The organism is Fluviibacterium sp. S390 (assembly GCF_049800695.1).
Lineage (GTDB): Bacteria > Pseudomonadota > Alphaproteobacteria > Rhodobacterales > Rhodobacteraceae > Meridianimarinicoccus.
The window spans coordinates 112059-168923 of sequence record NZ_JBNAFN010000002.1; the positions used below are offsets into that span (position 1 = coordinate 112059).

Consider the following 56865-nt stretch of genomic DNA (forward strand, 5'->3'; position numbering starts at 1 on the left):
CAGGCGGCGCTAGTGCCTCCCTCTTCTTCAATCACAACGAAGTCGTCGCCAGCAGCCGGGCTGCGGAACAGATCCTCCACAAGTTGGCGCATGATCTGGGTCTGCCTCTGGCTGGGCTTCCAGTTGCGGAATCTGGCCCGCTTGGCCATGTTCTCAGCAAATTGCTTGGTCCAAGGGTTGGATGCTCTCTCCGCTACAACGGGCATGTGATAGAGCAGCCGCGCAATCTCACTCTCTGTCATGCCGCGCCCCTCCCTTGCACATGGCTCAGGAAGGCCGCTTGTCGGTCGGCAGGCATTGCGTCATAGGCCGCGAGCGCGAACGCCTCTCGCTGGCGTGCCGTGGCCCAATGCGCCCAGTGGCGGGCCGCATCGATCTCCTGCCCTGCGAAGTAAGTCGGCAGGGGCGCACCAAGGACGGCCTCAACAGTGATCTCTGCAATGTCAGGCGAAAGGGAGCGCAGTGAAGCCCAGGCAAGCGCGGCCCGCTCTTGGGTTGTCAGGCGGCGATCAATGATCCTGGTGAAATCCGACCAGGCGTCAGCATCTCCGCTCGTCAGCGCATAGCCGAGACTGCGGGCCGCTGCCTTGTGCTCTGCCTTGCCAAACTTTGAGATTGCGTTTGCACGCTTCGTCGCGCTATCTTTTCCGCGACGTTCAACGGCGTCTTGAAAGCTTTCAGCCCCGGTTGCAGTTCGCCCTGCGCCGGGGTTTTTCTTTTCAAATCGGTTTGGCGGAAGGTTCGCCAAACGGTCAATTTCTCTATTCTTTTCAACGTTGGTGCTTTGAAGGTTCGCACTTCTAAAGCATTGCAGCGCTTGGCTTGTGTTGATCCTGCCGGGCCTACCATCGACACCGTGCCGCCAGCGGCCGTGCCCGATGTCAGGCGACTTCCTTCAACAGCCACTCGGCCCGCTCGATATGCTTGCGGGCAACGCGCAGCTTGCGCTTCAACCTGTCCTTGTCGCGGCTGCCATGCGCATGATCCAGCTTGTCTTTCAGATCCGCTTCCTTGCGGCGCAAACGGTCCAGAACGCGTTCGACGTGTTGCGGCTTGATCTTGTCCGCCTTGCCCTGTTTGACGCGGTCACGATAGGCTTCGACCCGTCCGGCTAGTTTCTTGAGCCCCATGATCTTCCTCCCGACCAGACCTCCCGACTGACAGTCTAGCCGGGTTCTGTGACAGTTTTGTTGGCCTCGCCGGAATCGTCCTGCGACAAGGTTTCGTCCGTATCGGATTCGTCCAGTTCATCGTCTTCCAGAACCAGCAGCCCCTCGACCTCGGCCAAGGCTGCATCCTGTTCTGCGTACAGTCCTTGCGCAACGGCGATCAGTTCGCGCATGGCATCATAGGCGTAGGTCGAATCGTTCAGGAAGGACGTGGCCGCCAGCGGTGCCAGTTGGCGGCTGCGGATCAGCGCGTCGATGCGGCGGGTGCGCGAGCGGGCGTCTTCCTCGATCTCGGCGCGCTCCTGATCCAGCCAGAGCGAACTGCGGTCGCCGAGCTCCGATTTGGCCAGCGCGTCGATCTCGACCAGGATACGGGCGATCTCGGCCCGCAACTCGTCGTAGATCGTGGTGACGGTGCCCTGCGGGTGCGTCGTGTAGCGATCGATGTTCTTGTGCAGGTGTTTGACCGATTTGACCGCGGCGACGATGCTGTTGGCGACCTCGCGCAGCATCTGGATCCTGTCGGTCATCGCGGAACTGGTCTTGTCGTCGCCCGCGCGCGAGACATAGTCGACGATGGCCGAATGCAGTGTCTTGATCCGCCGTTCGTAGTCAAGCGCAAGGTCCAGATCCACCTGGGTGCGGTTGTCGCGCACCACCGCCTCCAGATCCTTGTTCGAGAACACTTCGTCGCGTGGCAGGTTCAGCCCTTTCAGGATCAACGCCACGGCGTTGTCGTACAGATGGATGACCTCGTTGCGCAGGGCCGGTTCCAGGGTCTGCGGGAACTCGGCCACCGAGGCGTTCAGGAAATGCGGCTGGCTGACGCCGGGCATCTTGTCCGAGATGCGATGCTCCAGGAACCGCACGAGGCGGTTCAGCATCGGCAGCATCATCGCCACGCCCATGACATTGAAGATCGTATGGAACACCGCGAGTTTCAGCGCGTAGTCATCCTCTGCGATCCCGACCAGCCCGGCGATGGCATCCACCACTTCACGCAGGGGAACGATCAGGGCCAAGGCCACAACCGCCGTGGTGACGTTGAAGATCAGATGCGCCAGTGCCAGTCGCTGCCCCTGGTAATTGGCCCCAAGGGCCCCCAGCACCGCCGTCACCGTGGTGCCGATGTTGGAGCCGATGGCCAGAGCCAGCGCGTTTTCATAAGTGATCTGCCCCGCTGACAGGGCCGTCAGGATCAGAACCATCGTGGCATGGCTGGACTGCATCACCACCGTCGCGGCGGTGCCCACCAGTGTATAGACCGCCAGCCCCAGCACCCCGGCCAGCGCGAATTTCGACAGGTCGATCTGGGCGCTGACCGCGTCGAAGCCTTCCTTCATGTAGTGGATGCCGAGGAACAGGAACCCCATGCCCGCCAGCACATAACCCGCCCCGCGCAGCAGCTTGTTCTTCTGGAACACCAGCACGATGCTGAATGCCAGCATCGGCATGGCATAGGCCGAGATATTGACCTTCAGCCCCAGCCCCGCCACCAGCCAGGCGCCGGTGGTGGTGCCGATATTGGCGCCCAGAATGATCCCCACCCCGCCGATCAGCGAGATCAGCCCGGCGCTGAGGAAGGAAATCGTCAGCACCGACACCAGCGAACTGGATTGCAGCATGGTGGTGGAGACGATGCCGAACAGCAGCGCCCGTGGCGTGGACCTGGTCGCCCCGGCCAGCATCCGTTCCAGCATGCCGCCGCCAAGCGCCTTGAAGCCGTCCTCCAGCATCATCATGCCAAACAGGAAGATCGCCACACCAGCGGCGATAGTCTGAACATCCGAACTTTGCCAGAAAGCGAAGATCAGGACCAGAAGGGCGGCCGGCAGGAAAAGGCGTTTCACGTCATATGCTTTGACTTTTGAACAGGGGCTTTGCGACAAGCTTAGCACCGGGATGCGCACCCGAACCATCCCCCTGTTCCCGCCGTGTCGCCGCAGCAACCCAGACTTCGTGAGATAACCCCCTGATTGTGTTACCCTGAGGCGCAACGCGGATCCACATACTCCGCGAAATGGGGGACCAGATGAGAAAACACGGACCGATGTTGTTTGCGGTGGCACTGGCCTGTGTCGGCGCAGGCACGGCACACGCCAGCAGCCACAATTTTGAAATAGATGCCGAAATTCCGACAGAAGTCGGGAAAGGTGCAAATGGCAAAGTCCTGATCGAATTCCGCTACAACAAGAAAAGATACACCGGGAAGGCGGATATCCATTCGGGCATGACGAAGGCGGACAAGGCAAAGGCGGTCAAGGACGCCATCGACAATGCAGAAACATTCACAGGGAAAAAACCGACGGGCGTTACTGCAACGGTCAACGGCACCAAGGTCGAGATGCATGCGCCTCATGCGAAAATCCTGAAATTCAAGACGATCAAGCTCAAGGAATCCGACACGATCACCGAAATCACCTATGATCTGATGAACGTTGAAACCGGTCGCAAGAAGCTCAGCTACCGCTTTACCGACACCGTCGTCACCGGCTATCTGGCCAGTGTCGGCTTTTCCAGCTTCCTCGGGTCTTTGACCCATTCGATCCAACTGTCACCGGGTACGACCGGGCCGCAGGCGACCGCCTTGTTCGACAGCTATTTTGCCTCGAATGCCAGCGGACTGGCGGCCATCGGGTTGGCACCGGTCACCGGGTCATCGGGATATGGAGTGGTGCAGACCCTTGCCGCCTATCCCTTCGACACGCCGCTGTCGATCACCGGGGATGGGGAAAGCCTTGAGCTAGGGATTGCGGAGGTTCCGCTGCCCGCGCCCGTCGTGTTGATGATGGGGCCCCTTGTCGGGCTGGGGGCGCTGCGCTTGCGCCGCCGCGCCTGAGCAAAAAAACGCCCCCGAAACCGGGGGCGTTTTCAATTCGGGCTGTGCTGCGGTTATCCGCCGAAGTCGTCCAGCATGATGTCTTCGCGATCCACGCCCAGATCCAGCAGCATGTTGATGACCGACTGGTTCATGATGGGCGGACCACACATGTAGTATTCGCAGTCTTCCGGCGCGGGATGGTTCTTCAGATACTCGTCGAACAGAACGTTGTGGATGAAGCCGGTATAGCCGGTCCATTCGTCTTCGGGCAGCGCGTCCGACAGGGCAACGTGCCATTCGAAGTTCGGGTTCTCGGCGGCCAGACCGTCGAAATCCTCCACATAGAACATCTCGCGCTTGGAACGGGCGCCGTACCAGAAGCTGATCTTGCGCTTGGTCTTCAGACGCTTGAGCTGGTCGAAGATGTGGCTGCGCATCGGCGCCATGCCGGCCCCGCCACCCACGAAGATCATTTCCTTTTCGGTGTCGCGGGCGAAGAATTCGCCGAACGGACCCGAAATGGTGACCTCGTCGCCGGGTTTCAGGTTGAAGATGTAGGACGACATCTTGCCCGCCGGAATGCCGGAGGAGCCCGGCGGCGGCGAAGCGATCCGGACGTTGAGCATGATGATGCCCTCTTCCTCCGGATAGTTGGCCATCGAATAGGCGCGCTCGACCGCTTCATCGACTTTCGAATTCACGTCCCAGATTTTGAAGCGGTCCCAGTCAGGGTGGTACTCTTCATCGACGTCGAATTCCTTGTACGACAATTCGTATGGTGGGCATTCGATCTGGATATAGCCCCCGGCGCGGAAGTTGACATGTTCGCCGCTGGGCAGTTCCAGCACCAGTTCCTTGATGAAGGTCGCGACGTTGTCGTTGGACCGCACCTTGCAGCGCCATTTCTTGACGCCGAAGACCTCTTCGGGAACCTCGATCTCCATGTCCTGCTTGACCGCCACCTGGCACGACAGACGGTCGCCGCAGGCGGCCTCGCGCTTGGTGATATGGCCTTCCTCGGTGGGCAGGATCGACCCGCCCCCGGAATGCACCCGCACCCGGCACTGGGCACAGGTGCCGCCGCCGCCGCAGGCCGAGGGGACGAACAGCTTTTCCGCCGCAAGGGTCTGCAACAGCTTGCCCCCCGCCGGAACCGAGATCGTCTTTTCGCCGTTGATGGTGATGTTCACATCCCCGGTCGACACAAGGCGCGACCGGGCCAGAAGGATCACGGTGACCAGGGCCAGCACGATGATCGTGAACAGGAAAACGCCGAGAGTAAACGTTGCCATCTGCGCCGCTCCTTACAGTTTGACGCCCGAGAAGGACATGAAGCCCATGGCCATCAACCCTGCGGTAATGAAGGTGATGCCAAGGCCCTGAAGCCCGTCCGGAATGTCGGAGTATTTCAGCTTTTCGCGCACGCCGGCCATGGCGGTGATCGCCAGCGCCCAGCCGACGCCCGACGCGATGCCATAGGTCGTCGATTCCGCGAAGTTGTAGTCCCGTTCCACCATGAACAGCGAGCCGCCCAGAATGGCGCAGTTCACCGTGATCAGCGGCAGGAAGATCCCCAGCGCGTTGTAGAGCGGCGGGAAGAAACGATCGAGCACCATCTCAAGGATCTGCACCATGGCCGCGATCACGCCGATATAGGAAATCAGGCCAAGGAATGTCAGGTCAACATCCGGAAACCCGGCCCAGCCAAGGGCACCGGGGGCCAGCAGATAGGTCAGGATCAGGTTGTTGGCCGGCACCGTGATCGCCTGCACGACGATCACCGAGATGCCAAGCCCCAATGCCGTCGTGATCTTCTTCGACACGGCGATGAAGGTACACATGCCCAGGAAGAAGGACAGCGCCAGGTTTTCAACGAAAATCGCCTTTACGGCGAGTGACAACAGGCCATCCATCAGTGGGCCTCCACGCTTTGGATCTTGTACTCACGCGCCTCGACCTGTTCCGGCTTCCAACTGCGGAAGGCCCAGATCAGAAGACCGATGACGAAGAAGGCCGACGGCGGCAGCAGCAGCAGGCCGTTGGGCACGTACCAGCCGCCGTTGTTCACGGTCTGCAGGATGGTCACGCCGAACAGGCTGCCCGAGCCGAACAACTCGCGGATCACGCCGACCAGCATCAGGATCAGGCCATACCCCAGACCGTTGCCGATGCCGTCGATCAGCGAGGCGACCGGCGGGTTCTTCATGGCAAAGGCCTCGGCCCGGCCCATCACGATGCAGTTGGTGATGATCAGGCCCACGAAGACCGACAGGGTTTTCGAGATCTGGAAGGCATAGGCCTTCAGGATCTGGTCCACCAGGATCACAAGCGAGGCGATGATCACCATCTGCACGATGATCCGGATCGAACTGGGGATATGGTTGCGCAGGGTCGAGATGAAGAAGCTCGACAAGCCGGTCACAGCCGTCACCGCCAGCGTCATCACGAAGGCCACCTGCAGCGAGGATGTCACCGCCAGCGCGGAACAGATGCCCAGAACCTGCAGGGTGATCGGGTTGTTGTCGACCAGCGGATCGACAAGGAGTTCCTTTGTCTTCTGGGCCATTACACGTTCCCCCCGGCCAGATTTTCAAGGTAGGGCGCAAAGCCCTGCTGCCCCATCCAGAAGCGCACCAGATTGTCCACGCCGACCGAGGTCAGTGTCGCACCGGCCAGTGCATCGACATGATGCGCTTCCTGGCCCGTGGCCGTGGTCTTGGAGACGGTGATTTTCAGATCGCCCTGGTCGTCGCGCAGCTTCTTGCCGCTCCACTGGGTTTTCCAGCGCGGGTTGTCCACTTCGCCGCCCAGACCGGGGGTTTCGGCGTGGTCATAGAACTGCAGGCCGTAGATGTCGTTGCCGTTCTCTTCCAGCGCGATGAAGCCGTACAGCGTCGACCACAGGCCGTAGCCGTAAATCGGCAGGATCACCTTGTCGAGGTTCCCGGCGTCGTCCTTCAGCAGATAGACGGTGGCGTATTTGCTTTGCCGTCCAATGCCCGCCGGATCGTCATCCAGTTCCACCGACATTGTCGGGTCCGAGGCCGCGCCAATGTCGTCGAAGGTCGTGGCATCCACCACATCGGTGTAGGTGCCGGTTTCGATCTCGACGACGCGCGGTTCGAACTGGCTGAAGGCTTCGGCCACATTCATGCCGTCCTCGTACAGCCCGGCGACCTGCAGGATGTTCTTCTGCTTGTCGAGCAGCTTGTTGGCTTCCTGCACCGGTCGCAGCGACACAGCGGCGACCGAGACGATCATTGAAGCAACAAGACAGACCGCGACCGCCACGAAGATGGTCTTGGGAATGGAATCCGTCGGCAGAGCCTTGAACCGGGCGATGAAGCCGCCCTTGGGGTCATTGGACATGTCAGACATGGCGTTTGGCCCTTCTTGCGATATTCGCCCGAACAACGAAGTGATCGATGAGCGGCGCGAAGATGTTGGCGAACAGGATGGCAAGCATCATGCCTTCCGGGAAGGCCGGATTGACCACACGGATCATCACGACCATGAAGCCGATCAGCGCGCCATAGATGTAGCGGCCCACATTGGTGTGGCTGGCCGAGACCGGTTCGGTCACCATGAAGGCCAGACCGAAGGCATAGCCGCCCAGCACCAGATGCCAGTACCACGGCATCGCGAACATCGGGTTGCTGTCCGATCCGATCAGGTTCAGCAACAACGAAAAGGCGATCATGCCGCCCAGACAGCCGACGATCAGCCGCCAGTTGGCTATCCGCGTGGCCAGCAGGAAGGCCAGTCCCAGCATCGCCGCCAGGGTCGAGGTTTCGCCCAGGCTGCCCTGGATCGTGCCGATGAAGGCGTCCATCCAGGTGATGCCGTGGCCGACCAGCGCCTGGTAGCCTTCCGAGGCCGAGACCGCCAGCGCCGTGGCGCCCGAGAAGCCGTCCACCGGGGTCCAGACCGAGTCGCCCGACATTTGCGCCGGATAGGCGAAATACAGGAAGGCGCGTCCGACCAGCGCGGGGTTCAGGAAGTTCTTGCCGGTGCCGCCAAAGACTTCCTTGCCGATCACCACCCCGAAGGAAATGCCAAGTGCCACCTGCCACAGCGGCGCAGAGGCCGGCAGAATCAGCGTGTAAAGCATTGAGGTGACGAGGAAACCTTCATTCACTTCGTGCCGGCGCACGGTGGCGAACAGAATCTCCCAGAAGCCGCCCACCGCCAGTGTGACGATATAGATTGGCAGGAAATACATCAGCCCGTGAGCGAAATTCGCCAGCGGGTTTGCCGGGTTATAGCCGAAGATCCCGGCGATGGCAGCGCGCCAGCCGCTGGGTTCCAGCCCCGATGCGATGGCCGCGTTGGCCTGATAGCCGGTGTTCCACAGGCCGACCAGGATGCAGGGGATCGTGGCGATGACCACATAGGTCATGATCCGCTTCATATCCACGAAGCTGCGCGCGTGCGGCGCGGCGGTGGTAACGGTCTTGGGGGTGAAGGCGAAGCTCTCGATCGCCTCGAACACCGGGTAGTAGCGTTCGTATTTGCCGCCCTTCTCGAAAAGCGGCTCGATCCGGTCGAAGAATGCGCGGACGCCCATGCTCAGCCCTCCTTCTCGATCTTGACCAGGCTGTCGCGCAGCGCGAGCCCGTATTCATATTTGGCCGGGCAGGCAAAGGAGCACAGCGCGAGGTCTTCCTCGTCCAGCTCCAGCGCGCCCAGCTGCTGGGCGGTGTCGGTGTCCATGACCAGAAGCGCGCGCAACAGTTGCGTCGGCAGGAAGTCCTGCGGCATCAGCGTCTCGAAGGTGCCGGTGGGCACCATGGCGCGGCGGCCACCGTTCATGTTCGAGGTCAGGTCGAACAGCTTGCCCGCCCCTGCCAGCGCCGACGCCAGCACCGGCTGAACCGCGTATTTGCTGGGTTGCGGCGTGATCCAGCCCAGCACCATCTTCCTGGTGTCCTCGGTGATCAGCGTCACCTGGCGGGCATAGCGGCCAAGAAAGGCAAACGCCCCCTCGCCCAGCCGTCCGGTCAGGATCGATCCGGAAATAACCCGCACGGGTTCATCGCCTGCGATCTCGCCGTCGATCAGTTCGGCCAGCGACGCCCCCATGGCGGTGCGCAGCAGACGCGGCGCCTTGGCGCGCGGTCCGGCCAGCGAAATCACCCGCTCGGGGTTCAGAAAGCCGGTGGCGAACAACCGCCCGATGGCGATCACATCCTGATAGCCGATGCTCCAGACCACGCGGTCAGTGCTGGGCGGCATCAGGAAATGCATGTGGGTTCCGGCCAGCCCAGCCGGATGAGGCCCCGAAAACTCATGAGTCTCCACCCCGGCCACACCGCCGGACAGATCCTCGCCCGGATCCTGGCACAGATAGGTCGGACCTTCGGTCAGCCGGGTCAGCGCCACCAGTCCGCGCTGGAAATCCTCTGCCGCATCGTTCAGCACCAGTCGGGCGTCGGGCGCCAACGGTTCGCTGTCCATCGCGGTCACGAAGATCGCCGCGGGCACGGCATCGGCGGCGGGGATCCTGGAATAGGGCCGCGTGCGCAACGAGGTCCACAGGCCCGAGGCCTGAAGCTTGCCCGCAACCGCGTCGCGGTCCAGCGTGGCCGGATCGGCCGCCCCGAAGTCTATCCCGGTGTCCTCGGCGTCCGAGACGTCGATCACCACGCTTTGCAGCACCCGGCGCGCGCCGCGATTGATGGCGCGCACGCGGCCACTCATCGGCGCGGTAAACACCACATCGGGGCTGTCCTTGTGGCAGTACAGCGGAGTTCCACGGGAAACCTCGTCGCCCTCGGCCACCAGCATCTTGGGCTTCAGGCCAATGGTGTCATCCCCGATGACGGCAACAGCCGTCGGGGGCGAGGCAAGGTCGATACGAGGCTCGGGCGCGCCCTCGATGGGCAGGTCGAGACCTTTCTTCAGCACATGATGAGGCATTTTCGGCGGGCTGAACCTATTGCTACGTCGTTATTGTATACTCGGGCATACCTTTGCGGCAAACCTGTCGAGGCGTGTATTTGGCGAAACATCCGACCGCAAGGGCGGGTCCATGCTTCAAGTTGCCATACTTTCAGACTCATTTGGATTTGAACATGCGACGTTGGCGACCAAAGCCGTATGAATTCCCTCCGGCCGGACGCAGACACCGGTCTCCTGTCTCGGATCGGGACATTTCAACCGCTTGACTTGCAAGGGGTCTGGTGACACATCGCGGCAAAACCCCAATGCGGAGCTCTCCCATGCGCCCGGCCCTGCTTCTTGCCGTCGCCACCCTGCCGCTGGCTGGCTGTCTGTTCGACGACACCCCCGAGACCCTGAAGATCAGCGGCAAGACCATGGGCACGACCTATAACCTCACGGTCGTGGATGCGCCGGACGGCACCACCAAGGATGATCTGGTCGATCGCGTCGAGACGGTTCTGGCCGATGTGAACGGCAAGATGTCGAACTGGGATCCCAACTCGGAAGTCAGCCTGTTCAACGCGGCGCTGTCGACCGAAGCGGTCACGGTCTCGGCCCCCTTCGCGCAGGTGCTGAGTGCGGCCAACGACATTCATCAGCTCAGCGGTGGCAAATTTGACGTCACCCTCGCGCCGCTGATCGACCTGTGGGGGTTCGGTGCCAAGAAACCCGGCGATCCGATCCCTTCGGACGCCGAGATCGCCCAGGCCCTGCAATCGGTCGGCCAGTCCACCTTGCTGGAGCTTGACGGCACCACCCTGCGCAAGTTGCAGCCCGAGGTGTCGGTCAACCTGTCCGCCATCGCCAAGGGATACGGGGTCGATCAGATCGCGGCCGCCCTGCGCGCCGAGGGCATCGACCGCTATCTTGTCGAAATCGGCGGCGACCTGGCCACCGGCGGGTTGAATGCCGAGGACTCGCCCTGGTCGATCGGCATCGAGCGTCCCGACACCGCCAGCCGCACCGTGGAAGAGATCGTGCTGATCTCGGACAAGGGGCTGGCCACCTCGGGCGACTATCGCAACTACTTCGAACAGGATGGCGTGCGCTATTCGCACATCATTGATCCGACCACCGGCAAGCCGGTCATTCATCAGACCGCCTCGATCACCGTGATCGCCGACACGGCGATGATGGCCGATGCCTGGGCCACCGCCCTTCTGGTGGTCGGCAGCGAGACCGCGTTCGACATTGCCGAGCAGGCCGGAGTCGCCGTCCTTGCCATCGACCGCAACAATGACCAGTTTGTAACCCGGACCAGCCCCGCCTTCGACGCCCTTGTTGGCACGAAGGACTGACCCAAACCGGAGACACGCCCCATGGCCACTTTCGCATTCGCCTTCCTGCTGCTGCTTGCCGTCGTGGTTGCCATGTCGCTGGGGGTCATGCTGATGGGCAAGACCATCAAGGGCAGTTGCGGCGGGCTGAACGCCATCGCCGGCACCGACAAATGCGTCGTCTGTTCGCAGCCCATCGACCCCGACAGCCCGATCCGCGACAAGCTGGAATGCAAGCGCACCTGCAAGAAGGCCGAGGCCATGCGCGCCGAGATCGAGGCCGGGATCGACGACCCCAAGGCCTGAAACCGGGTCAGGCACCGGATCGGACGTTAGGGGCCGACACCACGCATCGGAAGAAAGGCCAGCGCCGAAAACGCCAGCAGCGCAGGCAATGCGAACAGCCAAGCCCGAAGAACCCAGCCGTCTGCCTGCAGCTTCCAGTTCGAACGGAAGGCCTGGCCCGACAGGGCCATGACCACCACCAGACCCACCGCCAGCATCGGGGACAGGGTCAGATCCTGAAACATGGCGCGGGCCTCAGCCCACGATCATCTGCTTCAGGCGCAGGGCTTCGTACTCCAGCTCGCTCAGGCGCTTGCGCACCACGTCGCGGATCGAGATCAGCCCGACCATCTTGCCGTCGCCATCGACCACCGGCATGTGCCGGAAGTTGCCGTCTGTCATGGTGCGCAGCACCGACAGCAGCACTTCGTCGGGCTTGCAGGTGATCGGATCGGCAGTCATCACGTCCTTGACGGTCCCACCCAGCCAGTCGGTGCTGTCCATGTCGAGCGTGGCGATGATATCGCGCTCCGACAGGATGCCGCGCAGGTCGTTGCTTTCGCCGACCACGGCCACGGCACCGATTCGATTGTCCTTCAGCACGCCCAGGGCCTTGGCCACGGTATCGCCCGGCGATACGGCAAAGACGTCACCGCCCTTTTCGGCCAGGATATCCGCCACGGTGGCGTGATTGTCGGGCCGTCCCAGGTTCGATGCCTGGTTCTGGGTATAGGTCCGCACGCGTTTCATGTCGCTGGCACGCGGCCCCTGATAGGATGTTGGGCTCATATGGAAATTCCTCCGGTCCTCCGAGGGGCGGCCGTCGGGCGCCCCATCACCTGCCCCGATGGTAGGCACAGCGCCCGGTGGCTCGCAAGTCTTGTTGCGCCGTGGGATCGTGTCACACCATCGTGGTTGAATATGTCGCTGCCAACTGCAGGATTTCGGGGCGGATCGGTCCGTTTCGCGGCGCATCGACAAGGGTGGTCCGCCAATGCGGCGCAACCTTGCGGCTGGCGCGCAGGCCGGTCCAGCGCAGGGCCGACAGGATGCGCTCGGCTGCGTCAGGCAAGCGGTCCGGCATCTGGTGCCCCATCAACCGTCCCCAGACCCGCGTCCACAGCCGCCCCACCGACCAAGGATTGTAGCCGCCGCCGCCCAGAACCATCAGGCGCGGGCTGAGCGGACGCAACCCGTCAAGAATTGCCAGATGGGCGTTGTTGGACAGGGCCAGCCGCGACATCGGATCTTCCAGCAGCGCATCGGCGCCGCATTGCAACACGATGGCATCGGGCCGGAAGTCCGCCACCCGGCGCAGGATCACTGCATCGCGCAGGAAAGCGCATTCGCTGTCGTTGAACCCCGCCGGCACCGGCAGGTTCACCACATTGCCCAGCCCGCGGTCGAACACACCACCGGTGCGCGGCCAGCGCCCGGCCTCGTGCACCGAGACCACCAGAACCGAAGGATCGGCGCGAAACCCGTGTTCGACCCCATCGCAGTGATGCGCGTCGATGTCCACATAGGCCACCCGCGCCGCGCCTTGCCGCTTGAGCGCGAGAATCGCCAGAACCGGATCGTTGAGAAAGCAGAACCCGTTGGCGCGATCCGGAAACCCGTGATGGGTGCCGCCGCCGGGACAATGCACCACCCCGCCCTGCGCCAGCAAAGCGGCGGCCAGCATCACGCCCCCGGCCGAGGTGGCGGGACGGCGGAACATCTCGGGATAGATGGGGTTGGCGGTGGTGCCCAGATGGTGCCGGGCGCGATCGGCCCCGGACACCTGCTGGGTGGCTTCGGCCCTTTGCAGCGCCGCGATATACTCTGGCGTGTGCCACCAGGTCAGCACTTCGGGCTTGGCGCGGGGGCTGGTCCGGTACTGGCCTGTGGGCAGCCAGCCCAGGGCGCGGCACAAATCCATCACTTGCGGCACGCGCGGCACCGCCAGCGGATGCCAACGCCCGTAAGAGGAGCCGCGATAGACCTCGGACCCGATGAAAACCGGCGGGTCAGTCGGCAATCATGGCCTCGATCCGCCCGGTGATGGCCTGCGACTGCGGCGTGATGCGCGATCCGAATGTGGCCGCGACCGAACCGTCCGGGGCCAGCAGGATCTTGTTGAAATTCCAGTTGGGTGCAAAGCCCGCCGTCTCGGCCACCCATTTGTAGAACGGATGCGCAGCTTGGCCCCGCACATGGGTGATGTCGGTCATGGGCAGATCCAGATCATAGTTGATCTCGCAGAACTCCTTGACCTCTTCGGCGCCGTCCAGTTCCTGCCGGAAATCGTCCGACGGCACCGCCAGAACCACAAGCCCGGCCTCGCGGTACTGATCGTACAGCGCCTGCAGCCCGGAATACTGTGGCGTGAATCCACACAAGGACGCAGTATTGACCACCAGAACCGGTTGCCCGGCCCAGTCGTCCAGATCCAGCGTGCCGCCTTCGATGGCATTGAATTCGAAGGCACTTGCCGCGGTGACCAGCCCAAGGCTGGCGCAGAAGGTCAGTGCAATGCGCGATATCATGCCGATGTCTCCTCTTTCCCCAGACCTATTTCGGCATCCCCGGCAATCAAGTGCGATGCGGGTTGCCGCAAAGGCATGGACAGGGACGGCCCGACGCCCCATATTCCGAAGACTCTGAAACACCCTGAAAGGCCTGTCCACCCGCCATGTCCATCCAGAAGTTCCCCCAGGTTCCCTTGACGCTGGGCGCGGTGCGCAAGGGGGATGTCCGATCCCAGTTCGGCGCGCTGTGCTATCGCATGGATGGCAGCAAGCCCGAGGTTCTCCTGGTCACCAGCCGTGGCACCGGACGCTGGATCGTGCCGAAAGGATGGCCGATGCCGGGGCAGACCCCGGCCGGCACCGCCGCAGTCGAAGCCTATGAGGAAGCCGGGGTCGAGGGCGATGCCCACCCCCAGTGTCTGGGAATCTACTCCTATACCAAGGTGATGGACGACACCGACGACCTGCCTTGCGTGGTGTCGCTTTTTGCCATCAAGGTCAAACGCCTGCTGCAGAAATATCCCGAAAGCGATCAGCGAAAGCGCAAGTGGTTCTCGCCCAAACGCGCCGCCGCCCTGGTCGACGAGGACGAGTTGCGCCAGATCATTCGCAGGTTTGACCCGAAGGTTCTGACTCGCTAATCTGGGACGCTTGTAGACAGTCAGACGTTGCCAGTCCGGAGGGAGGCCCCTCATGATTTCCTATGCGTTGAAATGCTCGTGCGGGCACCGGTTTGACAGCTGGTTCCAGTCCGGGGCGGCCTTCGACAGGCTGAAGGGTGCCGGCATGGTCACCTGCCCGTCTTGCGGCGGCAGCGATGTGGGCAAGGAACTGATGGCGCCGCGCGTGCGCCCCGCCCGCCACAAGGCCGTGACCCCCGACACGGGCGCGCCCGTGGTTCCCGAGACCCCCACCGCACCGGCCCTGTCGGCACCCGCCAACAGCGAAGTGGCCGAGGCCATCGACAAGCTGCGCCGTGCGGTCGAGGCCAATACCGAGGACGTCGGCAAGAAATTCGCCACCGAGGCCCGGCGGATCCACGAAGGCACCTCGCCGGAGCGCGCCATTCGTGGCCAGGCCACGGCCAAGGATGCCAAATCGCTGATCGATGACGGCATCCCGGTTCTGCCCTTGCCCTTCTCGGATCCCAAAAAGACCAATTGACCCCGCCAATTGCGACCAACCGCGCCCGGCCTGCCCTTGCGGCGGCGGACAGGCTTGCTTAAGAGACGGCGGACCATGGACCCGAGGCAGAAGGGGACACAATGCCGATCCTCGTAATGAAATTCGGCGGCACGTCGGTTGCGGACCTGGACCGCATTCGCAACGCCGCTGAAAAGGTCCGCGCCGAAGTCGAGCGCGGCTATGACGTCATCGTGATCGTTTCCGCGATGTCGGGAAAGACCAACGAGCTTGTCGGCTATGTGGAAGGCACCTCGCCGCTGTTCGACGCCCGCGAATACGACGCGGTGGTCAGTTCGGGCGAGAATGTGACCGCCGGGTTGATGTCCCTGACCCTGCAGGAAATGGGCATCCCGGCCCGCAGCTGGCAGGGCTGGCAGGTGCCGGTAAAGACCACCTCGGCCCATTCCGCCGCGCGGATCGAGGATATCCCGCGCGATCACATCGACCAGAAGTTTGCCGAAGGCATGCGCGTGGCCGTGGTTGCGGGCTTTCAGGGCATCAGCGACGAAGGCCGGATCACCACGCTCGGCCGGGGCGGCTCGGACACCACGGCGGTGGCCTTTGCCGCGGCCTTTGCCGCCGAGCGCTGCGATATCTATACCGATGTGAACGGCGTCTATACCACTGACCCGCGCATCACCAGCAAAGCGCGCAAGCTGGACAAGATCGCGCTTGAGGAAATGCTGGAACTGGCGTCACTGGGGGCCAAGGTCCTGCAAACCCGCTCGGTCGAACTGGCCATGCGCTACAAGGTGCGCCTGCGGGTGCTGTCATCTTTCGAACAGAACACGGAAACGTCCGGCACGCTGGTGTGCGACGAGGAGGAAATCATGGAAAGCAAAGTCGTCTCGGGTGTCGCCCATTCGCGTGACGAAGCCAAGATGACCCTGGTCTCGGTCGCTGACCGTCCGGGCATCGCCGCCGCCATTTTCGGCCCGCTGTCGGAATCCGGCGTCAACGTGGACATGATCGTGCAGAACATCAGCGACGATGGCCGCACCGACATGACGTTCTCTTGCCCCGTGGATCAGGTCCTGCGCGCCGAACGCGCCATGACCGAAGCCAAGGAACGCGGCGAGATCAACTTTCACGAGCTGATCGCCGATACCGAGGTGTGCAAGGTCTCGGTTGTGGGCATCGGCATGCGTAGCCATGCGGGCGTCGCCGCCCAGATGTTCAAGGCGTTGCGCGATGAAAATATCAACATCAAGGTGATCACCACCTCTGAAATCAAGATTTCCGTGCTGATTGACCGGAAATATATGGAACTTGCGGTGCAGGCTCTCCATGATGCCTTCGACTTGCAGGGCAACGACTCCTGATCGGAGACCATGGTTCAGACATCAGAATCCGAAAGCCGGAAACTGCTGGGAAGGCTACGCGAGACGCTGGCCTCCCACGGTGGAGAACAGGAACGTCTGAACCGGGTCACGCATCTGATCGCGGATTCGATGCGGACCGAAGTATGCTCGGTCTACCTGTTCCGCGACAATGACACGCTGGAACTGTGCGCCACCGAAGGTCTGAAGGCCGACGCGGTGCACAAGACACGGATGCGGCTGGGCGAAGGTCTGGTGGGCAAGGTCGCGGCCACGTCCAACCCGATCAACACCGCCAATGCGCCACAAGCGCCGGGGTTCCGCTTCATGCCGGAAACCGGGGAAGAGGTCTACAGCTCGTTCCTGGGCGTGCCGATCCAGCGGCTGGGCCAGCGCGTTGGCGTGCTGGTGGTGCAGTCGAAAGAAGCCCGCAGTTTCTCCGACGACGAGGTCTACGCGCTGGAAGTCGTGGCCATGGTTCTGGCCGAGATGACCGAACTGGGCGCGATCCTTGGCGACAGCGACAGCCTGACACCGCTGCACAAGCGCGCCCAGGTCTTTCGCGGCGTGGTCGGGCAAGAGGGCAGCGCCGAAGGCCATGTCTTCCTGCACGATCCCCGCGTCGTGGTCACCAATCCCATCGGGGACGATCCCGAGGTCGAGGCCAAGCGGTTGCGCGATGCCATCGAAACCCTGCGCGTGTCGGTCGACGACATGCTGGCCACCGCCAAGACCGGCGGCGGGGAACATCTGGAAGTTCTGGAAGCCTACCGGATGTTTGCCAATTCCAAGGGCTGGCTGCGCCGCATGGACGAGGACATCGCGCGCGGCCTGTCCGCCGAGGCTGCCGTGGAAAAGGAACAATCCACTGCGCAGGCCCGGATGCGCTCGGTCCCCGATGCCTATCTGCGCGAACGGCTGCATGATCTGGACGACCTGTCCAACCGCCTTCTGCGCATCCTGACCGGCCAGGGCCGCGACACGGGTGCCGCGCGCCCCGAAGATGCCATTCTGGTGGCCCGCAACATCGGCCCCGGCGAACTGCTGGAATACGGCCGCACCCTGAAGGGCATCGTGCTGGAAGAAGGCTCGGTCGGTAGCCATGCCGCCGTGATCGCCCGCGCCTGGGCGGTGCCGCTGGTCATCAATGCCGACCGCATCACCACCGAGGCCCTGAACGGCGATCAGATCCTCGTGGACGGCGATCAGGGGGTGGTGCACCTGCGCCCCGACGATTCGGTAAAAACCGCCTTTCGCGACAAGCTGGCGATGCAGGCCAAGGCGCAAGAGCGCTATTCCTCGATCCGCGACTGCAAGGCCGAGACCAAATGCGGCGCGGTGGTGCGACTGGACATGAACGCGGGCCTGATGGCCGATCTGCCCAGCCTTCGCGATTCCGGGGCCGAGGGCGTCGGCCTGTTCCGTACCGAGTTGCAGTTCCTGATCCGCTCGAAGGTGCCGCGTCGGGGCGATCTTGCCGCCCTGTATTCGCGCGTGATGGATGCCGCCGACGGCCGGCGCGTGGCCTTCCGGACCCTCGACATCGGGTCCGACAAGGTGCTGCCCTACATGAAGCCCACCGAAGAGCCAAACCCCGCCCTGGGCTGGCGAGCGATCCGGGTGGGGCTGGACAAGAAGGGCGTCATGCGGATGCAGCTTCAGGCGCTGATCCGCGCCGCGAAAGGCCGCCCGCTGACGGTGATGTTTCCCTTCATCGCCCAGTTTTCGGAATTCCGCGAAGCCCGGCAGATCCTGCTGGACGAGATGGAAAAAGAGGACCGCCTGGGTCACACCCTGCCCGAGAAGCTGGAAATCGGCGCGATGCTGGAAACCCCCAGCCTTGCCTTCGCGCCGCGCCAGTTCTTCGCCATGGCCGATTTCATCTCGATCGGCGGCAACGATCTGAAACAGTTCTTCTTTGCAGCGGACCGCGAGAACGAACGGGTGCGCCGCCGCTATGACACGCTGAATGTCAGCTTCCTCAGCTTCATCGAGCAGATCGTGAACCGCTGCCGCGACACCGGCACGCCGGTGTCCTTCTGCGGCGAGGATGCGGGCCGCCCTGTCGAAGCGCTGTGCTTTGCCGCCATGGGCCTGCGGGCGCTGTCCATGCGGCCGGCCTCGGTCGGGCCGGTGAAGCACCTTCTGCTGCAATCGGACCTGCACGAGGTCCGGCGGGTGATCGAAATGGCCCGCGCCCAGGGCGAGCAATCGGTGCGTCCGGCGGTGACCGAATACCTCAGCAAAACCTGACGCCGGTCTAGCCTGCTGGATAGATCGCTTCGGGCGCGCGTTCTACCTTGCCCGAAATGCCCTCCCAGGCACCGTCCAGCAAGGGCAGACCCAGCACCCGTTCGGGGTTGGTCGGCGGGGGCATCTCGACGCCCGCCAACCGTGCGAAGCCGAACCGGCGGTAATAGTCGTGGTCGCCGACCAGCAGCACCCGGCTCCAGCCCTGCGCGGCGGCGGCGGCATTGCCGTCGCGGATCAGAACGCCGCCCAACCCCTCGCCCTGTCGGGTCGGGTGCACGGCCACCGGGCCCAGAAGCACCGCGTAGTGGGTGCCGATACGGACCGGCCAGAAGCGAATTGCACCGGCCAGAATGCCGTCGCCATCGCGGGCCAGCAGCGACAGCCCTGGCACCGGCGGCACGCCATCGCGCAGCCGGTAGGACGACAGCGCCTCGCGCGCGGGCGCGAAGCACAGGTCATACAGGGCCTCGACCTCCCACCAGTCGCCCGGCGTTTCGCTGTTGAGTTGATACACGGCACCCTGCCCCCGATTCAGGTGCAGGCCAGCAAATGGCCTGCCACCAAATGTGCGGGGTGATTACGCGCTGGCTTTCAGAGAGTCCACGACAGACCCATAGCCGCCCGATTTCAGGAAACTCTGCTCGACCAAGGTCGAGGCGCGGCCCAGATCGGTGTTGCGATGCGGGAAACGTCCGAAGCGGCGGATGACCTCGCGGTGCGCGCGGGCATGCACAAGATTTTCGGCGGCATCCGGCATCCGCGTGTTGAACAGGCGCACGGCGCGGTCCTGATCCACAAGGCATTCGGAATGGCACAGCGGCAGGTAGAAGAACTGCCGCGCCGCACCGTCGATCTTCAGATCCCAGTTCTTCTCGATGGCGCATTTGGCACGCGCGCGGGCCAGTTCGTCGGTGGCAAACGCACGCCCGTCGTTGCGGAACATGTTGCGCGGGAACTGGTCGGTGAGGATCAGGAACGCCAGCGTGCTGCGCGGCGTCGGGGTCCAGCCCGGCCAGCCGTGTTTGCGCACCTCGGTCCACATGCTTTCCCATCGTTTCCGGATTTCCGCGTCAAGATCATCGCTTTGACGGTACCAGCCTTCGGGGCTGGTCTCTTCGGTCCAGAACCGCAGAATTTCCTCTGCCGGGGCTGCCTCGCGTGTCATGGTCGTTTTCCCAGTTTGTGTGACATCAGCGTTACAAGTGAATCCGGTTTGGTCAAGATTTTACCGGATTGAGGGTTACTTCGTGGTCTTCAAGGGGTTCGGGAAGCTCTTCGGGTTCTTCCTCGCCTTCCGGAGCGACGTCAAAGACCGACGGCTCATCATCGGACTGTTCGACGTAGTAGTCCTGCGCGGCACTCATCGCGACGGCCGAGGATCCAAGCCCCACCGCCACATAGGTGCCGGAATCGTCGGGGGCGGGCGCCGGACGGCGGAATGTCCGGTAGACGCCATAGATCATCAGGGTCGTCATCAGCGCCCCGATAAAGACATAGAACCCCTTGGGGCCGATGCCTTCCATGATCCAGCCAGTCAGCAGCGGGCCGCCGATGGCACCGCAGCCATTCAGGAACATCAGTCGGCCCGAGGCGGCGGCCATATCCTCGACATGCAGGTGATCGTTGGCATAGGCCAGCACAATCCCGTAAAGCGGGTTGGCGGTGCCGCCGATCAGGAACGCCGCCGCGAGCAGCACTTCGTAACTGCCGCCGACAAAACCCACCACACTGGCCAGCGCGCCGATCCCGGCCATGATCACGATCAGCTTGCGCCGATCCATCCGGTCCGACAGGTAGCCCACGGGGAATTGCAAGAACAGCCCGCCCAGATAGATCACCGCCACATAGATCGAGATCTGCGCAATGCTCAGCCCGGCCTGTCCGCCATAGACCGAGGCCATGCCGAAGATCGCCGAGAACACGCCGCCCAGCAGGGTGACGCCCACGCAGCTCAGCGGGGCACGCTTGAAGATCTCGCGGATGCCCATGGGTTTGGTTTGGTCATGGGGCGGTGTCGGCGAGGCCGACAGCAGGATCGGCGCAAAGGCGATCGAGACCAGCACCGACGGGATGACGAACAGCACAAAACCGCCCGGATCCGCCAGCGTCAGCAGGCCCTGCGCCGTCACGATACCCACCATCTGCACAACAAGGTACAGCGACAGGGTCATGCCCCGGTTTTCGTTGGTGGCGGCATTGTTCAGCCAGCTTTCGGCGGTCACATAGACGCCCGAGAAACAGAAGCCCATGACCACCCGCAGCAGGATCCAGACCGCCGGAATCGTCACCGAGGGGAACAGGATCAGGATTGCCGAGATCAACGAGGCCAACGCCGCAAAGACCCGCACATGGCCGACGCGCCGGATCAGATCCGGGGCATAGCGCGACCCGCCCAGGAACCCCAGGAAGTAGGCCGACATGATCAGCGACATCTCGAAGGTCGAAAACTCTTCCAGCGCGCCGCGAATACCCAGCAGCGTGCCCTGGATGCCGTTGCCCACCATCAGAAGCATCATGCCCAGCAGAAGGGCCCAGGTGCGGGAAAGCGTTTCGATCATGGTTCAACTCGGCAAGGGCGACTCGGAAGCCGCGTGTGCCCGCTCCCTAACGCGTTAAAATCCGCGCGGTCATGTCGAAAACGTCAGGATGCCCGGATCGTGACCGGCATGTCACAAAGCGTGATCCAATGGCGACGTTCCGGCATGGTTTCCCGACCTTGCCCGTCCCGGCTCGGCGGGTTCCTGCTGACCGGCCCTGCGCCGGGTCAGTCCGGGTCCGGGATCAGGAGCGACGCGTCACCATAGCTGAAGAACCTGTACCCCTTGTCGATGGCATGGGCATAGACCTGCCGCATCCGCGCGGTGCCCATGAAGGCCGAGACCAGCAGCATCAGGGTCGATTTGGGCAGGTGGAAATTGGTCATCAAAGCATCGGCGGCATGAAAGCGGAAGCCGGGATAGATGAAGATGTCGGTGGGGGCCGCCCAGGGGCGCACCGTGCCGGTCTCGCGCGCCGCGGTTTCGATCAGGCGCAGGGCTGTGGTGCCCACGGGCACGATGCGCCCGCCCGCAGCCTGCGTCGCGGCGATCTCCTCGGCGGCCTGATCGCTGACTTCGCCCCATTCGGCATGCATCTTGTGCTGGCGGGGATCTTCGACTTTCACCGGCAGAAATGTCCCGGCCCCCACATGCAGCGTCACATGGCTGAACGCGACGCCATGGGCCGCCAGTGCGGCCAGCAGGGGCGGATCGAAATGCAGCGAGGCCGTGGGCGCCGCCACGGCCCCGATGCGGCGGGCAAACACCGTCTGATAGTCCTCTTTGTCCTGCGCATCCGCCGGGCGCTTGGCGGCGATGTAGGGCGGCAGGGGCATCGCGCCCGAGGCTTCCAGCGCCGCTTGCAGGGCAGCACCGGTCTGGTTGACCGCAAGCCGCGCAGTGCCGTCCTCCAGCCGTCCCAGAAAGCGCGCCGAGAAGCCATCGGCAAAGACGATCTCTTCGCCCTCGGCCAGCTTGCGCAACGGTTTGACCAGCGCCGTCCAGGTGCCATCGGTCTGCGGCTCCAGCAGCGTGACCTCGATCTTGGCGGTGCCGCTGCCCGAGTCCGTCTGGCGATGCCGCAGGCCGAACAGGCGCGCGGGCAGAACCTTGGTGTCGTTCAGGATCAGCCGGTCGCCGGGACGCAGGAAGTGCGGCAGGTCGCGCACGATGGTATCCGTCTCTCCGCGCGCATCCGCCACCAGCAGGCGCGCGGCACTGCGTGGGCGCACCGGGCGGGTGGCGATACGGTCTTCGGGCAGGTCGAAATCGAAGTCATCCAGATGCACGCGGGGCACCTCTTGCTGGGGTTATTGCGCGACCTTCGGCGGGGAACCCCGGAAGATCTCGCGAAGGATGCCCGGCGCTAGCATCGACAGGGGATTGGCCGCAACCTTTGGCGCGTCGAAAGTGCCCCTGACGGTGAAGGTCATGCCGAACAGCCCCTCGCCGCGCCGGGTCATGAAACGACCCGCCTGATTCAGGAAGTAGACCGGCGAGACCACCCCCTGCAGCGCCAGCCGCTTGCCGGCCAGATCGACGATACCCTCGAAGGACATGCCCAGCGATGGCCCCACGGCACTGCCTGCGGCGATCTCGACCCGCCCCGGTGCCAGCCGGAAGTCTGACCGGATGTCGGTAAAGCTGATGCCCGAGCCCGACATCTGCTCGAAGGCGCCGATGACGCTGAGCGCCGAGACGATGCGCATGACCGGCGAAGTGTCATGCAGGGCGGTGTTCCTGACCCGCAGCCGCCCGGTATAGGTGCCGCGCGCGCCCGTCGGCATCAGCCGCAAGTCCAGCGAGCCGCCCCGGAAGCCCTTTTCGATCTGCGCCGTGCCGAACACCTTGCCGCTGTCATTGGAATTTATCTGGATCTGGGTGCCCTTGGCGGCGGCCGACAGTTTCACCGTCACCGGCACACGCCCGTTCAGGCTGCCGGTCAGCGTGCCGTGGGCGCGGCCGGTCAGCTTGCCGCGCGCATTGCGCAGCACCAACGTGTCGGTGACATGGATCGCATCCAGCGACAAATCCAGCCCCGACAGGGTCGCGCCACCGCCGCCGCCGCCCTGCGGCCTGCGGCGCAGATCCACCTGGCCCGAGGTCAGCGTCACCCGCATCCCGCCCGAACCATTGGACGGCGTCAGGCGGCCCGCGGCGTCCAGCCAGTTGCCCAGCTTGAGCTGGCGCAGGGTGACCGTGCCGACCCCGCCCCCGGCGCGCAGCGGTGCGCGCGCCTCCAGCGTCAGGCTGGGCATGCGCAGGCGGATCGTCTCCAGCACGCCCTCGGGGCCCAGATACCCAGCCAGTGTCAGCGTGCCGGCCTGGGAGGCGGACTTGCGCACCCCCAACGCCGGGATCGAGACTGCCAGCCCCTTCAGATCGCCGTCCAGTGCCAGCTGCGGCGGCGCCCCTTCCGGCAGATCGACGCGCGCATAGATCTTGCCCGCGCCGCGTGCAGTGTTGCGGGGCAGTTTCAGGCCGAAGGTGTCCGCAAGATCCGCCGTCAGCGCGCCTTCGGCCACCACCTGTGCCGCCGCGCGGGTGCCGTCGGGCTGGCGGAACGGACGGGTGAACCCGATGGTCAGCGGGCTGCCTTCGATGGTCATCGGCCCCGAGATGGTCAGCGCCTTTGGCGTGGCGTTCAGCACCAGCCGATCCGATGCCAGGGCCCGGCCGCCGATCAGCACATCGGTGGCAAACCCGCGCACGGTGCCATCCACCGCAAGGCGGACATCGGGCATCTTCAACCCGCGCTTCAGCGGCAGTGACAGGTCGATGCCGACCCGCACCGCGCCCCACGCATCCCCGGCCTTCAGCAGCGGGGCGGCTGTCGGCGGCGGGTGGTTGGGATTGCGAAAGCCCGGCGAACTCATCAGCGACAAGGCCCCGGTCACATCGGTGTCCGCCTGAAAGCTGGCCGACAGGATCCGGGCACGGGAATAAAGCGGCGTGATGACGATCCGGCCACCCGACAGGGCGACCGGCGTGCCATCCTCGGGCGTGACCGTGCCACCATCGACCCAGACCTCGAACTGGTCGCCCGCGATCTCGCCATGACCCGAGGCGTCTGTGATCAGCGGCATCCGCGGCGTCGGCGTCATCTGCCCATTGTCGAAGGAAAAGGTCAGGGCCACATCGGGCCGCCCGGTGCCATCAAAGCGCAGCGCCGCGTGTACGTCATGCACATGGCCGGACTTGAGGTTCAGATCGACCCATTTGCGCCCGCCCTTGGCAATCGTCAGCGGCCAAAGCTCCAGCAGCGACCGGGGCTGCAATTCCGGCACCGCCAGGTTCAGGGCAATCTTCTGATCCGGCCCGGCCAGCCCCGAAACCAGACCGTCGCCGGCGATCAACAGATCCGCCATCTGGATCGACAAGTCGGACAGCCGCAAGGCATCGTCGTTGCGCGCATAGGCCAGGGTCGCCCAGACCCCGTCAAAGCGGCGCGGCGTGTCGAACAGATCCGGCAGATCCACGGCGAGCGCGTCCAAAGCCACCTGCGCGCCGAACCTTGGACCGCCCTTGGGGCCATCGCCGATGCGGTAGAGATCGGCCCGCCCGGTCAGGCTGACGGCGGGCGAGGACAGGTCCAGGTCCGAAACCTCCAGATGCGCGGTGTCCGGGCTCAACGCCAGCCGCGCCCGCAGCCAGTTCAGCGGCAGCCCTTCGGCGCGGCCTGGCATCATCCAGCGCCCCTCGCCCACGGTCAGCTCGCCGATCGCGGCGCGCATCCCGCCCTGCCCGTCGGTGCCGCCGCTGAGGGTCAGGGACACCGGCGCATCGAACCGCGCCAGGGCCTCGGACAGCGGTGTCTGCCCGGCCAGACCGGCCAGTTGCGCTGGCACGATCCCGCGCAGCAACAATCGCGCCTCCAGCCCGGCGGCGGCACTTTGGCTGCTCACCTGCGCCAACGCGCCGCCATCGGTTTCGCCGACCCGGCCAAGATCCAGATCCAGCGCCAGCCCGGTGCCGTCGCGGGTCAGGCGCAAATAGCCGTCGCGGCTTTCCAGAACTTCGGCGCGCAGGGCATCGGCGAAGGTGAAGCCGACCTCTTCGACCCCCAGCGACTGCAATCCGGTAAACACCGGCAGATCGAGAAGGCGCCGCACCTCCGCCAGCATCGCATCGGGATTGAGGGCGCCGGTGACCACTTCGCGGTTGCCCAGCGACAGGCTGAGAACGCCGTCCTGATCGCGTGACAGGGCGACGGCCAGCCCACTGGCCCGCACCGCCTTGATCCGCGCCCGCCCCTGCAAAAGATCGTCCCGGCTGAGCACCATTTCCAACTGGTCCAGCGACAGGGCATCGGTGTCGTCCGCGCCGCGAAACACCACGCCCGTGGCCACCACCACCGGCACGAATCCCTCGCGCAGGTCCAGCGCGATGCTGTCGATATGCGCGTCCAGATCCAGCGCGGCGGATTCGGTGCTGAGATGATCCGCCACCATTCCGGCCAGCCAGTGCGGCGCGGGAACCGAGCCATTCCGCGCGCCCCACAACAGCACCGCCAGAACGACAACCACGATCAGCGCCAGACGCCACGTCCACCGCATCGCCCAGTGCAGAACCGTTCCAAGCCATCGCAACAGAAGTTTCATCGCCGCTACCCTAGCTTGTCGCCAAATCGGTACCAAGCAGGCTCTGCCGCTGGACATTGCCGCAGCCGTTCTAGACTAACGGGCTGAACTCTTGAAACCGGAAGGAAACCCGATGATCGAGACCGGCCAGACCGCCCCGGAGTTTACCCTGCCCCAAGATGGCGGCGAGGATGTGACCTTGTCGAAATTGCGGCCCAAGACTGTGGTTCTGTATTTCTACCCGCGCGATGACACCAGCGGCTGCACAAAGCAAGCCATCGGGTTTACCGAGAAGCTGGCCGACTTCGACGCAGCGGGCGCAGTGGTGCTGGGGGTGTCCAAGGATACCGTCGCCAAACACGGAAAGTTCCGCACCAAGCATGACCTGGGCGTGCACCTGCTGTCGGACGCTGAAAGCGATGTCTGCGAGCAGTACGGCGTTTGGGTCGAGAAATCCATGTATGGCCGCACCTACATGGGCATCGAACGCGCCACCTTCCTGATCGACGGCACCGGCACGGTGCAGCAGATCTGGCGCAAGGTGAAAGTGCCGGGCCATGTGGACGCCGTGCTGGACGCGGTGCGCGCACTCGGATCATGACCGACACGTTCGACCCGCCCGGCACCGTCGCCGACTGCGCCGTGGCGGTGCTGACCTGCGCCGATGGCCGTCGCAAGACCGCGATGACGCGCGCCTTTGCGGCCCATTGGCGGACGGCGCGAGACGCGGGCACGCCGATGCCCATGGGCCGCGCCACCCCGCCGCTGCGCCCGGCCCGGCCCGAACAGCCCGAATTGCTGTCGCCGCGCGATGTGCCGCGCCGCCGTCCGGGCTCTCCCGTGGGGCGGATCGCGATTCTGCACGCCATCGCCCATATCGAGTTGAACGCGGTCGATCTGCACTGGGACATCCTTGCCCGTTTTGCCGACACCCCCATGCCGCCCGGCTTTGCCGAGGATTGGGTGCGCGCCGCCGACGAGGAGGCCAAGCATTTCAACCTGGTCTGCGACCGTCTGGAGGCCATGGGCAGCCACTATGGTGCCTTGCCCGCCCATGCTGGCATGTGGCGCGCCGCCGAGGACACGGCAGACGACCTGATGGGCCGGCTGGCCGTGGTGCCCATGGTGCTGGAAGCCCGCGGTCTGGACGTGACGCCGGGCATGATCGAGATCTTCCGCAAGGCCAAGGATCCCGAGACCGTTGCGGCGCTTGAGGTCATCTACGCCGAAGAAGTCGGCCATGTCTCCTATGGCTCGAAATGGTTTCACTTCCTGTGCGGACGGGCCGACTGCGACCCCAAGACGGTCTTTCACGATCTTGTCCGGCGCTATTTCCACGGGGCACTGAAACCGCCCTTCAACGAGGAAAAACGCGCCGAGGCCGGCATCCCGCCAGACTTCTACTGGCCACTGGCGGAAGGCGCCGATCGCTAGAATCAGCGGATTCCCGCCGTTTTTGGGGCAGCAATGATGCCCCATCGCGCGAACAGACTCCTTTTCTTGTCAAGAAGCCCCGTCCGCGCTATCGCGACGACGGGAATACACGCGGCGGATGCTCCGCCCCACAAGAACAGAGGCGCTACGTGACGACCCGCACCAGCTCCGACAGACAATCGCTGCTTCACCGGATCTTCCCGGAAAAGCGCATCTTCGTAAAATCGGACAAGGGCACCCGCTTTGTTCGGCTGGGTCCGCGTCACCATCTTGTGGCCCTGCTTGGCGGCACCGCCATCGTGCTGTGGTCGGTGACCGCCACGTCCTTTCTGGTCATCGACCTTGTGAAGGGCAGCGGCGAACGCCAGCAGATCGCGCAGGAAAAAGCCGTCTACGAGTCGCGGCTGAATGCCATGGCCGAAGAGCGCGACACCTATCGTCTGGCAGCGCTTGAGGCACAGGCCAATTTCACCCGCGCGCTGGACGAAATCGGCAACTTCCAGGACACGATCTTTGATTCGGCCCTCAGCCGTCAGGAATTCGCAGCGCGTCAGGATGCCTTGCGGCGCCTGCTGCGGGATTCGCTGACCGAACGCGATCTGCTGCAGGCCCGGCTGGACACGCTGAGCGCCGACTCCGGCGATGCCATGCTGGCCGAACTGGATCGCAGCCGGGCCGAGGCCGAACGCACCGTCGCCTTCCTGACCCGTGCCCTTGGCCGCACCGCCGAAGATCGCAACCGTCTTGAGGCCGAGGCCGGTGAGGCCCGCGTGCAACTGGCCGCGATCCGCAACGATCTGGACACCCGCGACCGCGCCAACGAGCGGATCTTCTCGCAACTGGAAGAAGCCGTGGTGCTGGCGATGGAACCGCTGGGCAAGATGTTCACCGAGGTTGGCCTGCCACCGTCGGCGATCCTGCGCCAGATGCGCGACCAGTATTCCGGCCAGGGCGGACCGCTGACGCCGATCTCCTTCTCAACGAAGGATGACGGCAGCAATCCGGACTCGCAGCGCGCCGAGGCGATCCTGACCCATATGGACGACTTGAACCTGTACCGCATGGCCGCCGACCAGGTGCCCTTCGCGCAACCGGTGTCCGCCGCCGTGCGTCGCACCTCGGGCTTTGGCTATCGCCGCGATCCGATCCGGGGCGGCACGCGCCTGCACGCAGGCATGGATTGGGCCGGGGCCTATGGCACCACGGTCAACGCCACCGCCGAGGGGGTTGTGACCCATGCGGGTTGGCAATCGGGCTATGGCCGTCTGGTGACCATCTCGCACGGGTTCGGCCTTGAAACCCGCTATGCACATCTGTCCAAAATCACGGTGAAGAAGGGCCAAAGGGTCTCGCGCGGGGAGAGGATCGGTGCTATGGGGAATTCCGGCCGGTCCACGGGCACGCATCTGCATTATGAAGTGCGCGACAGTGGCACGCCGGTCAATCCGATGAAGTATATCAAGGCTGGACGCGATGTTTTCTAAGAACAGGACACCTGAAACGGGACAAAAGCCGGGCGAGACCGAAAAGGCGCCGGACACGCGCCCGACCGCGACACCGCAGCCCTCGGCTGGAACAACCCCTGCCCCTGCCCCGCGCGCCAAGCCGCCGGCATCGGTGCTGTCCAGCGACCTGACCATCACCGGCAACATCCGCACCAGCGGCGACGTGCAGGTCGAAGGCCAGATCGAAGGCGACATTCACGCGCATCTGCTGACCGTGGGCGAAACCGCCACGATCAACGGCGAGGTTGTGGCCGATGACATCGTGGTCAATGGCCATGTGATCGGACGCGTGCGCGGCCTGAAGGTGCGCCTGACCTCGACCGCCAAGGTCGAAGGCGACATCATTCACAAGACCATCGCGATCGAGAGCGGCGCCCATTTCGAGGGCTCGGTTCAGCGCAAGGAAGACCCGCTGAACGAGGGCAAGGGCCAGCAGCGCCCGGTCCCGCAGAAACAAGCTCCTGTCGCCGAGGGCTGAGCCGAAGCTCACAGCGCAAGACAGCAAAGCGGGCCCTGGGCCCGCTTTTTTCATGGCAGATACCGGGGATCGAAGGTCAGTCGCCCGGATGCACCAGAACCCGGCGATACAGATGCCAGGTGGCATGGCCCAGCACCGGCAGCGCCACGAACAGACCCAGGAACGCCGGGATCATCGCCAGAAGTACCAGGCCCGCGATGATGGCCGCCCAGGCAAGGCTGACCGGAATATTCTGTTGCACCGCCTTGAAGCTGAGCAACATGGCGGTCATGAAATCGATCTCCTTCTCCAGCAGCAAGGGCAGGCTGAAGGCCGTCAGCCCGAACAGGATGAAGGCCAGTATCCCGCCCAGAACCAGTTCCACGGCGATCATGGTCAGACCGTTTGTTGTGAAGAACGCCTCGTAAGAGCTTGAAATATTTGTCATCACCGACAAGCCCATGAAAAGGGCAAAGATCATGTGCGCCAGAAAGGTGTAGAACAGGAAATAGACCACGATGATCGCCCCGGCCCAGGGGATCTGCCGATCCTTCTCGCGCCAGACCGCGCCGAAGATCTGGTTGGGATCCATCGGGCGATTGTCTTCCAGCCGCCAGCTGACCTCGTACAATCCCACCGCCACGAAGGGCGCGAGAATGGGAAAACCAAGGGCAAGGATTACGGTGCTCCAGACAAAGCCGCTTGACACGAAAGCCAGGAACAGCCCGCCCAGCACATAGACCGCGCTGAAGATCAGCCCAAAGGTAGGGGCGCGGCGGAAGTCATGCCAGCCCAGCACAAGAACCTCGCGCAGATCGGACATTGTGATCCGGGCGATCTGGGGGATCGGGGACGCTTCGGGGGCGGTTGTGTCGGTCATCGCTGGGCCTCCTCCTTGCTCAGACGAGTCCCCAAGAATGCCGAATTGCAGATGTTTGGCAATCGGAAAACACCCCGCAATCGCAGGGCAATCCGATCAGTCGTCCGATTGCGCCTCGGAGCGGCTTTTGCCAGCGACATTCATCGCCAAAGTCGCCGCCATGAACTTGTCGAGGTCGCCGTCCAGAACGCCCTGGGTGTCCGAGGTTTCCACGTTGGTGCGCAGATCCTTGACCATCTGGTAGGGCTGCAGGACGTAAGAGCGGATCTGGTTGCCCCACCCCGCGTCGCCCTTGTTCTCGTGCGCCTCCTGGATCGAGGCGTTCCGGCGATCCAGCTCCATCTGGTACAGGCGCGATTTCAGGGCCTTCATGGCAATGTCGCGGTTCTGGTGCTGGGATTTCTCGGAGCTGGTCACGACGATGCCGGTGGGCAGGTGGGTGATCCGCACCGCCGAGTCGGTGGTGTTGACGTGCTGGCCGCCCGCACCCGACGAGCGATAGGTGTCCAGCCGGATGTCCGAGGGGTTCACCTCGATCTCGATATTGTCGTCCACCACCGGATAGACCCAGACCGAGCTGAACGAGGTATGCCGCCGCGCCGCGCTGTCATAAGGCGAGATGCGCACCAGCCGGTGCACGCCGCTTTCGGACTTCAGCCAGCCATAGGCATTGGGGCCGCTGATCTTGTAGGCCGCCGACTTGATGCCCGCTTCTTCGCCAGCGCTTTCGGATTGCAGCTCGACGGTGTAGCCGTGCTTTTCGGCCCAGCGGACGTACATCCGCGCCAGCATCGACGCCCAATCGCAGCTTTCGGTGCCACCCGCGCCCGAGTTGATTTCCAGGAAGGTGTCGTTGCCGTCGGCCTCGCCATCCAGCAGCGCCTCGATTTCTTTTTGTCCGGCGGTTTCAGCCAGCGCCTTAAGCGCGGTCTCAGCCTCGGACACGACCTCGGCGTCCTCCTCCATCTCGCCCAGTTCGATCAACTCGACGTTGTCGGACAGCTCCTGCTTGATGTTCTTGTAGGTGTCCATGGCGTCCACCAGCATCTGGCGGTCGCGCATCAGCTTCTGCGCCCGTGTGGGATCGTTCCACAGGTCGGGATCTTCGGCCATGGCGTTGAATTCTTCCAGACGGTGCGGCGCCGTCTCCCAGTCCAACCGCTGCGCCAGCAGGTTCAACGATTTCTCGACCTCGGCCACGATGTTCTGAATTTCCGCGCGCATAGCTGTTTTGTCCGTCCTGCATCGGCGGGCGTTTTCCCGCGTTGGAAGGCTGGTTATATCAGCGGCGCGGCCACTGGCAAGGGAGCCGGGCGGCTCAGTAGAGCCCGCCCGAACTGATGGTACCGAAGCCCGCTTTTTTCGGGATCTTCTTGACCTCGCCGGTCGATGTTGTGACCTCGGTCGCGCTCAGCGCCTCGTCCCGCGAGAACATCGGCAGGTTGCCCCCCATGGCAAAGCCGCCATCTACTGCGTAGCCGAACACAGGGTCGACGCCGTCGCGGAAGTATTCCGCCACTACGTTTGCGCCGCTGGCGGTATCGGGCAGACGTTGGCCGGTGACCCGGTCGATCTTCAGGAAATAGCCGCCCGGAGGCACTTCGAACGGGCCGCCGCCATAGATCTTCACGGCTTCCTGCATGAATTCGTTGAACACCGGCCCGCACATGCCGCCCCCCGAGGCCCCGCTTCCCAGCGAGCGCGGATTGTCATGGCCCATGTAGCAGCCCGCCACGATGTTCGAGGTGAAGCCGACAAACCAGACGTCCTTTTCATCGTTGGTGGTGCCGGTCTTGCCCGCCGTGGGCACCGGCAGGTTCACCGTGCGCGCCGCCGTGCCGCGTTCGACCACACCCTGCATCATCGAGGTGATCTGATAGGCGGTGATCGGATCCATGACCTGTTCGCGGTCCGACACGATCTTGGGCGACAGGCCCGCCGGCACCACAAGGCTGTCGCAATCCAGGCACTGGCGCTGATCGTGGCGATAGATGGTGCGCCCGAAGCGGTCCTGGATGCGGTCCACCAGCGTCGGTTCGACCCGCTCGCCGCCGTTGGCGAACATGGCATAGGCCGCAACCATGCGGTACAGCGTGGTTTCCTCGGACCCCAGAGAGTTCGCAAGGTATGGCTTCATGTCGTCATAGACGCCGAAGGCCTCGGCATGTTCGGCAACCTTGTCCATGCCCACGGCCTGCGCCAGACGGATGGTCATCAGGTTCCGCGACCGTTCGATGCCGGTGCGCAGCGGCGTCGGGCCATAGAACTTGTTGGAATAGTTCTTGGGCCGCCAGATTTCGCCGCCGATGTTCACCTCGATGGGCGCGTCCACGACGATTGTTGCGGGCGTATAGCCGTTGTCCAGCGCTGTGGCATAGACGAACGGCTTGAACGATGACCCCGGTTGACGGGTTGCCTGCGTGGCGCGGTTGAACACCGATTTCTGGTAGCTGAAGCCGCCCTGCATGGCGATCACCCGCCCGGTGTTCACGTCCATGGCCACGAAAGCGCCCTGGATCTCGGGGATCTGGCGCAGCGACCAATGGCTGATGCCGCCGTCGTCACCGGTGACCGGCTTGACGTAGACCACTTCGCCGAGGCGCAGCAGATCGTCGGGCACGCGCGGGCGCGGCTGGCCCCGGCGCGCGGCCCAGGTCAACTCGGACAGCGGGATGAAGTCGGTTTCCGCCACCTCCTGCCCCTCGACGCCGATGATCGCGCGATCGCCGGTCAGGGACAGCACCACGGCCAGCGCCCAGCCGTCGATGTCGCGCGGCAGGTCGGCCTCTTCCAGCGATATTCGCCAATCGATCTCGGTCCCCAGCCGCTCGGGCGGGACGAACAGGTTGTTGCCACGATAGATGCCGCGGCTGCGGTCGTATTTTTCCAGCCCGCGCCGCAAGGCGGTGGCGGCATGGGCCTGCAAGTCAGGCTCCAGCGTGGAGCGCACGCTGAGACCGCCGGTGAAGAACTCGGCCTCTCCGAAATCGCGGCTCAACTGGCGGCGGATCTCGTCTGTGAAATAGTTGCGGGGCGGCAGCGAACGGCGGAAGCTTTCGTATTCCCCGCCCTGCACCGAGCGGATCGGTTGCGCTCGCGCTTCGGTATATTCGGCCTGGGTGATATGACCGTTTTCGTACATCTCGCGCAGAACAAAATTCCGGCGGTCGGTGGCCCGCTCACGCTCGCGCACCGGATGATAGGTCGAGGGTGCCTTGGGCAGGGCCGCCAGATACGCGGCCTCTTCGATGGTCAGATCGCTGAGCTTCTTGTTGAAATAGGTCTGTGCCGCCGCCGCCACGCCATAGGAGTTCTGCCCGAGGTAGATCTCGTTCAGATAGAGCTCAAGAATCTGCTCCTTGCTCAGCGTCGCTTCCAGACGGGTGGCCAGGATCAATTCCTTGATCTTGCGTTCTGCCGACCGGTCCGAGGACAGCAGGAAATTCTTCATCACCTGCTGGGTGATTGTCGACGCGCCGCGCAACGCCCCACCCTGCGCCATGCTCAGGGCCGCCGCCGCGATGCCCAGCGGGTCATAGCCGCCGTGGGTGTAGAAGTTCTTGTCCTCGGCCGAGATGAACGCCTCTTTCACCAGATCGGGGATTTCGGACGAGGCCGCGAACAACCGCCGCTCGTGCGCGAATTCGTCAATCAGCTCGCCTTCGTCGGAATAGACCCGGCTGATGGTGGCGGGGGTGTATTGCGACAGTTGTTCGTGATTGGGCAGATCGCGCCCGTACATCCAGAAGACGCCGCCGACGGCAAGCGCCGCCAGAACCGCGCCGATCGTCAGGAAGCTGAAGAACGCGCCGAAGATGCCAAGAATGAAGCGAAGCAAGGGGGACTCCCGAAGGCCTGTTTGCGCCGATCTATACGCCGGGCGCGCCCAGGGGTCAAAATCACATCTTGGCCAGCACCGGTTGCCGGGCCATGAAATCTGCCAGACGTTCCAGCCCGAGGGCCATGTCCGATGTGGCCCCGGCATAGGAAAAACGCAAGGTGTGATGGCCGCGTGCCGGGTCGAAATCCAGCCCCGGCGTCACCGCCACCCCGGTTTCGGACAGGATCTGCGCGGCAAAGGCGCGGCTGTCGTCGGTCAGATGCGACACGTCGGCGTAGATGTAGAAGGCCCCGTCAGGCGGTGCAAAGCGGTCGAAACCGGCTTTCGGCAGCCCCTCCAGCAGCAATTTGCGGTTGGCGGCATAGACGGCCCGGTTGTCTTCCATCTCGGCCTCGCACTCCAGCGCGGCCAACGCGGCAACCTGGCTGACGTGAGGCGCACAGATGAACATGTTCTGCGCCAGACGTTCGACGGTGCGCACATGATCTTCAGGCACCACCATCCAGCCGACGCGCCAACCGGTCATCGAGAAATACTTGGAAAACGAGTTAATGACATAGGGCGCGCCCAGTTCCAGCGCGGAAATCGCCCGGTCGCCGTAGTGCAGCCCGTGATAGATCTCGTCCGAGATGAAGGCGATGTCATGGGCGTCGCAATGATCCATCAGCGCGTTCAGATGCGGGCCATCCAGGATCGTGCCGGTGGGATTGCCCGGCGAGGCCACAATCAGACCGTCCAGATCGCTGGGCACATCCTCGGGCCGCATGTGGTGGCCATGGGCGGCATCGGTAGGAATGTCCACTGGCGTCAGGCCAAGCGCCTTCAGGATCTGCCGGTAGGAAGGATAGCCGGGGGCCGCGACGCCGACCCGCGCACCGGTGTCGAACAGCGCGGTGAAGGTCAGAAGGAAGGCACCCGACGAGCCCGAGGTGACGATGATCCGCGCCGGATCCAGATCGACCCCGTACCAACGGCGGTACAGGTCGGCGATTCCTTGCCGCAGGGCCGGCAGACCAAGCGCCACGGTGTACCCCAGCGGATCGCCGTCCAGTTGCCGAGACAGGGCCGCACGCGCGCCCTGGGGCGCGGGCGTGGCGGGTTGGCCGATCTCCATATGGATCACGTGACGGCCGTCTGCCTCCATCCGCGCGGCCTGTTGGGCCACGTCCATCACGATGAAGGGATCAACCGAACTGCGCCTTGAAGTTTTCATCAAACTCTCCCAAACCGGACGCATATGCGATTGCATCCGCGGAACCCGAGGTCAATGCTGACCCTGCTGCGTCGAACCGCCCTTGGCGGGATTTTCACGGCGTTCCTGGCGATTCTGGCCAGTGCTCCGGCAATGGCGCAAGGGTTGTTGCGCGATGCCGGCATGGAACATGCGCTGAACATCCTGGCCCGCCCCCTGCTGACCGCCGCCGGACTTCCGGCCAACCGCACCCAGGTGATGGTGGTCAATGACATGGGGCTGAATGCCTTTGTCGCCAACAGCCGCACGATCTTCGTCAATGCCGGACTGCTGCTGCGGATGCAGAATGCCGACCAGTTGCAGGCGGTCATCGCGCACGAGGTTGCCCATATCGCCAACGGCCATTTTGCCCGGCGTGGACTGAATGCGCAGGCAATGCAGCGCGCCTCGGCTATCGGGGCGTTGGTCGGGGTTGCGGCGGGGGCCGCGTCCAACAATCCCGGCGCCGGGGCCGGGATCATCATGGGCGTCCATTCCTCGGCCCGGCGCGCCCTGTTTGCCCACACCCGCGAGGAAGAAGCCGCCGCCGACAAGTCCGGCCTGCGGTTCCTGGCCCGCGCCGGGATCGATCCGGTGGCCCTGGCCGAGGTGATGGAGCTTTTCAAGGGCCAGGAAGAGCTGCTGCCGGGACGGCAGGATCCCTATGCCCGCACCCACCCGCTGTCCCGCGACCGGGTTCGCGCGATCCACATGACGGTGGATGCGCTGTCGCCGCTGGATGTGGACCGGGGCGACACCGAATACTGGTTCGGCCGCGCCAAGGCGCTGTTGTCGGCCTATCTGCGCTCGCCCAGCTATACGTTGACCCGCACCAAAGCGTCCGACACATCGGATGCGGCGGCCATTGGCCGGGCGCTGGCCTATTACAAGAAATCCGATCTGGCAGCGGCGCGGGAACAGGTGGCCCTTCTTGTCGACCGCCGTCCCGACGATCCCTACATCCAGGATCTCAGCGGCTGGATCGAACTGGAATCAGGCAATGTGCAGAGCGCCATCGAAGCCTATGCCACCGCCGCCGAACTGGGCCCGCGCGAACCGCTGATCCTGGCCGGCTATGGCCGCGCGCTGCTGGCCCAGAATACCAGGACCGGCGATCTTGAAGCGCTGGAGGTACTGGAAAAGGCCCGCGCCCGCGATCAATACGACACGCGGATGCTGCGCGATCTATCGGTTGCCTATGCGCGCACTGGAAATCCGGGCATGGCCTCGCTGGCGACGGCGGAACGCTATGCCCTATATGGACAGATTGAAGATGCGGCGATTCACGCCCACCGGGCCGCCGGCGTGCTGCCCACCGGGTCGCCGGGATGGTCACGGGCGCAGGATGTGATCCATGCCGCCAATCAAAACAAACGGAGATAGCCCATGTTGCTGAAACACCTGCTTGCCCCGGCCCTTGCGGTCGCTGCCCTTGCCCTGCCGGCATCGGCGCTGGACCTGAAGGATCTGTCCGAGGCCGAGCGGACCGCATTGCGCGCCGAGGTACGCGCCTATCTGCTGGACAACCCCGAAGTGCTGATGGAGGCCATCGGCATTCTGGAACAGCGCCAGGCCGTCGAACAGGCCCATGCGGAACAGCAGATGATGTCGGGCCTTCAGGACGAGATCTATAACGACGGCTGGTCGTGGGAGGGTGGCAACCCGGACGGCGATATCACGCTGGTGGAATTCGTGGACTACCGATGCGGATACTGCCGCAAGGCCCATGACGAAGTGGCCGAACTGGTCTCCAGCGATGGCAACATCCGGCTGATTCTGAAGGAATTCCCGATCCTGGGCGAAGATTCGCTGATGGCCTCGCGCTTTGCCATCGCCACCCGGATGATCCACGGCAACGACGCTTACAAGCGCGCCCACGACCGCCTGATCACCATGACCGGCAGCGTCAACGAAGCCGCGCTCAGCCGGCTGGCCCGCGATCTGGATCTGGATCAAGAGGCGGTGATGGCCGCGATGAACGACGACAAGGTGGTGGAAGAGCTGCGCGGCAATCGCGATCTGGCCCAGAAGCTGGAAATCTCGGGCACGCCAACTTTCATCCTGCAGGGCGACATGCTGCGCGGCTATGTACCCCTGCCGCAGATGCGCGAACTGGTTGCCCAGGCGCGCACCGCCGACTGACCCATCCCTATTCGGCGGCGGCCTCTGCAACAGCGGCCGCTGCCTCGATCTCGGCGGCCTTGGTTTCGACCTGCTCGACGATGTGCTCGATCATCTTTTCGTTTGACAGCTTGTGGCTCTGCTTGCCCGACAGATAGACCATGCCCGCCCCGGCGCCACCGCCTGTAAAGCCCACATCGGTCATCAGCGCCTCGCCCGGCCCGTTCACCACGCAGCCGATGATCGACAGGCTCATGGGCGTCTTGATGTGCTCCAGCCGCTGCTCAAGGGTTTCGACGGTCTTGATGACATCGAACCCCTGCCGCGCGCAGGACGGGCACGAGATAATGTTGACGCCGCGATGGCGCAGACCCAGTGATTTCAGGATCTCGAAGCCGACGCGCACCTCTTCCACCGGATCGGCGGACAGGCTGACCCGCAGGGTATCACCGATCCCCGCCCACAACAGGTTGCCCAACCCGATCGAGGATTTCACCGTGCCCGCGTTCAGCGTGCCCGCTTCGGTGATGCCCAGGTGGATCGGCGCGTCGGTGGCCTCGGCAATTCCCTGGTACGCGGCGGCGGCCAGGAACACGTCAGACGCCTTTACCGAGATCTTGAACTCGTGAAAGTCGTTGTCCTGCAGGATGCGGATATGGTCCATCCCGGATTCCACCATCGCCTCGGGACAGGGCTCGCCATATTTCTCAAGCAGGTGCTTTTCCAGCGACCCCGCGTTGACGCCGATGCGGATCGAACAGCCGTGGTCGCGGGCGGCCTTGATGACTTCGCGCACGCGGGCTTTGTCACCGATATTGCCGGGATTGATCCGCAGGCACGCAGCCCCGGCCTCGGCCGCCTCGATGGCGCGTTTGTAGTGAAAATGAATGTCGGCCACGATGGGCACCGGGCTTTCGGCCACGATTTCTTTCAACGCGCGGGTAGAGGATTCATCCGGGGTCGAGACCCGCACGATGTCCGCGCCCGCTTCGGCACAGGCCAGCACCTGGGCAACCGTGGCCTTCACGTCCGAACTGTCGGTGTTGGTCATGGTCTGCACGCTGATCGGCGCGTCGCCGCCCACCGGCACCTTGCCCACATGGATCTGGCGCGACGTGCGGCGGTCGATGTTGCGCCAGGGGCGAATGGGATTATGCGACATGGGGGGCGTCCGTTGCTGCGATCCGGTTGGGTGACAGATAGCCCTGAGACGCGCGCGCTGCAACGGGGTCTGGCGCGACCTATTCGATGGGGCTGGCTTCCGGCGCGACTACCAGTTCGGCCAGACGGGCCAGTTCCGGGTCCGCCGTCAGATCGGCGATCTGGTAGGTTTCGCTCAGCGCTTCGGCCGAGAGCACCACGTTCTTGGCCACCGATGTGCCGGGTCCGGCCGGCCCAAGGGTTTCGCCGTTGACCGCGAAGAATACCGAGCCGGAATTGCCGGCCCGCAGGGTCGGCGGCTCTTCGGTGGCGGGCAGGACGAAGCGTTCCCCCTGCTCCATGATCTTTTCCAGCAGCACGCTGCCATCGGCGGCGCGCACGCGCACCCAGGCCGGACGGCGGGCGAACAGCACCAGTTCGGGTGCGGCCTGGGCCACGACCTGAACTTCCGGTTCGGCAATGGTTTCCACTTCGGGCGCGACTTCGGGCAATGCGGCCACCAGCAGCGGGTTTTCGAACCTGGGCGCATAGACGCCCTGGGCATCCGGGTCGAGCATCGCGATGGGACCATCCCGCGGCACCAGAACCGGGGTGTCCAGCGCCTTGGGGCGATACAGACGCTCCAGCGCCGCCGGGGTGGGTGCGGCATTGTCGATGGCCAGACCCGCGCCCTCGACAGTCTCGGTGGGCGACAGCGCCACGGTCAGCGGCGTTTCGACCGGGGTCAGGGTAACACGCTGGATTTCCTGCAAAAGCGACCAGCCGCCATAGCCCAGACCCGCCACCAGCAGGCACAGCACGGCCAGCGATCCGATGGCACTGGCCTGCACGCCGTGAAAGGGCCCGTGGGTCGGGGCGGAACTGATCGGGCTACGCGACAGCACGTCATCGCCCACGGTCGAGGTCTTGCGCCGCGCCGGGCGCGTGCCGCCGCGCGCGGTCTTGGTGTAGACCTGCGCCTCAAGCCCCGCCACATGGGAAAACCCGCTTTCTTCGCAGAAGCGCTGATAGACCCAGTCGGCATTCATGCCGAGGTAGCGCGCATAGGCCCGCACGTATCCGTTGATGAATCCGGGGGTCTCGAAGACGGACAGATCGGTGTCCTCGATCCCGGCGATGTATTCCGCCTTGATCTTGAGGTCACGTTGAACGTCCAGCAGGGACTTGCCCAGCGTGGCCCGTTCTCCGCGCATGATATCGCCCAAGGTCAGTTCAAAATCGTCAAAGCTCTTCAACTTGACGTTCTCGGCCTGTCCGGGTTCGTGACTACGCCCCGTCATGGAATAATCCTGTCTGCCCTGCCCGTATCCCCGTCGCATCCCCGCGATTCGATGCGCAGGGTTTGCTGCCAAAGTCGTAGCACAATGCGCAGAAAAGCGCACGCACCATCCCGTGGCTGACTTAATGGGACATTGAAAACCCCGGCATGACCATGTGGTCAGACCGGGGCGGTTTCAGGGCTGGAAGGTGAAATCAGGCCGAGAGCGACTGGCGGCTCAGCGCACAATGCGACCAGAGTTTGTCGAGCGCCTTCACAAGCCGGTCCAGATCATCGGGACCATGCACGGGCGACGGGGTAAACCGCAGCCGTTCGGTGCCGCGCGGCACGGTGGGGAAGTTGATCGGCTGCACGTAGATGCCGTCGTCCTGCAAAAGGCGATCCGAAATCATCTTGCATTTCACCGGGTTGCCGACCGGAACGGGCACGATGTGCGATCCGAAGTCGATCAGGGGCAGGCCAATACCTTTAAGACGGGTCTTCAGGATATGGGCTTGCGTCTGATGCCGGGCGCGCAGGGTCTGATCCTCTTTCAGGAAGCGGATCGACGCGGCGGCCCCGGCGGCGATTGCCGGCGGAATCGAGGTGGTGAAGATGAAACCCGGCGCGTAGGAGCGGATCGCATCCACCATCCGGGCCGAGGCGGAGATATAGCCGCCCATGACGCCATAGGCCTTGCCCAGCGTGCCGTTGATGATGTCGATCCGATGCGCCAGCCCGTCGCGCTCGGCCACACCGGCACCGCGCGGACCATACAGGCCGACGGCGTGAACCTCGTCCAGGTAAGTCAGGGCATTGAATTCATCGGCCAGATCGCAGATCTCGCGGATCGGGCCGAAATCGCCATCCATCGAATAGACCGACTCGAAGGCGATGAGCTTGGGCGCTGCGGGATCAAGCCCCTCAAGGACCTCGCGCAGATGGGCCACGTCATTGTGTCGGAAGATCTTCTTCTCGCACCGGCCGTGCTTGATGCCTTCGATCATCGAGGCGTGGTTCAACTCGTCGGAAACGATGATCAGGCCCGGAAACAGCTTGGGCAGGGTCGAAAGTGTCGCCTCGTTGGCGATATAGGCCGAGGTGAACACCAGCGCGGCCTCTTTCTGGTGCAGATCGGCCAGTTCTGCCTCAAGGCGACGGTGATACACCGTGGTGCCCGAGATGTTGCGCGTGCCGCCCGATCCGGCACCGGTGGCATCCACCGCTTCGTGCATGGCGGCCAGAACGGTCGGATGCTGACCCATGCCAAGATAGTCATTGCCGCACCACACGGTGATGTCCTGCTGGCTGCCATCAGGGCGCGTCCAGACCGCATGGGGGAAGTGACCGTTGCGGCGCTCGATATCAATGAAGGTCCGGTAACGGCCCTCATCGTGCAATTTCTGGATCGCCGCATCGATCTTGGCAGAGTAATCCAACGTGTCTTCCTCCAACATGGCGGACATCAACTGTCCGGGCCCGCAGGCGGGCTGTCGCGTTTTTCATATGCGTGTCACAGAATAGCTGCCCCGCGCAATAGTCTTAATGGCGCATACTGTCCCGGCGCGTTTTGATGTAAATCAAACTCCGGTTTGCAGCAAGTGGTGGCCCATCTGGACGCGCCAATCCCCGGTGGTAGGGTGGCGCCTGTCAACCAAGGAGTCCCCATGTCCCTCGCTTCCGTTCTCGACCATATCGACACGAACCTGGATGCTGCGCTGAACCGTCTGACAGATCTGCTGAAGATCCAGTCCATTTCGACCGATCCCGCCCACAAGGACGATTGCGAAGCCGCTGCCGACTGGCTGGTGGCCGATCTCGCCGGGATCGGGTTTCAGGCGAAAAAGCGCCCGACGCCGGGTCATCCGATGGTGGTGGCCACATCCGAAGGCGCCGGTCCGCATGTGCTGTTCTACGGCCACTACGACGTGCAACCTGTTGATCCGCTGGAGTTGTGGGATCGCCCACCGTTCGAGCCACGCATCGAAGAAACCCCGACCGGCCCTGTGATCCGCGCACGCGGCGCCTCTGACGACAAGGGCCAGTTGATGACCTTTGTCGAAGCCTGCCGGGCCTGGAAAGCGGTGCATGGCACCCTGCCCGGTCCGATCACCATCTTCTTCGAGGGAGAAGAGGAAAGCGGTTCGCCTTCGCTGGTGCCTTTCATGGAAGAAAACGCGCCGGAACTGACCGCCGATATCGCCCTGATCTGCGACACCGGTCTGTTCGCCGACCGGGTGCCGGCCATCGTCACGCAATTGCGCGGACTGGTGGGCGAAGAGATCACCATCACCGGGCCCGACAAGGATCTGCATTCGGGCATGTTCGGTGGCATCGCCATCAACCCCGCGCGGGTGCTGGCGCGCATCCTGGCCGATCTGCACGACGACACCGGGCGCATCACCCTGCCCGGCTTTTACGACGGTGTGCCGCCGCTGCCCGACGATCTGCGCGCGCAATGGGAAGGACTGAACTTCGACCACTCCGCTTTCCTGGGTGGCGTCGGCCTGTCGGCGCCTGCGGGCGAGGCCGGCAAGATGCCGGTCGAGATGATCTGGTCGGAACCGACCTGCGAGATCAACGGCATGTGGTCGGGCTATACCGGCGCCGGGTTCAAGACGGTGCTGCCGTCCAAGGCTTCGGCCAAGGTGTCCTTCCGTCTTGTCGGCCAGCAGGATCCCGACCGCATTCGCGCGGCGTTCCACGACTTCGTGACGGCGCGCCTGCCCGAGGATTGCACGGTGGAATTCGCCCCGCATGGCGCTTCGCCCGCCAGCCAGATGTCCACCGACCATCCCGCCTTCGAACAGGCCCGCGCGGCCCTTAGCGATGAATGGCCCGATGCGGCGGCTTTCGTGGGCTGCGGCGGCTCGATCCCCATCGCGGGCTACTTCAAGACGCTGCTGGGGATGGATTCGATGCTGATCGGTTTCGCCAAGGATGACGACCAGATCCATTCCCCGAACGAGAAATACGACGTCGAGAGCTTCCACAAGGGCATCCGCAGCTGGGCGCGTATCCTTGACCGGCTGAACGGCTGATCCCAGACCCCGGTCCCGCTTCGGCGGGACCACTCCCACGTTTCAGGTGGTCGGACGTGCACCCGCCATGGGCAGGAAAGTCTGTGTCACATCGTGAGGGGGAGAAAGTGGCGCGGTTGACGGGGCTCGAACCCGCGACCCCCGGCGTGACAGGCCGGTACTCTAACCAACTGAGCTACAACCGCGCTTTTCGCGTTCAGGACGCTGTGTCCCAAGGCGTGGGCGGTGTCTATGTCTCTACAGCAGAGCCGTCAAGCAGTTTCCACGCGCCACAAACAAAAAAACTAACCGACCTGAAAACCGACGTATTGCACCAAACGCCCTGCCCGGACCGCAGTCCGGCACGACGCACAAAGCCTGTGAAATCGCCCCAGCCGAGGTGCGAAATATCCGGGGATGAAGGAAGGGAAAGCCATGGCGCGGTTGACGGGGCTCGAACCCGCGACCCCCGGCGTGACAGGCCGGTACTCTAACCAACTGAGCTACAACCGCGCGATGGAGTGTCTGTTTATGACCCACTTCGCAGACCGTCAAGCGCCAATCCAACGCTTGTTTCAGGAAATCGAGATCACGCGCCGGGGGCCCACGGCCCAGGTCATCCCGGCATCTGACAGAGCCGTTTGCAGGCGGTCGCGCTCAGCCGCCGCCGGATAGGGAAACATGCGCGCTGCCTGTACCAGACCATATCGCGGGGCATTGTCCTTCAGCTGTGCAACCTCGCCCGAAGCCGCCTTCGTCTGACCCAGTTCCATCAGCGCCCGGATCAACTGCACCCGCGCCGGAACAAAGCCCGGCACCCGCGCCAGCACCGCGCGGAACCTGAGGACAGCCTTGTCTTGTGCCCCCAACAGCACCAGGCTGTGGCCACGGGGAAATTCCCAGCTTGGCGGGCAAAAACTCTCGCCCGCCATGGCGGCGTCCAGCAGCGGTTGCGCCTGTGCCGGGCGGCCCAGCCGGTTCAGGGTCTCGCCATAGGCCACCAGCGCTTCGGCGTTTTCGGGGGACAGGGCCAAGGCCTGCTCGAAGGCCGCGACGGCGGCGTCGGGCCGGTCGCGAAATCCCAGCGCCGAGTTCCCATCCAGCGCAATCGCCTTGTGGGCCAGCGCCTCGGCGGGATCCAGCGTCGCATCCCAGTCCGGACGGGCAAAGATAAACAGAGGGGTTCGGTAATGGGCCTATTGGACAAAGGCCCCGGATAGCCCGGATCACAGCGCGCGGCTTGTGTAATACGACAGTACGGTCGGCGCGGTCGAAGCCGCAGGCGCCCGGGTGTTTGCCAAGGTAGACTTCGCACGGGGTGCCGCCACGATGGACGAGACCCTGCGTCCCACCACGGTGGTGATCTTCGGCAGCCCCAAGATCGGCTCGACCGCGTTGCAGGAAGGCCAGACGATGGCGCTGTACCTGCCGCTGCGGATCCAGTTTTTCGAAGATGCCAGTGGTCAGACTTGGGCCTCCTATGAAGACCCGACCGTCGTTGCACCGTCGCATGGGCTGGCCGCCAGCAATGCCGCCGTCCAGAAGATGCAGGCCGCCTTGTTAGGGTTTTCGACCATCGCGACAGGGAGTTGAACGGCACTCTTCACCCTGCCCCGGTCGGGCTGATCAGGTTCGGCTGAAGGCTGATGCCCATGAGCGCGGCGCGAGATGCTGAAGACAGCATGTATCCAACCGCAGACGCAGGGCTTGCGTGGTGGGTGATGAGAGACTCGAACTCCCGACATCTTCGGTGTAAACGAAGCGCTCTACCAACTGAGCTAATCACCCACGCAAGGGTCGCGGCGCGACAGCGCGCTTTGGGTCTTCCGCCCGTGTCAGACAGGGGGAAATGGTGGGTGATAAGAGATTTGAACTCCTGACATCTTCGATGTGAACGAAGCGCTCTACCACTGAGCTAATCACCCGTGGCGCGGTGTGTAGCCCTGCCCGACACAAGGTGCAAGACCAAATTTCCGGGTTTTTCGCGTGTCTGGCGGTTCGGGAACCCTCGCGGTCAATCCATGAAAAAGGCCCGCATGGGGGTGCCATGCGGGCCGATGCCATTGGTTCGGATCAGTGCCGGTTAGTGGGCGCGCGCCGCGACGGTGTCGCCGCCACGTTCCAGCGCCGATTTGGCCGCGGCCTCCTCGGCTTCCTCGTCCCATTCGATGGACTCGGGCGTGTCCACCAGCGCAAGTTTCAGCACGTCGCGCACATGGCTGACAGGGATGATGTCCAGCCCTTCCTTCACGTTGTCAGGGATCTCGGTCAGATCCTTGGCGTTTTCTTCCGGGATCAGCACCGTGGTGATGCCACCGCGCAGCGCCGCCAGAAGCTTTTCCTTCAGCCCGCCGATGGCCAGAACATTGCCCCGCAACGTAACCTCGCCGGTCATGGCGATGTCCTTGCGCACCGGGATCTGGGTCAGCACCGACACGATCGAGGTTACCATGGCAACCCCTGCCGACGGGCCGTCCTTGGGCGTCGCCCCTTCCGGCACGTGGACGTGGATGTCGATCTTGTCGAACTTGGTCGGTTTCACCCCGATCTCCGGCGCGATCGACCGCACGAAGCTGGAGGCCGCGTCGATGGATTCCTTCATTACGTCGCCCAGCTTGCCGGTGGTCTTCATCCGACCCTTGCCCGGCAGGCGCAGCGCCTCGATCGACAACAGATCGCCGCCCACGCTGGTCCAGGCCAGCCCGGTGACGACACCGATCTGGTTCTCCTGCTCGGCCAGACCATAGCGGAAGCGTTTCACGCCCAGCATGTCCTCCAGCGACTCCGGCGTCACCTCGACCTTGTCGGTCTGCTTGCGCACGATCTGGGTCACCGCCTTGCGGGCCAGCTTGGCAATCTCGCGTTCCAGGTTCCGCACGCCCGCTTCGCGGGTGTAGGTGCGGATGATCTCGGTCAGCGCCGCATCGGAAATCTCGAACTCGCCCTTGCGCAGGCCGTGGTTCTTGATCTGCTTGTCGATCAGGTGCTGGCGCGCGATTTCGCGCTTCTCGTCCTCGGTGTAGCCGGCCAGCGGGATGATCTCCATCCGGTCCAGCAGCGGACCCGGCATGTTGTAGGTGTTCGCCGTGGTCAGGAACATCACGTTCGACAGGTCGTATTCCACCTCAAGATAGTGGTCCGAGAAGGTGCTGTTCTGTTCGGGGTCCAGAACCTCAAGCATCGCCGAGGCCGGATCGCCACGGAAGTCCTGTCCCATCTTGTCGATCTCGTCGAGCAGGATGAGCGGATTCGTGGTCTTGGCCTTTTTCAGCGCCTGGATGATCTTGCCGGGCATCGAGCCGATATAGGTCCGGCGGTGGCCGCGGATCTCGGATTCGTCCCGCACGCCGCCCAGCGAGATGCGGATGAATTCGCGTCCCGTGGCCTTGGCGACCGATTTGCCCAGCGAGGTCTTGCCCACGCCCGGAGGGCCCACAAGGCACAGGATCGGCCCCTTGAGCTTTTTCGAGCGCTGCTGCACCGCGAGGTATTCGACGATGCGTTCCTTGACCTTCTCAAGACCATAGTGGTCGTCGTCCAGCACGGACTGGGCGCGGTTGAGATCCTTCTTGACCCGGCTTTTGGTGCCCCACGGGATCGCCAGCATCCAGTCCAGGTAGTTGCGTACGACGGTGGCTTCGGCCGACATCGGGCTCATCTGCTTGAGCTTCTTGATCTCGCCTTCGGCCTTTTCACGGGCTTCCTTGGACAGATCGGTTGCGGCGATCTTTTCTTCCAGTTCGGCAATCTCGTTGCTGCCGTCCTCGCCGTCACCCAACTCCTTCTGAATGGCCTTCATTTGCTCATTCAGATAGTATTCGCGCTGCGTCCGCTCCATCTGGGTCTTGACGCGGGACTTGATCTGCTTCTCGACCTGAAGCACCGACATTTCGCCCTGGATGTGGCCATAGACCTTCTCCAGACGCGCGGCGATTTCCAGCGTCTCCAGCAGTTCCTGCTTTTGCTCGACCTCGATGCCCAGGTGGCCCGACACCAGATCCACCAGCTTGCCCGGCTCGCGGGTTTCCGACACGGCGGCCAGCGCTTCGTCGGGGATGTTCTTGCGGATCTTGGCGTAGCGTTCGAATTCGTCGCCGACGGACCGGACCAGCGCCTCGACGGCAGCTTCCTCGCCCAGCGATTCCTCAAGCGGCAACACACGGGCTTCGAAGAAGTCCTCGTTTTCCAGGTATTCGACGATCTCGACGCGCGAACGACCCTCGACCAGCACCTTTACGGTGCCATCGGGCAGCTTCAGCAGTTGCAGGACATTGGCCAGCACGCCGATGTTGTAGATGCCGTCAGAGGTCGGCTCGTCCACGCTGGCGTCGATCTGGCTGGACAGCAGGATCTGCTTGTCATCCGCCATCACTTCTTCCAGCGCCTTGACCGACTTCTCGCGCCCGACGAACAGCGGAACGATCATGTGCGGGAAGACAACGATGTCGCGCAGCGGCAGGACGGGATAAGACGGGCTTATTTGATTTTCCATGACATATCCTTAGTGGCAGCAGGTCCCGGCCCCGTTACGGCAACCGAAACCTCTCCGATCAGACGGTTTAGGTGGGGTTTCCGCGCCCGTCTGTCAACTCTTGGGTTCTGACTTGACCGTGACTGTGGCCCGCATTTCGGGCAAGGGCAAGGCGATCTGACTACATCTTGCCCTGGTGTGCCGAAATGCGAAGGGTGGCTTCGTTCAGTTGCTCAACGTCTCGGCAACCTGGTCCAGGGCGGCCGAAAGTCCGCTCAGCGGGATGCTTGTCGCAACCGGGGTGTCGGCTTCGGCGGCGAAGAAGCTGATGTCCAGCGCCGGCAGGATCGACATGTTCTGCACATCGTCCAGCGCCACGCGGTCCAGCACCACGCAGCCTTCGGCAAGGCAGGTGGTGAAGGCATAGTCGCGCTGAATCGGTCCGGCCATCAGCGTCAGCGGCTTCTGCACCGCTGTTCCCAGTGGCACGAACAGCGCCATCTGGGCAAAGCTGGCCTCGGCGGCCAGGGCGAAGGTCAAGGTGGCGAAGCGGCTGTTGCCGGTCGGTTCCATCATCGAGCGCGAGATCACGCAGCCCCGGTCATCGCAGGCCACGGACCAGTCGGATTCAACCAGTTCCAGCGGGGCGTCTTCAGCCGCCAGCGGCATGGCACTGCACATCAGCGCGGCGGTCAGGATCGGGGTCAGCTTCAAGGTGATCTCCATCTTGGGTTGCGCAAGCTTCCCAGACTGGGCCGGTGAAGGAAAGGGATTTCGCCGCACCGACCCGGTTCGCAAGACGCCGCCCGGTTACAGGCGCGGGATGTCACCTTCGGCGCGCTGCGCATGAAAGGCGTCCTGAAAGGCGGCAAAACGGCCTTCGGCAATGGCATCACGAATGCCCTGCATCAACTCCTGGTAATAGTGCAGGTTGTGCCAGGTCAGCAGCATCGAACTGATGATCTCCTGACTGCGGAACACATGGTGCAGATAGGCGCGCGAGTAGTTGCGGCAGGCCGGGCAGCCGCAGGCTTCGTCCAGGGGGCGCGGATCGTCCTGGTGGCGGGCGTTCTTGATGTTGACCACGCCGTGCCGGGTGAACACCTGCCCGGTGCGGCCCGAGCGCGACGGCAGCACGCAGTCGAACATGTCGATGCCGCGCGCCACCGCACCCACGATATCATCTGGCTTGCCCACTCCCATCAGGTAGCGTGGCTTGTCGGTGGGCAGCATGTCGGGCGCATAGTCGAGAACGCCGAACATGGCCTCCTGCCCCTCGCCCACGGCCAGACCGCCGACCGCATAGCCTTCGAAACCGATGGCACGCAGCGCCTCGGCGCTTTCGCCGCGCAGGTCCTGCTCAAGCCCGCCCTGCTGGATGCCGAACAAGGCGTGTCCCGGACGACCCCCGAAAGCCTCGCGCGACCGTTCGGCCCACCGCATCGACAGCCGCATCGAACTGGCGATGCGGTCGCGGTCAGCGGGCAGTGCCGGACATTCGTCGAAGCACATCACGATGTCGGAGCCCAGCAGCCGCTGGATCTCCATCGAGCGTTCGGGAGTCAGCCAGTGTTCCGACCCGTCGATGTGGGATTTGAAGCGCACGCCCTCTTCGGACATCTTGCGCAGGTCCGACAGGCTCATCACCTGAAACCCGCCGCTGTCGGTCAGGATCGGCCGGTCCCAGTTCATGAACTTGTGCAGCCCACCCAGCCGGTCGATGCGTTCCGCCGTGGGGCGCAGCATCAGGTGATAGGTGTTGCCCAGCAGGATATCGGCCCCGGTGGCGCGCACGGACTCGGGCATCATCGCCTTGACGGTGGCGGCGGTGCCCACGGGCATGAAGGCGGGCGTGCGGATTTCACCACGCGGCGTGTCGACGACGCCGGTGCGTGCCCGCCCGTCGGTGGCATTCAGGGAGAAGGAGAAGCTTTTGGTCATGGGATCATCGCTAGGGGCTTTGCCCGCGCCAGTAAAGCAAGGGCCGCAGGTTGACCACAGTTCTTGCACCTTGCGCGATAAGGGGCATAGTCGCGACGAACCCGTTGCCATGGCACCAACTTCGTGCCCATACACGCAGCGCGCCACCGGCGACACCTTCCAGACGCAACAAGGGCTCTTCCAACATGGACACTCCGAACGCTGCCTCCGAACCGTTCCAACTGGGCTGGGAGGAATGGGCGAGCCTGCCGCAACTGGGATTGCCGGCCCTGAAGGTCAAGGTCGACACCGGGGCGCGGACCTCGGCGCTGCACGCCTATGACATCGAATCCTTTGGCAGCGCCGCCAGCCCCAAGGTGCGCTTCACCATCCACCCGATTCCGGACCGCGACGATGTGTTGATCCACTGCTCGGCCCCGGTGGTGGACCGGCGCGAGGTTACCTCGTCGAACGGCGAATCCGAGTGGCGTTACGTGATCCGTACCAGTATCCGCATGGGCGATCGGGAATGGCCCATCGACGTGTCGCTGACCGACCGGGGCAACATGGCCTACCGGATGCTTCTGGGCCGCACCGCGCTGGCCGAGGACATGCTGGTTATGCCGCAGCAAAGCTTCTGCCAGCCGGAACTGGGCTATGAATCCTACCATTCGGTGGCCGTCAAACAGGATGCCCCGCGCCGCAGCCTGCGCATCGCCGTGCTCAGCCGCGAGGCGCACAACTACTCGACCCGGCGTCTTGTCGAGGAAGGCGAGGCGCGCGGCCATGTGGTCGAGGTTATCGACACCACCCGCTGCTACATGGCGATCAACCAACTGTCGCCCGAGGTCTATTACGACGGCACGCGCCTGCCCCGCTATGACGCGGTGATCCCGCGCATCGGCGCGTCGATCACCTCGTACGGTACCGCCGTGGTGCGCCAGTTCGAAACCATCGGCACCTATTGCGTGAACCCGTCCGACGGCATCACCGCCTCGCGCGACAAGCTGCACGCGCATCAGATTCTGGCACGGCAACGCATCGGCATGCCGGCGACGGCCTTTGCCGCCTCACCGAAGGACACCGGCAACCTGATCGGCCTGGCCGGAAACGCACCGCTGATCGTCAAGCTGCTGGAAAGCACGCAGGGCAAGGGCGTGGTGCTGGCCGAAACCCGCAAGGCCGCCGAGTCGGTGATCGACGCCTTCCGCGGTCTGAAGGCCAGCTTCCTGGTGCAACAATTCGTGAAGGAAGCGGCGGGCGAGGATATTCGTTGCCTGGTGATCGCAGGCAAGGTCGTGGCGGCCATGAAACGCTCGGCCGCAGAAGGGGAGTTCCGGTCCAACCTGCATCGCGGCGGGCACTCCAGCCCGGTGCGCATCACCAAGCAGGAACGCGACGCCGCCGTGCGCGCCGCCAAGGCTTTCGGGCTGAACCTGTCGGGCGTGGATCTGCTGCGGTCCTCCACCGGGCCGAAGGTGCTTGAGGTCAACTCCTCCCCCGGTCTGGAGGGCATCGAGAAATCCAGCGGCAAGAACGTCGCCGGGTTGCTGTATGATGCCATCGAAAAGAAGGCCCGTCCGGTGCCTGCGCGCCGCCGCGCTGCGGCAAAACCCAAGGCCACCTAGACGCGCCCGCTCTGCCGACATATATTCCCATGTGAAATAGTAAGGGATCACCATGTCAGCTCAGGACACAAGCGCGGCGCCCATGGAAGGCGCGCCGCTCATCAAGCCCTCTTCCACCGACCATCCGTTGTACGACACGGTGGTCGAAGCCTGCCGCACGGTCTTTGACCCGGAAATACCGGTCAACATCTATGATCTTGGCCTTGTCTACACGATCGAGATCGGCACCGAAGGCGATGTCGAGGTCCTGATGACCCTGACCGCACCCGGCTGCCCGGTGGCCGGTGAAATGCCCGGCTGGCTGGCCGAGGCGATCGAGCCCCTGCCCGGCGTCAAGACGGTCAACGTCGAACTGACCTGGGAACCGCCCTGGGGCATGGACATGATGTCGGACGAGGCGCGGCTGGAACTGGGCTTCATGTAGGCGCCAGCCCGGCACATCTTGAGAATCCTGCATCCAGCCCTTAGGTTTAAAGGGCAATCACAAGGATCGATCCATGTTCGGCATTCCCGGAAAACAGGCCGTCTCGCTGACCCCGGCGGCGGCCAGCCAGATCAGGAAACTGATGGCCAAGGATGGCACCACGGGCTTGCGCCTGGGGGTGAAGAAGGGCGGCTGCGCGGGCATGGAATACACGCTGGAATACGTGTCCGAGATCGACCCGCATGACGAGGTGGTCGAACAGGATGGTGCGCGGGTGATGATCGCCCCGATGGCGCAGATGTTCCTGTTCGGCACCGAGATCGACTATGAGGTTTCGCTGCTGGAATCGGGCTTCAAGTTCCGCAATCCCAACGTGGTGGATGCCTGTGGCTGCGGCGAGTCGATCAAGTTCGACGAAAGCCTCGGCGCGGGCGGATAGCGGCGCTGCGGCAAGATGCTGGGCCCCGCGCCCTTGCCTTCCGTCCACGGCTTTCCCTTAATCGCGCCAAAATCTGAAAGGGAGAGCCATGCCTCGCAAACTTGCAGCCGGTAACTGGAAAATGAACGGCGGTTCCGCGGAACTGTCCGAAATCGCGGCCCTGGCCCTGGCCCATCCGGCGCCCGGCTGCGATGTGTTGATCTGCCCGCCCGCCACGCTGATCTCGCGCATGGCCGAGGCTGCCCGTGGCAGCGCCATCGCCGTTGGCGGACAGGATTGCCACGGTGCGCTGAACGGCGCGCACACCGGCGATATCTCGGCACCGATGTTGCTGGACGCCGGCGCCAGCCACGTGATCCTCGGCCATTCCGAGCGGCGGCAGGATCACGGCGAAACCGATGCCACCGTGCGGATCAAGACCACCACCGCCGTCACCGAAGGGCTGATCGCCGTGGTCTGTATCGGCGAAACCCTGAGCGAGCGTGAAGCGGGCCAGACGTTGGAGGTGATCGGCACGCAGATGGACGGCTCCCTGCCCGACAGCACCACCGCCGCGACCATCGTTGTCGCCTATGAACCAGTCTGGGCCATCGGTACCGGGCTGACGCCGACGCTGGATCAGATCGCCGAGGTGCACGACTTCATACGCGCCCGCCTGAGCGAGCGGTTCGGCACCGAGGTCGCAGAGGGCATTCGCCTGCTCTATGGCGGTTCGGTCAAACCTTCCAACGCCGCCGAGATCTTTGCCGTGTCCAACGTCGATGGCGCGCTGGTGGGCGGTGCCTCGCTGAAAGCCGATGACTTCGGCCAGATCATCGCCGCACTGGACAGCTGACAGCAAAACGGGGCCCCGCAGGACCCCGTTCGTATTTCCGACGCCCGCCGTTTTGGCGGGCGTTTTCATGAATGCTCAGCCCAGACGGGAAGCGACGTTTTCCCAGTTCACCAGGTTGTCGAGGAAGTTCGACAGATAGACCGGGCGCTTGTTGCGGAAGTCGATGTAATAGGAATGCTCCCACACGTCGCAGCCCAGCAGCGCGGTCTGGCCGAAGCACAGCGGGTTCACGCCGTTCTCGGTCTTGGTGACCTTCAGGCCGCCGTCAGTGTCCTTGACCAGCCAGCACCAGCCCGAGCCGAACTGGCCTGCGCCCGCAGCGGCGAACTGCGATTTGAACTCGTCGACCGAACCGAAGCTGTCGACGATAGCCTTTTCCAGCTCGCCGGGCATGGCGGTCTTGCCCGGACCCATCATTTCCCAGAACTGGACGTGGTTCCAATGCTGCGAGGCGTTGTTGAAAATGCCGTTCTGGGCAACAGCGCCGGCCGCGTAGGTGCCGGTGATGATGTCCTCGACCGATTTGCCTTCCCACTCGGTGCCGGCAATCAGCTTGTTGCCGTTGTCGACATAGGCCTTGTGGTGCAGGTCGTGGTGAAACTCCAGCGTCTCCTGCGACATGCCGAATTCGGCAAGAGCGTCATGGGCGTAAGGAAGATCGGGAAGTTCGAATGCCATGGGAAACCCCTGTTGTGGTGGTTGCGATTACCTCGACACATGAAGGACGGGGCTGACCAAGGTCAACCCCGCATACAGGTTTTTCCCTTCGCCATTCAGGGCAGAACGATGCCCTGCGTGTGCCGCGCCGCCCGGGTAAGAACGTTGCGGGCATAGCCGGCCACCGACTGGAAACAGACCAGATCGAAATCGGCGCCGTTTTCGGTCCAGAAGGCCGCCGGTATCTGCGCCAGACGGGTGCGGCGCAACTCGGCCGGGGCGATGCGGGCCATGTCCACCGGGCAGAGCTTGGCCAGCGCGCCCCGCGCCCCCGGCCCGGCGATGCGGAAGCGGGCGCGCATGTCGTCGACCCGCAGCACCAGCGCGTGCTGGCCGGACAGGGCCGCGTCCAGACGCAGGGCCAGATCGGCGCTGGCGGTGGCCTCGCAGAACACCAGCAGTTCATCAGGCGACATCCAGCCCACCTGCCCGACTGTACACGGCACGATCTGCCGGGTGCCGGGCACGCTGATCCCGCAGCCGGTCAGCACCTCGGCAAAAGCCGCGTCCGCAAGGCTGCCACGCAACAAGATCATGCCGCCGGGCGGCAGGTCGGTGACCGTTGTCTCGGGGGTTTCCAGCAGATCAGGCATTCAGCTTCTCTCCTTCCGGATCAAAGAACACCGGGCTGACGATCCGGGTGTCGATGGTCATGCCCGAGGTGGTGGCAAACTGGATAACCTCGCCCATCCGGTCGGGCCCGTGTTCGACCAGCCCCATGGCGATGCCCCGGCCCAGTGTCGGCGACATGTAGGTCGAGGTCACGCGCCCGATCGTCTTGCGCTGACCATGGGCATTGTCGCCTGTGCCCACCGCATAGGCACCATCGGGCAGCACCGTGCCGTCCAGAGTCTCCAGTCCGACCAGCTGCCAGCGGTTCGGATCCACCATATGCGCCCGCTGCTGCGCCCGCTTGCCCAAGTAGTCGGTCTTTTTCTTCGAGATCGCCCAGCCCAGCCCCAGATCCTGCGGGATCACGGTGCCGTCGGTTTCGTCCCCGATCATGATGAAACCCTTTTCGGCCCGCATGATGTGCAGCGCCTCGGTGCCATAGGGCATACCGCCCAGATGCAGTCCCAGTTCCATCATGCGATCCCACAGAGCGCGGCCCTGGCCCGCCGCCACGCGCACCTCGAAGGACAACTCGCCCGAGAAGGAGATGCGATAGACGCGCACCGGGAAGCCGCCCAGGGTGCCGTCGATCCAGCCCATGAAGGGCAGCGCCGCGTTCGAGACATCCATGCCGCCCAGTTTGTCCAGCAGCTTGCGGGCATTGGGGCCGACAACGGCGATCTGCGCGTATTGCTCGGTCACATTGGCGGTATAGACCTTCCAGTCCCACCATTCGCACTGCAACCAGTCTTCCATATGGGCATGGATGCGGTCGGCGCCGCCGGTGGTAGTGTGACACAGGAAGGTGTCATCGTCGATCCGCGCCACCACGCCGTCATCGGTCAGAAAGCCGTTTTCCGTACACATCAGCCCATAGCGGCATTTGCCCGGTTTCAGGCTGCTCATCATGTTGGTGTAGAGCATGTCCAGGAAACGGCCCGCGTCCGGCCCCTTGACGATGATTTTTCCCAGCGTTGACGCATCAAGGAAACCAAGGGCTTGGCGGGTGTTTTTCACCTCACGGTGCACGGCTTCGTCGATGGATTCCCCGGCGCGCAGATAGCAGTACGGGCGGCGCCAATGGCCGACAGGCTCCCAATGGGCACCGTGGGTGGCGTGCCATTCGTGCATGGGGGTGCGACGCAGGGGCTGGAAGGCGGCGTCGCGGGCCTCGCCGGCAATGGCGCCCATCGGCACAGGCGTATACGGCGGGCGGAAGGTGGTGGTGCCGACCTCGGGGATCGGTTTGTCCAGAGCTTCAGAAAGAACTGCCAGTCCGTTGATATTGCTTAATTTGCCCTGGTCGGTGGCCATGCCGAGCGTGGTGTAGCGCTTGGTATGTTCGACGCTTTCATAGCCTTCGCGCGCGGCCAGTTGCACGTCCGAGACCTTCACATCGTTCTGGAAATCCAGCCACATCTTCGACCGCAGTTCATAGCGTGCCTGCGCCGGCATGACCCAGATCGGGGCGATCGGTCCTTCGGCGGGGTCCTGGGCCTGCGACGGCGCGATGGGCGCGCGGTCCAGCTTCAGGGCCGCCTGCGTGGCGGCAACCGCATCGTGCAGGATCGCCCCGGTGTCGAAATGGCCGTTGGCCGCCCCGGCGGTGCGCACGAAGGGCTGGCCATCGTGGCCGGTGGGCAGCCGCGCGGGATCCGGGCGGAACATCGCGCGCGCGTCGTCCCAATAAAGCTTGCCGCCACAATGGGAAAACAGATGCACCGCGGGCGACCAGCCGCCCGACATGGCCACGGCCTCGCAGTCGATGATCTCGGTCACTGCGCTGCCACCGGTGTTCATGGCGCACAGTGCCACGCCGGTGACGCGCTTGCCGCCCTTGACCTTGGCGATGGCGGTGCCGGTCAGGATGCGAACGCCGCGCACGCGGGCTTGATCTATCAGCGCGCTTTGCGCCGCTTCCCGTGCATCGACGATGACCGGCACCTCTTGCCCCGCATCCAGCAGGGTCAGCGCGGTGCGATAGGCGTCGTCGTTGTTGGTGACGATGACGGTGCGGGCGCCGGGGCTGATCGCCCAGTTGACCACGTAGTCGCGCACGGCACCGGCCAGCATCACGCCGGGAATGTCGTTGCCGGCGAAACTCAGCGGCCGTTCGATGGCGCCGGTGGCGACCAGCACCTGTTTGGCGCGGATTTTCCAAAGGCGGGCGCGGGCGTTATCGGAGCCGGGCACATGGTCGGGCGGCAGTTCGGTGGCCAGCACATAGCCATGGTCATAGACCCCCGAACCCTGGGTGTGCCGTTTCAGGGTGACATTGGGTAGGGCTTCCAGGTCAGCCACCGCGGCAGCGACCCAGTCGTCTGCCGGTTGTCCATCGATTTGCGCGCCATCGACGGGCGCGCGCCCGCCCCAATGGCCGGTCTGTTCGACAAGCAGCACCCGCGCCCCGGATGTGCCAGCGGCCAAGGCCGCCTGCAGCCCCGCCACGCCGCCACCGACAATCAGCAGATCGCAATGGGCATAGAGATGCTCGTAGACATCGCCGTCCTTCTCGGTAGGGGCTTTGCCCAGACCGGCGGACTGGCGGATGAAAGGTTCGAACACATGTTTCCAGAAGGGCCGCGGGTGCATGAACGTCTTGTAGTAGAACCCCGCGGTCAGGCCGGGCGCGAGGATCTGGTTCAGCGCGCCGATATCGGCTTCCAGCGACGGCCAGTGGTTCTGGCTGGTCAGGGACGCCCCATCCCGCAAGGGGGTTGTGGTGGTGCGCTGGTTGGGTTCGAAAAACCGGCCCTTGCCCAGACCGACAAGGGCGTTGGGCTCTTCGGGGCCCGACGCGACGATGCCGCGCGGGCGGTGGTACTTGAACGAGCGGCCCACCAGCATCTGGTCGTTGGCCAGCAGGGCCGAGGCCAGCGTGTCGCCAGCAAGCCCGGTCATGGCGTGGCCATTGAAGGTGAACCGGGTGGTGTGCGTGCAGTCGATCAGGCGGCCGCCGGTGGCAAGACGGGTGCTCATGGATCAGGCCTCCGCGCCGAGGGTGAGGATGGATTGAGTATTTTTGCCAAGAA

Annotated in this window: 52 protein-coding genes and 4 tRNA genes (1 of these 56 cut by a window edge); 19 read left to right on the plus strand and 37 right to left on the minus strand. The window is 64.0% G+C overall.

What is annotated here, in order from left to right:
• From ACP15K_RS02555 to ACP15K_RS02570, 4 genes are all read right to left on the minus strand, one after another.
• Positions 1–242, minus strand: partial view of a hypothetical protein gene (locus tag ACP15K_RS02555; RefSeq protein WP_424989721.1) — the 5' portion only. Its footprint begins 1 nt before the window's first position; the window shows 242 of its 243 coding nt (coding positions 1–242); its start codon is at positions 240–242; the stop codon is cut by the window's left edge — 2 of its three bases fall inside, at positions 1–2.
• Positions 239–748 (minus strand): hypothetical protein, encoded by a 510-nt coding sequence (locus ACP15K_RS02560; protein ID WP_424989722.1) that lies wholly within the window; start codon positions 746–748, stop codon positions 239–241. Before ACP15K_RS02560 ends, ACP15K_RS02555 begins: the two co-directional genes overlap by 4 nt.
• A gap of 133 nt (positions 749–881) precedes the next feature.
• Positions 882–1130, minus strand: a complete 249-nt coding sequence (locus ACP15K_RS02565; protein ID WP_193142185.1) for a hypothetical protein — start codon at positions 1128–1130, stop codon at positions 882–884.
• Positions 1131–1165: 35 nt separating this feature from the next.
• Positions 1166–3019 carry a Na/Pi cotransporter family protein gene (locus ACP15K_RS02570; protein ID WP_424989723.1) on the minus strand — a complete coding sequence of 618 codons (1854 nt, stop codon included), beginning with the start codon at positions 3017–3019 and terminating at the stop codon, positions 1166–1168.
• Between the two features lie 182 nt (positions 3020–3201).
• On the opposite strand from ACP15K_RS02570, the gene ACP15K_RS02575 reads away from it, so the two are divergent.
• Positions 3202–4008 carry a VPLPA-CTERM sorting domain-containing protein gene (locus ACP15K_RS02575; RefSeq protein ID WP_424989724.1) on the plus strand — a complete coding sequence of 269 codons (807 nt, stop codon included), beginning with the start codon at positions 3202–3204 and terminating at the stop codon, positions 4006–4008.
• A 53-nt stretch (positions 4009–4061) separates the two neighbouring features.
• On the opposite strand, the gene nqrF is transcribed toward ACP15K_RS02575, so the two are convergent.
• The 6 genes from nqrF to ACP15K_RS02605 are packed head-to-tail and all read right to left on the minus strand — an operon-like array spanning position 4062 to position 9909.
• On the minus strand, positions 4062–5282 hold the full coding sequence (nqrF, locus tag ACP15K_RS02580) for an NADH:ubiquinone reductase (Na(+)-transporting) subunit F (protein WP_193142188.1): 1221 nt from the start codon (positions 5280–5282) through the stop codon (positions 4062–4064).
• Positions 5283–5294: 12 nt separating this feature from the next.
• On the minus strand, positions 5295–5903 hold the full coding sequence (nqrE, locus tag ACP15K_RS02585) for an NADH:ubiquinone reductase (Na(+)-transporting) subunit E (RefSeq protein ID WP_193142189.1): 609 nt from the start codon (positions 5901–5903) through the stop codon (positions 5295–5297).
• Positions 5903–6556, minus strand: coding sequence for an NADH:ubiquinone reductase (Na(+)-transporting) subunit D (locus tag ACP15K_RS02590; protein ID WP_193142190.1), 654 nt, complete (start codon positions 6554–6556; stop codon positions 5903–5905). Before ACP15K_RS02590 ends, nqrE begins: the two co-directional genes overlap by 1 nt.
• Entirely contained in the window at positions 6556–7359 is an 804-nt protein-coding gene (locus tag ACP15K_RS02595) for a Na(+)-translocating NADH-quinone reductase subunit C (protein ID WP_226925907.1), read from the minus strand. Before ACP15K_RS02595 ends, ACP15K_RS02590 begins: the two co-directional genes overlap by 1 nt.
• Position 7360: 1 nt before the next feature.
• Positions 7361–8557, minus strand: coding sequence for an NADH:ubiquinone reductase (Na(+)-transporting) subunit B (locus ACP15K_RS02600; RefSeq protein WP_193142192.1), 1197 nt, complete (start codon positions 8555–8557; stop codon positions 7361–7363).
• Positions 8558–8559: 2 nt separating this feature from the next.
• Complete coding sequence (locus ACP15K_RS02605; RefSeq protein ID WP_424989725.1) at positions 8560–9909, minus strand: Na(+)-translocating NADH-quinone reductase subunit A; 1350 nt, start codon at positions 9907–9909, stop codon at positions 8560–8562.
• A gap of 302 nt (positions 9910–10211) precedes the next feature.
• On the opposite strand from ACP15K_RS02605, the gene ACP15K_RS02610 reads away from it, so the two are divergent.
• Together ACP15K_RS02610 and nqrM are read left to right on the plus strand one after the other, a co-directional pair.
• Positions 10212–11231, plus strand: a complete 1020-nt coding sequence (locus ACP15K_RS02610) for an FAD:protein FMN transferase (RefSeq protein WP_424989726.1) — start codon at positions 10212–10214, stop codon at positions 11229–11231.
• 21 nt (positions 11232–11252) lie between these two features.
• A complete protein-coding gene (gene nqrM / locus ACP15K_RS02615; RefSeq protein ID WP_193142195.1) occupies positions 11253–11516 on the plus strand; it encodes a (Na+)-NQR maturation NqrM in 264 nt (87 codons plus the stop codon).
• A 26-nt stretch (positions 11517–11542) separates the two neighbouring features.
• On the opposite strand, the gene ACP15K_RS02620 is transcribed toward nqrM, so the two are convergent.
• From ACP15K_RS02620 to ACP15K_RS02635, 4 genes are all read right to left on the minus strand, one after another.
• Positions 11543–11740, minus strand: coding sequence for a hypothetical protein (locus ACP15K_RS02620; protein ID WP_193142339.1), 198 nt, complete (start codon positions 11738–11740; stop codon positions 11543–11545).
• Positions 11741–11750: 10 nt separating this feature from the next.
• Entirely contained in the window at positions 11751–12284 is a 534-nt protein-coding gene (locus ACP15K_RS02625) for a CBS domain-containing protein (RefSeq protein ID WP_193142196.1), read from the minus strand.
• Between the two features lie 112 nt (positions 12285–12396).
• Positions 12397–13515, minus strand: a complete 1119-nt coding sequence (locus ACP15K_RS02630; RefSeq protein ID WP_226925889.1) for an acetoin utilization protein AcuC — start codon at positions 13513–13515, stop codon at positions 12397–12399.
• The gene (locus ACP15K_RS02635; protein WP_193142197.1) at positions 13505–14023 is read right to left on the minus strand and encodes a glutathione peroxidase; all 519 of its coding nucleotides are present in this window, start codon (positions 14021–14023) and stop codon (positions 13505–13507) included. The genes ACP15K_RS02630 and ACP15K_RS02635 overlap by 11 nt, the downstream gene beginning before the upstream one ends.
• 146 nt (positions 14024–14169) lie before the next feature.
• Between ACP15K_RS02635 and ACP15K_RS02640 the strand changes: the two genes are divergently transcribed.
• From ACP15K_RS02640 to ptsP, 4 genes are all read left to right on the plus strand, one after another.
• A complete protein-coding gene (locus ACP15K_RS02640) occupies positions 14170–14646 on the plus strand; it encodes an NUDIX hydrolase (protein ID WP_193142198.1) in 477 nt (158 codons plus the stop codon).
• Between the two features lie 52 nt (positions 14647–14698).
• A complete protein-coding gene (locus ACP15K_RS02645; RefSeq protein ID WP_424989727.1) occupies positions 14699–15169 on the plus strand; it encodes a DUF1178 family protein in 471 nt (156 codons plus the stop codon).
• 101 nt (positions 15170–15270) lie between these two features.
• The gene (locus ACP15K_RS02650; protein ID WP_193142200.1) at positions 15271–16512 is read left to right on the plus strand and encodes an aspartate kinase; all 1242 of its coding nucleotides are present in this window, start codon (positions 15271–15273) and stop codon (positions 16510–16512) included.
• A 9-nt stretch (positions 16513–16521) separates the two neighbouring features.
• A complete protein-coding gene (ptsP, locus tag ACP15K_RS02655) occupies positions 16522–18762 on the plus strand; it encodes a phosphoenolpyruvate--protein phosphotransferase (RefSeq protein WP_193142201.1) in 2241 nt (746 codons plus the stop codon).
• 7 nt (positions 18763–18769) lie between these two features.
• Here the strand turns inward: ptsP and ACP15K_RS02660 are convergent, their stop codons facing one another.
• The 5 genes from ACP15K_RS02660 to ACP15K_RS02680 form a co-directional block, all read right to left on the minus strand.
• Entirely contained in the window at positions 18770–19276 is a 507-nt protein-coding gene (locus ACP15K_RS02660; protein ID WP_193142202.1) for a GNAT family N-acetyltransferase, read from the minus strand.
• Between the two features lie 63 nt (positions 19277–19339).
• Positions 19340–19927 (minus strand): DUF924 family protein, encoded by a 588-nt coding sequence (locus ACP15K_RS02665; protein ID WP_193142203.1) that lies wholly within the window; start codon positions 19925–19927, stop codon positions 19340–19342.
• A 52-nt stretch (positions 19928–19979) separates the two neighbouring features.
• Positions 19980–21320 carry an MFS transporter gene (locus ACP15K_RS02670; RefSeq protein ID WP_193142204.1) on the minus strand — a complete coding sequence of 447 codons (1341 nt, stop codon included), beginning with the start codon at positions 21318–21320 and terminating at the stop codon, positions 19980–19982.
• Between the two features lie 206 nt (positions 21321–21526).
• Positions 21527–22588, minus strand: coding sequence for a tRNA preQ1(34) S-adenosylmethionine ribosyltransferase-isomerase QueA (gene queA, locus ACP15K_RS02675; RefSeq protein ID WP_424989728.1), 1062 nt, complete (start codon positions 22586–22588; stop codon positions 21527–21529).
• Positions 22589–22609: 21 nt separating this feature from the next.
• Positions 22610–25900: an AsmA-like C-terminal region-containing protein gene (locus ACP15K_RS02680; protein WP_424989729.1), complete on the minus strand. Its 3291-nt coding sequence runs from the start codon at positions 25898–25900 to the stop codon at positions 22610–22612.
• Between the two features lie 112 nt (positions 25901–26012).
• On the opposite strand from ACP15K_RS02680, the gene bcp reads away from it, so the two are divergent.
• The 4 genes from bcp (at position 26013) to ACP15K_RS02700 (ending at position 29296) form a co-directional block, all read left to right on the plus strand.
• The gene (gene bcp, locus ACP15K_RS02685; RefSeq protein ID WP_424989730.1) at positions 26013–26480 is read left to right on the plus strand and encodes a thioredoxin-dependent thiol peroxidase; all 468 of its coding nucleotides are present in this window, start codon (positions 26013–26015) and stop codon (positions 26478–26480) included.
• On the plus strand, positions 26477–27313 hold the full coding sequence (locus ACP15K_RS02690) for a ferritin-like domain-containing protein (protein WP_424989731.1): 837 nt from the start codon (positions 26477–26479) through the stop codon (positions 27311–27313). Before bcp ends, ACP15K_RS02690 begins: the two co-directional genes overlap by 4 nt.
• Before the next feature lie 149 nt (positions 27314–27462).
• Positions 27463–28797, plus strand: coding sequence for a DUF5930 domain-containing protein (locus ACP15K_RS02695; RefSeq protein ID WP_424989732.1), 1335 nt, complete (start codon positions 27463–27465; stop codon positions 28795–28797).
• Complete coding sequence (locus ACP15K_RS02700; RefSeq protein WP_193142210.1) at positions 28787–29296, plus strand: bactofilin family protein; 510 nt, start codon at positions 28787–28789, stop codon at positions 29294–29296. The genes ACP15K_RS02695 and ACP15K_RS02700 overlap by 11 nt, the downstream gene beginning before the upstream one ends.
• Before the next feature lie 76 nt (positions 29297–29372).
• On the opposite strand, the gene ACP15K_RS02705 is transcribed toward ACP15K_RS02700, so the two are convergent.
• The 4 genes from ACP15K_RS02705 to ACP15K_RS02720 form a co-directional block, all read right to left on the minus strand.
• The gene (locus tag ACP15K_RS02705; RefSeq protein WP_424989733.1) at positions 29373–30155 is read right to left on the minus strand and encodes a DUF2189 domain-containing protein; all 783 of its coding nucleotides are present in this window, start codon (positions 30153–30155) and stop codon (positions 29373–29375) included.
• Between the two features lie 96 nt (positions 30156–30251).
• A complete protein-coding gene (gene prfB, locus ACP15K_RS02710) occupies positions 30252–31379 on the minus strand; it encodes a peptide chain release factor 2 (RefSeq protein WP_193142212.1) in 1128 nt (375 codons plus the stop codon).
• Positions 31380–31473: 94 nt separating this feature from the next.
• Positions 31474–33993: a penicillin-binding protein 1A gene (locus ACP15K_RS02715; protein ID WP_193142213.1), complete on the minus strand. Its 2520-nt coding sequence runs from the start codon at positions 33991–33993 to the stop codon at positions 31474–31476.
• A 61-nt stretch (positions 33994–34054) separates the two neighbouring features.
• A complete protein-coding gene (locus tag ACP15K_RS02720; RefSeq protein WP_424989734.1) occupies positions 34055–35209 on the minus strand; it encodes a pyridoxal phosphate-dependent aminotransferase in 1155 nt (384 codons plus the stop codon).
• A 54-nt stretch (positions 35210–35263) separates the two neighbouring features.
• Here ACP15K_RS02720 and ACP15K_RS02725 point away from each other — a divergent pair, with 54 nt between their 5' ends.
• Together ACP15K_RS02725 and ACP15K_RS02730 are read left to right on the plus strand one after the other, a co-directional pair.
• Positions 35264–36610 (plus strand): M48 family metalloprotease, encoded by a 1347-nt coding sequence (locus ACP15K_RS02725; RefSeq protein ID WP_193142215.1) that lies wholly within the window; start codon positions 35264–35266, stop codon positions 36608–36610.
• 3 nt (positions 36611–36613) lie between these two features.
• Entirely contained in the window at positions 36614–37369 is a 756-nt protein-coding gene (locus ACP15K_RS02730; RefSeq protein WP_193142216.1) for a DsbA family protein, read from the plus strand.
• A 7-nt stretch (positions 37370–37376) separates the two neighbouring features.
• On the opposite strand, the gene ispG is transcribed toward ACP15K_RS02730, so the two are convergent.
• The 3 genes from ispG to hemA all read right to left on the minus strand — a co-directional run bounded on the left by ispG (position 37377) and on the right by hemA (position 41206).
• Positions 37377–38510 carry a flavodoxin-dependent (E)-4-hydroxy-3-methylbut-2-enyl-diphosphate synthase gene (ispG, locus tag ACP15K_RS02735; RefSeq protein WP_424989735.1) on the minus strand — a complete coding sequence of 378 codons (1134 nt, stop codon included), beginning with the start codon at positions 38508–38510 and terminating at the stop codon, positions 37377–37379.
• Positions 38511–38589: 79 nt separating this feature from the next.
• The gene (locus ACP15K_RS02740) at positions 38590–39789 is read right to left on the minus strand and encodes a helix-turn-helix domain-containing protein (protein WP_193142218.1); all 1200 of its coding nucleotides are present in this window, start codon (positions 39787–39789) and stop codon (positions 38590–38592) included.
• Between the two features lie 193 nt (positions 39790–39982).
• Positions 39983–41206: a 5-aminolevulinate synthase gene (gene hemA / locus ACP15K_RS02745; protein WP_424989803.1), complete on the minus strand. Its 1224-nt coding sequence runs from the start codon at positions 41204–41206 to the stop codon at positions 39983–39985.
• Positions 41207–41434: 228 nt separating this feature from the next.
• Between hemA and ACP15K_RS02750 the strand changes: the two genes are divergently transcribed.
• The gene (locus ACP15K_RS02750) at positions 41435–42808 is read left to right on the plus strand and encodes a M20/M25/M40 family metallo-hydrolase (RefSeq protein ID WP_424989736.1); all 1374 of its coding nucleotides are present in this window, start codon (positions 41435–41437) and stop codon (positions 42806–42808) included.
• Positions 42809–42916: 108 nt separating this feature from the next.
• Here ACP15K_RS02750 and ACP15K_RS02755 read toward each other — a convergent pair.
• The 3 genes from ACP15K_RS02755 to ACP15K_RS02765 form a co-directional block, all read right to left on the minus strand.
• Positions 42917–42993: transfer RNA gene (locus ACP15K_RS02755), tRNA-Asp, on the minus strand.
• A 230-nt stretch (positions 42994–43223) separates the two neighbouring features.
• Positions 43224–43300: transfer RNA gene (locus ACP15K_RS02760), tRNA-Asp, on the minus strand.
• Positions 43301–43362: 62 nt separating this feature from the next.
• Positions 43363–43965: a tetratricopeptide repeat protein gene (locus ACP15K_RS02765; protein WP_424989804.1), complete on the minus strand. Its 603-nt coding sequence runs from the start codon at positions 43963–43965 to the stop codon at positions 43363–43365.
• 112 nt (positions 43966–44077) lie between these two features.
• On the opposite strand from ACP15K_RS02765, the gene ACP15K_RS02770 reads away from it, so the two are divergent.
• Positions 44078–44380, plus strand: a complete 303-nt coding sequence (locus ACP15K_RS02770) for a DUF302 domain-containing protein (RefSeq protein ID WP_424989737.1) — start codon at positions 44078–44080, stop codon at positions 44378–44380.
• A gap of 119 nt (positions 44381–44499) precedes the next feature.
• Here the strand turns inward: ACP15K_RS02770 and ACP15K_RS02775 are convergent.
• The 5 genes from ACP15K_RS02775 to tgt all read right to left on the minus strand — a co-directional run bounded on the left by ACP15K_RS02775 (position 44500) and on the right by tgt (position 49199).
• Positions 44500–44575, minus strand: a tRNA-Val gene (locus ACP15K_RS02775).
• Positions 44576–44637: 62 nt separating this feature from the next.
• A tRNA-Val gene (locus tag ACP15K_RS02780) sits at positions 44638–44712 on the minus strand.
• 158 nt (positions 44713–44870) lie between these two features.
• Complete coding sequence (gene lon, locus ACP15K_RS02785) at positions 44871–47279, minus strand: endopeptidase La (protein WP_193142222.1); 2409 nt, start codon at positions 47277–47279, stop codon at positions 44871–44873.
• Positions 47280–47483: 204 nt separating this feature from the next.
• Positions 47484–47984 (minus strand): invasion associated locus B family protein, encoded by a 501-nt coding sequence (locus ACP15K_RS02790; RefSeq protein ID WP_424989738.1) that lies wholly within the window; start codon positions 47982–47984, stop codon positions 47484–47486.
• A gap of 84 nt (positions 47985–48068) precedes the next feature.
• The gene (tgt, locus tag ACP15K_RS02795) at positions 48069–49199 is read right to left on the minus strand and encodes a tRNA guanosine(34) transglycosylase Tgt (RefSeq protein ID WP_193142224.1); all 1131 of its coding nucleotides are present in this window, start codon (positions 49197–49199) and stop codon (positions 48069–48071) included.
• Between the two features lie 185 nt (positions 49200–49384).
• Here tgt and rimK point away from each other — a divergent pair, with 185 nt between their 5' ends.
• From rimK to tpiA, 4 genes are all read left to right on the plus strand, one after another.
• Positions 49385–50806, plus strand: coding sequence for a 30S ribosomal protein S6--L-glutamate ligase (rimK, locus tag ACP15K_RS02800; RefSeq protein ID WP_193142225.1), 1422 nt, complete (start codon positions 49385–49387; stop codon positions 50804–50806).
• A 52-nt stretch (positions 50807–50858) separates the two neighbouring features.
• Complete coding sequence (locus ACP15K_RS02805) at positions 50859–51230, plus strand: SUF system Fe-S cluster assembly protein (protein ID WP_366192172.1); 372 nt, start codon at positions 50859–50861, stop codon at positions 51228–51230.
• A 73-nt stretch (positions 51231–51303) separates the two neighbouring features.
• Entirely contained in the window at positions 51304–51669 is a 366-nt protein-coding gene (locus ACP15K_RS02810; protein WP_424989739.1) for a HesB/IscA family protein, read from the plus strand.
• 88 nt (positions 51670–51757) lie between these two features.
• On the plus strand, positions 51758–52504 hold the full coding sequence (gene tpiA, locus ACP15K_RS02815) for a triose-phosphate isomerase (RefSeq protein ID WP_193142228.1): 747 nt from the start codon (positions 51758–51760) through the stop codon (positions 52502–52504).
• Positions 52505–52579: 75 nt separating this feature from the next.
• On the opposite strand, the gene ACP15K_RS02820 is transcribed toward tpiA, so the two are convergent.
• The 3 genes from ACP15K_RS02820 to ACP15K_RS02830 all read right to left on the minus strand — a co-directional run bounded on the left by ACP15K_RS02820 (position 52580) and on the right by ACP15K_RS02830 (position 56812).
• Positions 52580–53182 (minus strand): superoxide dismutase, encoded by a 603-nt coding sequence (locus ACP15K_RS02820; RefSeq protein WP_193142229.1) that lies wholly within the window; start codon positions 53180–53182, stop codon positions 52580–52582.
• Between the two features lie 95 nt (positions 53183–53277).
• A complete protein-coding gene (locus ACP15K_RS02825; RefSeq protein WP_424989740.1) occupies positions 53278–53814 on the minus strand; it encodes a sarcosine oxidase subunit gamma in 537 nt (178 codons plus the stop codon).
• Positions 53807–56812 (minus strand): sarcosine oxidase subunit alpha family protein, encoded by a 3006-nt coding sequence (locus ACP15K_RS02830; RefSeq protein WP_424989741.1) that lies wholly within the window; start codon positions 56810–56812, stop codon positions 53807–53809. The genes ACP15K_RS02825 and ACP15K_RS02830 overlap by 8 nt, the downstream gene beginning before the upstream one ends.
• Positions 56813–56865: the final 53 nt, after the last annotated feature.

Bases quoted from the DNA above. Each gene is read 5' to 3' on its own strand.
- ACP15K_RS02565 (WP_193142185.1), bottom strand. From the start codon at position 1,130: ATGGGGCTCAAGAAACTAGCCGGACGGGTCGAAGCCTATCGTGACCGC.
- ACP15K_RS02575 (WP_424989724.1), top strand. From the start codon at position 3,202: ATGAGAAAACACGGACCGATGTTGTTTGCGGTGGCACTGGCCTGTGTC.
- nqrF (WP_193142188.1), bottom strand. From the start codon at position 5,282: ATGGCAACGTTTACTCTCGGCGTTTTCCTGTTCACGATCATCGTGCTG.
- nqrE (WP_193142189.1), bottom strand. From the start codon at position 5,903: ATGGATGGCCTGTTGTCACTCGCCGTAAAGGCGATTTTCGTTGAAAAC.
- ACP15K_RS02590 (WP_193142190.1), bottom strand. From the start codon at position 6,556: ATGGCCCAGAAGACAAAGGAACTCCTTGTCGATCCGCTGGTCGACAAC.
- ACP15K_RS02595 (WP_226925907.1), bottom strand. From the start codon at position 7,359: ATGTCCAATGACCCCAAGGGCGGCTTCATCGCCCGGTTCAAGGCTCTG.
- ACP15K_RS02600 (WP_193142192.1), bottom strand. From the start codon at position 8,557: ATGGGCGTCCGCGCATTCTTCGACCGGATCGAGCCGCTTTTCGAGAAG.
- ACP15K_RS02605 (WP_424989725.1), bottom strand. From the start codon at position 9,909: ATGCCTCATCATGTGCTGAAGAAAGGTCTCGACCTGCCCATCGAGGGC.
- ACP15K_RS02610 (WP_424989726.1), top strand. From the start codon at position 10,212: ATGCGCCCGGCCCTGCTTCTTGCCGTCGCCACCCTGCCGCTGGCTGGC.
- nqrM (WP_193142195.1), top strand. From the start codon at position 11,253: ATGGCCACTTTCGCATTCGCCTTCCTGCTGCTGCTTGCCGTCGTGGTT.
- ACP15K_RS02620 (WP_193142339.1), bottom strand. From the start codon at position 11,740: ATGTTTCAGGATCTGACCCTGTCCCCGATGCTGGCGGTGGGTCTGGTG.
- ACP15K_RS02625 (WP_193142196.1), bottom strand. From the start codon at position 12,284: ATGAGCCCAACATCCTATCAGGGGCCGCGTGCCAGCGACATGAAACGC.
- ACP15K_RS02635 (WP_193142197.1), bottom strand. From the start codon at position 14,023: ATGATATCGCGCATTGCACTGACCTTCTGCGCCAGCCTTGGGCTGGTC.
- ACP15K_RS02640 (WP_193142198.1), top strand. From the start codon at position 14,170: ATGTCCATCCAGAAGTTCCCCCAGGTTCCCTTGACGCTGGGCGCGGTG.
- ACP15K_RS02645 (WP_424989727.1), top strand. From the start codon at position 14,699: ATGATTTCCTATGCGTTGAAATGCTCGTGCGGGCACCGGTTTGACAGC.
- ACP15K_RS02650 (WP_193142200.1), top strand. From the start codon at position 15,271: ATGCCGATCCTCGTAATGAAATTCGGCGGCACGTCGGTTGCGGACCTG.
- ptsP (WP_193142201.1), top strand. From the start codon at position 16,522: ATGGTTCAGACATCAGAATCCGAAAGCCGGAAACTGCTGGGAAGGCTA.
- ACP15K_RS02665 (WP_193142203.1), bottom strand. From the start codon at position 19,927: ATGACACGCGAGGCAGCCCCGGCAGAGGAAATTCTGCGGTTCTGGACC.
- ACP15K_RS02670 (WP_193142204.1), bottom strand. From the start codon at position 21,320: ATGATCGAAACGCTTTCCCGCACCTGGGCCCTTCTGCTGGGCATGATG.
- ACP15K_RS02680 (WP_424989729.1), bottom strand. From the start codon at position 25,900: ATGAAACTTCTGTTGCGATGGCTTGGAACGGTTCTGCACTGGGCGATG.
- bcp (WP_424989730.1), top strand. From the start codon at position 26,013: ATGATCGAGACCGGCCAGACCGCCCCGGAGTTTACCCTGCCCCAAGAT.
- ACP15K_RS02690 (WP_424989731.1), top strand. From the start codon at position 26,477: ATGACCGACACGTTCGACCCGCCCGGCACCGTCGCCGACTGCGCCGTG.
- ACP15K_RS02700 (WP_193142210.1), top strand. From the start codon at position 28,787: ATGTTTTCTAAGAACAGGACACCTGAAACGGGACAAAAGCCGGGCGAG.
- ACP15K_RS02705 (WP_424989733.1), bottom strand. From the start codon at position 30,155: ATGACCGACACAACCGCCCCCGAAGCGTCCCCGATCCCCCAGATCGCC.
- prfB (WP_193142212.1), bottom strand. From the start codon at position 31,379: ATGCGCGCGGAAATTCAGAACATCGTGGCCGAGGTCGAGAAATCGTTG.
- ACP15K_RS02720 (WP_424989734.1), bottom strand. From the start codon at position 35,209: ATGAAAACTTCAAGGCGCAGTTCGGTTGATCCCTTCATCGTGATGGAC.
- ACP15K_RS02725 (WP_193142215.1), top strand. From the start codon at position 35,264: ATGCTGACCCTGCTGCGTCGAACCGCCCTTGGCGGGATTTTCACGGCG.
- ACP15K_RS02730 (WP_193142216.1), top strand. From the start codon at position 36,614: ATGTTGCTGAAACACCTGCTTGCCCCGGCCCTTGCGGTCGCTGCCCTT.
- ispG (WP_424989735.1), bottom strand. From the start codon at position 38,510: ATGTCGCATAATCCCATTCGCCCCTGGCGCAACATCGACCGCCGCACG.
- ACP15K_RS02740 (WP_193142218.1), bottom strand. From the start codon at position 39,789: ATGACGGGGCGTAGTCACGAACCCGGACAGGCCGAGAACGTCAAGTTG.
- ACP15K_RS02750 (WP_424989736.1), top strand. From the start codon at position 41,435: ATGTCCCTCGCTTCCGTTCTCGACCATATCGACACGAACCTGGATGCT.
- lon (WP_193142222.1), bottom strand. From the start codon at position 47,279: ATGGAAAATCAAATAAGCCCGTCTTATCCCGTCCTGCCGCTGCGCGAC.
- ACP15K_RS02790 (WP_424989738.1), bottom strand. From the start codon at position 47,984: ATGGAGATCACCTTGAAGCTGACCCCGATCCTGACCGCCGCGCTGATG.
- tgt (WP_193142224.1), bottom strand. From the start codon at position 49,199: ATGACCAAAAGCTTCTCCTTCTCCCTGAATGCCACCGACGGGCGGGCA.
- rimK (WP_193142225.1), top strand. From the start codon at position 49,385: ATGGACACTCCGAACGCTGCCTCCGAACCGTTCCAACTGGGCTGGGAG.
- ACP15K_RS02805 (WP_366192172.1), top strand. From the start codon at position 50,859: ATGTCAGCTCAGGACACAAGCGCGGCGCCCATGGAAGGCGCGCCGCTC.
- ACP15K_RS02810 (WP_424989739.1), top strand. From the start codon at position 51,304: ATGTTCGGCATTCCCGGAAAACAGGCCGTCTCGCTGACCCCGGCGGCG.
- tpiA (WP_193142228.1), top strand. From the start codon at position 51,758: ATGCCTCGCAAACTTGCAGCCGGTAACTGGAAAATGAACGGCGGTTCC.
- ACP15K_RS02820 (WP_193142229.1), bottom strand. From the start codon at position 53,182: ATGGCATTCGAACTTCCCGATCTTCCTTACGCCCATGACGCTCTTGCC.
- ACP15K_RS02825 (WP_424989740.1), bottom strand. From the start codon at position 53,814: ATGCCTGATCTGCTGGAAACCCCCGAGACAACGGTCACCGACCTGCCG.
- ACP15K_RS02830 (WP_424989741.1), bottom strand. From the start codon at position 56,812: ATGAGCACCCGTCTTGCCACCGGCGGCCGCCTGATCGACTGCACGCAC.